This is a genomic window from Gracilinema caldarium, from assembly GCF_029265695.1.
GTDB classification, from domain to species: Bacteria; Spirochaetota; Spirochaetia; order Treponematales; family Breznakiellaceae; genus Gracilinema; species Gracilinema caldarium_A.
The window spans coordinates 1-41,683 of sequence record NZ_JAJUHW010000027.1 but is presented as its reverse complement, the minus strand read 5'-3'; the positions used below and the strand labels follow the sequence as shown (position 1 = coordinate 41,683).

The window sequence follows — 41,683 nt, the reverse complement described above, 5'->3', positions numbered from 1 at the left end:
TGCCGGTACCGCCGTGACCGGCTAACGATAGGTTCTTGATAAGATCCGTGGTGTAGCTCATGGTGGCGTCTCCTTCGATTTTTACATGATGGGGCCGTCTTGACGGATTGTCAAGAAAAACTTCTATAGCGTATAGTAAAAATATGGAAGAACGTAAAAAAAGGCTTAATGAACTGGTAAAAAAAAGAGAAAACTACCAGGACAGGCTTTCGGAGCAGTATAGAACTCTGGGTAACAGTATCCTTTCTGCAGAGCATGATGATAGTTCCCCTATCGGTAATGAAAAGGCCGATTTTAGGCGCTTAAACCGAGAATTACAAAGCCTCACATCAAAGGTTGAACGGCTTGGTGCTTTACTTAAAAACGACGGGGAAAAAAAGACCCAGTATAAAAAACTTCAGGCGGCGATAAAGGTTGATGAAAAGGAACTGGGAATCCGTAATATTGCTCTGGGAGCTTCGATACTTGCCTTGTCAGAGGTTCCAGATCCTGTTTTTACGTTGAAGCAGCAGTATGAGGCAGTTCTTCATCAACTGGAAGAGACAGAGGATCATCTTTCTTTGCTTGAAGAAGAAGAGGCAAAGGATTTTTTTTCGTTCATTGGCAAACAGAGCAGGAAATTAGTACTTAAGGCCGCTCGTTCCAGCAAAGAGCGAGATATAAAAAAGATTTGTTTAGAGGCTGGGCAAGCCCTTGTTGCATCGGACATTGAGCTTGACAATTGGGGTGAAGAAGCAGTCAGCTTGCTTGCATCTGCCAGGGAAATAGCACAGCAATTGGAATGTGAGCGAAATAATTTGGCAGAAGAATCCGCAGCCTTGGAAGAACTCGAAAAGGAAATCCGTGAACTGTGTCAGAATACAGCGCCGGCTCGAACCCTCAAAATCCTGGAAAAGGAATTACAGGGGGTCCGAAATGAGCTTGCCACCCTTTTAGAGCATACGGGGCAGAAAGTAGCTGCCATCGATGCGGAATCTCAAAAACAGTATGCGGAATGGTCTGAAATGATTCACGCAATTCACGAGCTTCAATCTGATCTACAAAGCCTTGAGCGGAATATCGAAGTTTTGAGTGTTGAATTGGAAATCGAAAAACTTCAAAAAGAAATTGATAAACTGAACCAGGTCATCCGTTCTCACCAGGTACGGCAGGAACGTGAAGCAAAAATAATTGCTGACACCCAGAGCCGTATTAGGGAACTGCAGAATGGGATAGAAAAGCTCCAACGTGTACTGGAATAGGTACACACAACCTTTTATGATACAGTGAGACTATGGCAGCAAAAAATACCTATGACGAATCGAAAATAAAGACCCTTTCGTCCCTTGAACACATACGGCTGAGAACCGGTATGTATATTGGACGCCTCGGAGACGGATCCAATCCGGATGATGGTATTTATATACTCCTTAAGGAAGTCATTGATAACGCAATCGATGAATATATCATGGGGTATGGGGATACTATTGAGGTTGAGGTAAAAGACGGCACGGTAAAGGTGAGGGATTATGGACGCGGCATACCCCTGGGCAAGGTGGTGGAATGTGTATCGGTCATCAACACGGGTGCTAAATACAATGACGATGTCTTTCAATTTTCTGTCGGCCTTAACGGGGTAGGCACCAAGGCGGTGAATGCCCTGGCTTCTCATTTCAGGGTGGTGGCTATCCGGAACGGAGAATTTGCCGAGGCTGTATTTAAACAGGGTGTACTGCAGAGTGAGCGGAAGGGCAAGCTAAAGGAAAACCAGCGGGACGGCACCTATGTTGAGTTTACCCCCGATCGGGAAATCTTCGGAGACTATCAGTTTAATCTTGAGTTTATTGAAAAACGGATTTGGAACTATGCTTATTTGAATGCGGGGCTCACCCTGCGTTTCAACGGTCAGGTATACCGGTCTGAGCAGGGGCTTTTGGACCTCTTAAATGAAGAAACCGGCAACGAGGTTATTTATCCGGTGGGTTACTACAAGGGAGAGCGGCTCGAATTTGCCTTTACCCATACCAATAATTATGGAGAAGAGTATTTTTCGTTTGTAAACGGACAGTATACTTCCGACGGAGGAACCCATCTTTCGGCTTTTAAGGAGGGTTTCCTTAAGGGGATTCAGGCTTATTTTAAAAAGGATTACAAGAGCGAAGACGTGCGGGAAGGGACAACCGCCGCTATTGCGGTAAAACTAAAGAATCCAGTCTTTGAAAGCCAGACAAAAAACAAGCTCGGCAACTCAGACATTCGGCCCTGGATTGTCCAGGAAGTAAAAACCGCGGTGGAAGACTGGCTCCACAAAAACACTGAAGCCGCAAAACAGCTTGAGCTCAAAATCATAGCCAATGAAAAGCTCAGAACCGAGCTCAACGTGGTAAAAAAGGAAGCCCGGGAAGCGGCAAAAAAAATTGCCCTTAAAATTCCAAAACTCAAGGATTGCAAATACCACCTTGAGGACGGAGAAAAGGGGGCTGAATCGACCATTTTTATCACCGAGGGAGATTCCGCCGCGGGGTCCATGGTTTCGAGCCGGGATGTGATGACCCAGGCAATTTTCGCCCTCCGGGGAAAACCTGAAAACATTTACGGCAAAAAACGTACCGCAATTTATAAAAATGAAGAGCTCTACAACATGATGATGGCCCTGGGTATAGAAAACGATGTGAGCGGCCTCCGGTATGCTAAAATTGTCATTGCCACCGACGCTGACTTTGACGGCTTTCATATCCGGAATCTCCTGTTAACCTTCTTCTTGTCCTTTTTCGAAGAGCTTGTTACAAGCGGTCATGTGTACATTCTGGAGACGCCCCTGTTCCGTGTCCGTAACAAAAAGGAGACCCGTTATTGTTACAGCGAAAAGGAACGGGATGAAGCGGTTAAGGCCCTCGGCGCCGGCTGTGAGGTTACCCGGTTTAAGGGGCTCGGAGAGATCAGTCCCAAGGAATTCGGCCAATTTATCGGCAAAGATATGCGGCTTGTCCCGGTAACCGTAAACACCCTAAAAGCAGTTCCCCAGGTGCTCGAGTTTTACATGGGCAAAAATACCCCTGAGCGGCGGGACTATATTATGAAAAACCTTATTGCGGATGTTACCTAAGGATATAACATGGCATATATTAAGACCCTTTTTGATAGAAACTTTATTGAATACGCTTCCTATGTCATAAAAGACCGGGCCATCCCCGATCTGGAAGACGGCCTTAAGCCGGTGCAACGGCGGATCCTCCACTCCCTCTTTGAGATGGATGACGGCAAATTCCACAAGGTGGCCAACGTGGTGGGCCACTGTATGAAGTATCATCCCCATGGAGACGCCTCCATTGGATCAGCCCTGGTAGTCCTTGCCAATAAGGATCTCTTTATCGATAAGCAGGGAAACTTTGGCAACATTTTTACCGGAGACGAGGCATCCGCTGCCCGGTATATCGAGTGCCGGGCCACCACACTGGCTAAGGAACTACTATACAACCCGAAACTGACCCCCATGGTGGATTCCTACGATGGACGCAACAGGGAACCGGTGGTCTTCCCCGCCAAAATCCCCGTGGTGCTTGTTTTGGGTGCCGAAGGCATTGCGGTCGGAATGTCGACCAAGATACTCCCCCATAATATCCTTGAGGTTCTGGAAGCCGAGAAGGCATGCCTCGCGGGGAAAAAGTTTAAGCTCTATCCCGATTTTCCCACCGGGGGGCTCATGGATGTTTCGGATTACCGGGACGGAAACGGCAAGGTGGTAGTCCGGGCTAAACTGGATGTGTCGGACCCAAAACGGATAGTAATTCGGGAATTGCCCTACGGCTCAACAACCGAAAGTATTATTGCCAGTGTGGAAGCCGCCGCTAAGGCTGGGCGTATCAAGATACAATCCATATCAGATTTTACCACCGAACAGGTAGAGATAGAGATAAAACTTGCCCGGGGAGTCTATTCGGAAGAAACCGTCAACGCCCTCTATGCCTTTACCGAATGCGAACAGTCTATTTCGGTGAATCTCCTGGTGATCAAGGATGGCATGCCTACGGTCATGACGGTAACCGAAGTCATCGAATACCATGCCAAACAACTGGTCAACATTCTTACCAAGGAACTGGAACTGGAGCGTTCGGAGCTTCTTGATAAGGTTCATCAACGTACACTAGAACGGATTTTCATAGAAGAACGGATCTACAAGGCTATAGAGGAAATGAAAACCGCAGAGGCGGTCCAACAGGCGGTACTCGATGGCTTTAAGCCCTTTATGAAAGAAATCGGCAAACGGGGTGTCAGCGCGGAGGATGTGGAGCATCTGTTAAAAATACCTATCCGGCGCATATCGCTTTACGATATCAACAAGGCCAAGGCGGAACTCAAAGAAATAAAAACCCGGATTGCCGAGATAGAAGGGCACTTAAAAAACATTACCGCCTACGCTACAGCGTTTCTGGACGGCATTATCACTAAAATAAAGGCAAACGAAGACCTTGGAAAAGGAAAGCGGAAAACAAAGATAGAATCCTTTAATAAAATTGATGTAAAGGAAGTGGTTAAAAAAGACCTTGAGCTGCGCTATGACAGCGAAACCGGCTATTTGGGCACCGCAGTCAGTTCAGGCACTGTGGTAGCGGAGGTCTCGCCCTTTGACAGGATCTTAGTGATCCGGAATAACGGCAGTTACAGTGTTATCGATCTGCCTGAAAAAATTTTTGTTGGCGAACACGCATGGTGGATCGGCATTGCCGACAAGGATGCGCTCTCTAAAACGGTATTCTCTGTCATCTACAAGGAAGCTGAAACGGGGTATCCCTATATAAAACGCTGTGTAATCGAAGGCTGGATTATGAACAAGGAATACAGTCTTGTCCCCGAAGGCGCCAAGGTGCTCCATGTGGATACCCGTGATAAGGGTTCTCTTACGGTGACCTATGTGCCGAAACCGCGGCTTAAGGTAACCAGGGAAACGATTAAATTGCAGGATTTCCTCGTAAAGGGTTTAAAAGCTACGGGTGTGCGCATCGCTGCTAAAGAAGCGGAAGGGGTCGAGTCAAAATAGCTGCTTTTAAATTAGTAGTTAGACCCAACGGTAGCATACGGTTGCTAAGGAGCTCAACGAGGTCTCCTTAGCAACCGATAGGCTAAATTGTCACGCAGTAAGCGACTCTATTAAGCGACTGAATGAGCTGCCTCTTTCATTTCATACAGATAACCTGTCCTTACACACAGATCGAACAAATGGTGGGGCATAAACTCTTCTATAGTTTTTTCATAGCCGTCCTTAACGCGGACAACCCTGGTCATATAGCCGCTATCAGTCTCATATAGGATGTCAAGGAATTCTACCCTGCCGGTTTCACATTTGATGCAATAGCGTTTCATGTGCATCCTCCTTCTATAGGTATCGGAAAAAAAGGGGTACCCCTTTACCCTTTATAGCTTTCTGTCGCTATGCTATAGTGCAATTATGCCAAGTGATGCTCATTGCCATCCCTTTGATTTGGCCCATAAAAAAGCTGATGCGGAAGCGATGCGTCTTGCTTTGAACCTTTCGGTTGCGGCAAGCAGCTGGAACGAAGATGAATTTATCTACCATGAAGCTCTTGCCGAGCAAGCTGTCAAAACTGGAGGTCCTCCAATCGCCCTCTGTTTTGGTGTCCATCCCCAGCTCCCTTCATCTGAGCCTGGAGCTGTTCAGTTCTCATTGAATGCCTTATATCGTTTTGCGGCGGGGGGAAAACTTGCCGCGATCGGTGAAATCGGTTTTGACCTTTTTGACGAAGCTTACAAAGCCACAGAAACAATACAGGAAAGGCTTTTTAAGGAACAGATAGGGCTCGCCCGGCAGTATAACCTGCCGGTAGTGTTACACGTAAGGAAGGCTATGGATAAGGTTTTTTCCTATCTGCGGGAATTAACGGCTCTTCCTGCTGTTGTTTTCCATTCCTATGCGGGAACCTACGAAGAAGCCCTGGCCCTGCGAAAACGGGGAGTGGCAGCCTATTTTTCCTTTGGAAGTCCTATTATGCTGAACCACCGGAAAGCTATGCGGGCCTGCGCGCTGCTCCCACAAGAAGTCCTCTTGTTTGAAACCGACGCTCCCTATCAAAGCCAGCGTGGGAAACCCTTTTCCGATTATGGAGATTTATGTCAGGTGGTAAAATGGGCTGCTCGTCTCAGGTCTGAAGCTGGAACTATAGCACATACAGAACAGGAATTGCACGCGACAAATGACGAAAATTTTAGCAGGGTGTATTTTCACACCTCTGTGTAATCTGGATGCTCCTGAATGTACTTCCGCTCCCGCAGGGGTCTGCTTTGGATATAGTCGTTTAAAAAATCTTGTTCTCCCGGAGGAAAGGATTCAAAATGAAAGGATACTATTTTACCTGTCCGTACGAGCTTGCAGACCGGAGAAAGGATGCGGTCTCCGACACGGAGGGAACATTCGGATAAGACCGCATCAAGCCCTAATTTTTGCACCGAATGTGCGTCTTCAGGCAGCAGGGAAATACCGGTAGCTGAGATGGTTTCCAAATTACCGGTAATAAAGGTCTGGTCTGCGGGATTGCAGGCAAGAAAACCAAAACGGTCCCATGGAGCTGGTCGTATTCTTTTAGATCTTCGGCCGTCATCTATTGGCAGGTAGCGGCTTAAAATGCCCTGGAGCCTATCCAGTTCTTCCGGATTGGAAAGGTTTTCCGAGACGATGCCGCTTACGCCAATATAAGATGCCTTTGCAGCTTCTTCAAAGGGAAAGTTAGGCCCTTTAAGCACCACAATAGCCGTCTTATCCTTAGGCCGTTCACTTCGGATAAACTGGACCAGGGTTTTCCAATGCCGCGGAAAATCCTCTCCGCTGATAATTACCCCGTCCGGATCCACCTCATCGATGTTATCCATAGCTTTGAGCGGATGCCGATATCGAATCAGCTCAAAACCCAAGGGGCGTACATAGGATGCTATAAAGGCATACGTATCGTCAGAGGCAATGACAAGTAAGAGTTTCATTCGGTCCCCAGATTAACTACAGAATAGTCGACCACGACCCAGATACCATCCTTTCGGCGTACATAATAGGTATACCGTTTCTTTTCAACATAGGTGCCATACCGGAATTTTTCAAGTACCGTCACCGTTCCATCTTCGGCGCCATAATTGGTGCGTTCAACGGTAAATTCGATAGGAATGGTGGCAATATCTCCGTCTATCATGGCATTTTTAAGGTCTGAACGGTAACGTTCCAGCATTCTCTGGCGGCCCTCTTCCGATTCGGCCTGCCATTGACGTTTTCTGGCACTATCGCGGACCAGCATGGCTTCCAAATCCAGGTAGAGGAAAAACTTTTCCCACTGTCCTTTCTGTCTTGCCGTTAAAATATACGAAATTATTTGGTCAGGGGGCAGATTTTGCCGAACCAATATGGCATTAGTATCCGCATCCAGCACTGGAGCAGCCTTGCCTGGTTCTGCCAATGGAGCAGGCCGCAGTGTCAGGGCAAGACGGTTTGAATCCACCGAAGGATTTTCCATGTTCTGACTAGGATTGCTTGTTATACGGCTCATAAAAGCACCGCTGGAAGTTCCGTATACAGAGCCGGTGGCAGTAGCGTCTTGTTTCTGCTGATAGAGCTGTGGATAGAGCCGTGCTTGTACCACATAGGAACCGGCTTCGTTCAAAGCAACATAGTCAGTAAGGTCTTCGGTAAAGGAAAATGATTCACCGCTCTGAATCAGCACTTCTCGGAAAAAGACCCGTTGATTTTGAGTGCGCTTTCTGATAAGAATTTCAGAAGGCTCAAGACTGCGGTTTGTCATGGTTCTGACATCAAAGTCGACTGAAAAAGCCCGCTCGTCTGCCAAGAAAAAACGATAGGTTGATGCGCTATTGTTGGTAATGGTGAGCTGAATTAAAATGGGCCCCTGACCGGCATAGTATACCCGTTTGTCCATATATCGAATTGAAAAATCGATATCCTGGGCAGAAAGCATAAAGGATAGACAAAATAACAGCGAGGCTGCCAGTGCACTTTTATTCCAAGGTTTCACTTCGAAACTCCATAATCCGGATATATTACCATAATCGGTAAAACAATATGAATACCTTATCGTTTCCTGTATTGCAGAACAAAATAAGAAAATCCGCTTCGCTGCAATCGGTACTCTCTGCTTTTTCCGACAAACAATTCCCTCTGGAAGTGGAAGGAGCCGATGGATCCTTTATTTCACTGATTATTGCAGAACTTGCACTAAAAGCTCCAGGGCCTATCCTTGTGGTTTGTCCCACGGAACACGAAGCTGAAAATATCGCTTCTGACCTGGAAGGCGCAGGGCTTACCCCGAATATGTTTCCCTGGTGGGGAAGCATTCCGTACCGGGACCTCGCTCCCGGTTCCGCCAGTTTTGGTGAACGAAGCCGCATCCTTGCCCTGCTTTGCTCCGGAAAGTCACCCCTTCTTGTCTGTTCCGAGCGGGCTTTTCTCACCCCGCTTCCGCCTCCTGAGTATCTAGCCCCCCTTTTGCAAACCATACGGCCGGGTCAAAAGATTGATACCGTCGCCCTGGCGGAAACTTTAACCACCTATGGCTACACCAGGGTCCCCAAAGTTCAGGTCCATGGAGAATTTGCCCTCCGCGGCGAAGTTCTCGATATTCTCATGGCGGGAGATGAGTATGCCTATCGTCTTCTATTCGACTTTGACCGGATTGAATCTATTAAGCAATTCAATCCGGAAGACCAAAGCGGCCTAGAACGGGTATCTGAATTGGTAATCCGGCCTCTTAAGGAGGTCCTTTGGGATGATGAACGGATAAGAGCTCTTAAAAATAAGCTCTCACAGCTCGATGAATTTAAAGACGCAAAGCTCGATTTTTTATATACCCTTGAACAGAGAAAAACCTTTTCAGGGGAAGAGCTTTTTTTCTCCCTTGCCTTTGAAAAACCTGCAACACTTTTAGATTATCTTTCTCAATCGGCTACGGTCGTTTTTGTAGATAAGGAACGGCTTGAAAATGCCCAGGAGAGTCTTGAACGGGAATACGAGGGACTGTACCGGAAGGCCCGCCGGGAGCGGCCCGTGCCTGCCCCGCATAGAATATTGCTTAATTTTAAAGAACAATCCGCCCGGACTGAACGGCGGCTTTCGTTCCAAACAATAAAAGGGGCGGGAGAAAGCGGTGCCTATAAATTAAGCATTTCCTGCGATCCGCCCCGCAGTTTTTTTGGGAATATTACCTACCTCAAAGAAGAATTTGGTAACCTCATAAAACAGGGCTGGCAGCTTGTGGTAAGCGCCGAATCGGAAAGCCAGGCCCTCAGGCTGGAAGAGGTGCTTAAAGACCTGGCCGTTTCTGTCATGGTATTGCCTTTAAGCACTGGTTTTGCCCTGCCGGACATTAAGCTCATGCTGGTCCAGGAAAACGAAATTTTCGGCCGGCGAAAGCGAATCCCCCGTTCCTTAAAGCATGCCCGAAGCGCCGTCATCGATACCTTTGTGGAGCTCAATCCTGGGGACTATGTAGTTCACGTGAATTATGGTATCGGGCTTTTTAAGGGCATAGAGCGGATTAAGGCTCTGGGACACGAGCGGGATTACATCAAGCTGGAATACGCGGACGAAGAATATGTCTTTGTTCCTATCGAGCAGGTGAACCTGGTCCAGCGCTATATCGGAAATGAGGGCAACGCGCCGCGGCTCGACAAACTGGGCTCTAAAAGCTGGGAAAATCGAAAAAACCGGGTTAAAAAGTCTGTAGAAGACATTGCCCAACGGCTCATCGATCTTTATTCCAAACGGAAAGCCGTTCAGGGTTATGCCTTTCCCAAGGATACGGAATGGCAGACCGCCTTTGAAGCCGCATTCCCCTATGAAGAAACCGAAGACCAGCTCCGCTGTGTGGAAGAGATAAAACGGGACATGGAAAGCCCCTTTCCTATGGACCGGCTCGTGTGCGGCGATGTGGGGTACGGAAAAACCGAAGTAGCGGTCCGAGCCTGCTTTAAGGCTGTGATGGGAGGCAAGCAGGTGGCTTTTTTAGCCCCCACCACCATTCTGGCGGAACAGCACTACGAAAATTTTCAGGAACGTTTTGCCCAGTTTCCGGTGCGGCTTGGTATGCTCTCCCGTTTTGTGGACAAAGCCGAAGCCCGCAAAACCCTGGAAGCGGTTCGGAAAGGCGAAATAGATATCCTCGTGGGCACCCACCGGATTATTCAAAAGGATGTGGTTTTTAAGGATTTGGGGCTCCTTGTTATCGATGAGGAGCAGCGTTTTGGCGTTAAGGACAAGGAGCGGCTCAAGGAACTTAAAACCAATATTGACTGCCTTACCCTAAGTGCAACCCCCATCCCGCGAACCCTGCACATGAGCCTTCTTAAAATTCGTGATATGAGCCTTCTTACCACGCCGCCATACAACCGGCATCCGGTGGAAACCTCGATTGACGAGTTTAACGAGGACCGGATCGCCGCTGCCATACGCCGGGAAGTGGAGCGGGGCGGCCAGGTCTTCTATCTCCATAACCGGGTAGAAAGCTTGGATGAAGTAAAGCGGATGCTTGAGCGGATAGTCCCTGAAATGCTTATCGATGTGGCTCATGGTCAGATGGATCCTGGCGACCTGGAAGATGTAATGCATCGCTTTATTCACGGGGGCTTCCATGTGCTGGTTTCTACCACCATCATCGAAAACGGCATCGATATTCCGAACGTGAATACCATTATCATAGACCGGGCCGATATGTACGGTGTTTCGCAGCTCTATCAGCTGCGGGGCCGGGTAGGGCGATCTGACCGTGTTGCCTATGCGTACCTCTTTTATCCCAAAGATAAAGCTCTCTCTGAACTGGCTATGAAGCGGCTCCAGGTCATTTCTGACTTTACCGAGCTTGGTTCGGGTTTTAAAATTGCTATGAAAGATATGGAGATTCGCGGTGCAGGCAACCTCCTCGGCCGGGAACAGTCGGGGGATATTTATTCAGTCGGTTTTGACCTCTACTTGAGGCTGCTAGACGAAGCGGTCCAGCGGCTCCAGGACGCAAACTACGAAGTGGAAAACGAAACCTACCTGGAACTGGAGTATTCAGGCTTTATCCCTGACTCCTATATCGACTCGGCCCAGGAAAAAATGGAAGTATACAAGAAAATTGCGGCCATCCAAACCAGGGATGAACTTGAACAGGTCTACGCGGAGCTGCTGGACCGCTTCGGGCCCTTGCCGGATGTGGTCCAAAGCCTTCTTTCCTTGGCCGAAATACGAATTATCTGCAAGGACCTGGCTATTGCAGCTCTGAGAGAGCGGGGCGGCCTCGTTCGCGTTGAATTTGCCAAGGTTTCCAGAGTAAAAGTAGACAGGCTCATCAGGTTGATGAAAGAAAGTGCTGGTAAGGTTAAATTGGACCCCAAACAGCCCAATATACTGGTGCTGCAAACCGGCGCGATTGGCCTTAAGGAAAAAAGTGAATTTATCCGCGAAAAACTCGCGGCTTTAATAGAATGAGCGTATTGTAAGGAGCGTTAAAAAATGAGACGAATATGGCTCGTAACAAGAACCGTTATATTTTTCTTCTTTTTCTGGGTATCCGTTGTACTCATTCTGCCCCTTGGCGTCATTCTCTTTGTTATGTCTCTTTTTGGCCTTAAAAAACTCACTGATTGGATACTTCAGGTGTGTGCAGCATGTTGGGCTCGGGCGGTTATCTGGGGAACCGGAGCTCGCGTTACCGTAGCGGGCCTTGAGCATATCCCCCCGCGGGGAGGCCTTTGTTTTGTCGGCAATCACCCCGGCGATTTCGATGTAATTCTTGCCCTGGCTTATATTCCCCGGCGTTTTGGTTTTATTGCAAAAAAGGAAATCCTTTTCCTCCCCTTCATTAACCTGTGGGTCCTCCTTTTAGGGGGCCTTTTTATCGACCGGAAGAATATTGCCAAGGGAAAAGAAGCCATAGAAAAAGGTGCGGAGCGGATCCGGAAGGGAGCCTCTATGATTATTTTCCCCGAAGGCACAAGGAGCCGGGGGGCTGGTCTCTTGCCTTTTAAGGCCGGTGCTTTCAAACTTGCCACATTGGCAGAAGCCCCGATTGTTCCCCTGGTTATTAAAGGAAGCTATTCGGTCTGGGAAGAAAAGGGCCTTATCCAGCCGGTCCCGGTGCAGCTAAAGTTTCTAGCCCCCATCGATACGGACAATCTTGATACGGAAGGGAAACGGGCCTTACCGAAACAGGTGGAAACTTTAATTTATGAGGAGTATGCGCGGTTATGAATGAACAATCTTGGTTTCCTGACCGGGGAAAATTGCAGAAAGAGTTTGATCGTACCTACCATAACCGTGTGTTGGTGGTGGAAGACATAAAGACCCGTCTAGAAGAAGTGCTTCATACCATGCGGCCCAAACCGACGGTAAAGGGAAGGGCAAAAAGTTTTCAAAGCTATTACAAAAAATACATACGGCTCCTTCAGCAGCAATCTAATAAAACAAAAAAGCCTGCAATTAATGATCTAGTCGGTCTCAGGATTGTCTGTACCTTCATTGAAGATCTGTCATCGGTAGAAACGGCTATTCAGAACAGCTTCCAAATAACCGAAGTTGAACGAAAGGGGTCCAATTATTCGTTTAAGGAATTTGGCTACGAATCGACCCATATACTCATCAAAATACCTGAAGACATCATTAAAAAACGAGGCAATACGGGCTGCGACATCGCGGAAATCCAAATCCGGACCATTTTACAGGATGCCTGGGCCGAAGTAGAACACGAACTGGTGTACAAAGCGGAGTTTACCCCCTTTGACGAGCCTATGAAACGCAAACTTGCGGCAGTTAATGCAAGCCTATCCCTTGCGGACATTGTGTTTCAGGAAATCCGGGATTACCAGCGGCAGCTGAACCGCGAATTGGGTAAGCGCAGGGAAAGTTTCTTTAAAAAGATCGAAGAAGCCACCGATGGGCTGCTATTTAAGGAAGTGCTGGAAACGGAAGAAAACCGTCCCCGAAGCCTGTTCAAATTGGAGCCTTCCAAGGGAGGGGAATCTATCGACGACCTCTTGCTGGATGCTCTGTATGCCCATAACAATGAAAATTTCGATAAGGCAATCAGCTTATACACACGAATATTACAAGCGAATCCTAATGATTATGTAAAATCGATTATTTATAAACACCGTGGTATGGCCCATTTTGCCCAGTCCCATTACCAAGAAGCCATAGAGGACTTTTCTCAATCCCTCGCCTTCGATCACGCATCCTACAAGGCAGCCTATTATCGGGCGGTGGTAAAGTCAGTGCTCCAGCAGTACAGCGAGGCAATTGATGATTTTTCCCTGTCACTGGAGATAAATCCTTATCAGTTTTTTGCCCTCTACCGGAGAGGGCAGGCCTATTATCACCTGGGGGACTTCCCAAAGGCTTTGGCGGACTGTGATAATGCGCTCTTAATTGAACCAGAAAATGCTCAAGCTCTGCGGTTTCGGGAGCTGCTTTTGAAAAAATTAGGTCACTAACGTATTGACATAAATAAAGCTTTTCTGTATATTCACAACCGTCAAGTGCGAGCGACGCAAGCAGCGCTTGAGCAGCACAAACTGCTGACGTTACAGCGTGTCTCCTTCGTCTAGGGGTTAGGACAGCGGGTTTTCATCCCGCCAACAGGGGTTCGAATCCCCTAGGAGATGCCAACAAAGCCCGGTAACGATTAAATCGTTATCGGGCTCTTTTTTTAGGATTACCATAGAATAACCATGCGGTCCGACAAACGGCTTAGTCCCGAAGCAATAGAAATCCTCCGCAAAGAAATCGCTGATGCTGAAGGGAACGAAGTCTTTGCCCTTGGTTATATCAACGATGCGGGATTGGTTCATCGTATCAGGATCGCAGCCCGGGGCAATGAATCGGCAGTCCTCGCCCTTCCTGCCTATTATGAAGAAGCGGATATTCTTATCCACAATCATCCATCTGGACATCTCAGCCCCAGCGATAATGACCTCGCAATTGCTGCACAGGCGGCGGAAAACGGGCTTGGCTCCTTTATCATCAACAATGAGGTAAGCCGGCTCTATGTGGTTGCCGAACCAATCCCCAAAAAAGAAAAGAAACTGCTCAATGAAGAGAAATTGGTCTCAGCCCTTGAACCGGGTGGGGCAATCGCGGAACGTCTTAAAAAATACGAAAGCAGGCCCAGTCAGCTTGATCTTATGCGGCTCATTATTCGAGCCTTTAATTCCGATGCGGTTGTATGCGCCGAAGCCGGAACCGGAGTGGGCAAATCTTTTGCCTATCTTCTCCCCGCCATGGCATACGCTCTTTTAAATAAAGAACGGGTACTTATTTCTACTGCGACTATTACGCTTCAACAGCAGCTCTATGAAAAGGATATACCCCTCGTGTCGGGGATCCTGAAAAAGCCAATAAAAGCGGTGCTTATCAAGGGCAGGTCTAACTATCTTTGTCTCCGGCGTCTCCAGGATGCTCTGCGCGAAGGAGACTTGGATCTGGGACAACAGATGGAGCAGCTTGAGGCGATTGCAAGATGGTCAGAAACAACCAGCACGGGCAGCAAGTCCGATTTGCCTTTTTTGCCCGAAGACACACTGTGGTCCAGGATATGCTCAGAACCGGATCTGTGTCTTGCCATGCATTGCCCCGAGCGGGAGCGCTGTTTTGTTCAGGCCCTGAAACGGGAAGCGGCGGATGCCCAGATTCTCGTGGTTAACCATCATCTCCTCTTCGCGGACCTGGCAGCCCGGAAAGAGGGAGCCGGTTATGAACAAACCGTGGTCCTTCCTTCCTATCAGCGGATAATTCTGGATGAGGCCCACACGATTGAACATTCTGCCACATCCTTTTTTTCAGAAACCTTTAGCCGGATCAGCATTCTCCGGCTTCTCGGCCGGCTCTACCGAAAAAAGCGAATGCAACACTTTGGGCTCGCGGTCCGTTTTGCCGCTTATCTCAGTTCAGGCCTGTTTCTGGAAAAAATTGACAGCGCAGTACAATCCCTCAAAGACGCCATGGACAGCCTCGATACAAGCGCCCTCAGCCTTTTGGGCGAGGAGGGGGTGATTCGGCTTACCAAAGACAAAGGGGAGCTGTTTCGCACTTCGCTCTTTCCGTCTTTGCGCTCCCTTCGGCAGTCCATTTCCAAACTGTGCCAAATAGTTCATGATGAAATAGAAGCCTTGCATGAGAATGTTCAGGATGAGGCCCTGGTTTGGGAGCTTAAAGCAATTATCAGACGGCTTGAACAGATTGGGGGCATCTGCGGCTCTTTTATGGAATATGAAGAAGAGGAAGCATCGGTCTATTATATTGAGTTGATGAACGGACGCCGCGCCGACAGCTTTGCCCGCTTTTCTATTACCCCCTTGGATATTGCTGCATCCCTCCAGGAAGCCCTCTGGACTCGCTTTAAGACGATTGCCTGTGTGTCAGCCACGCTGACCATTGATAACCGTTTTGATTATTGGATGCAGCGGGTAGGGTTAGATTCCAATTCAGACCTTTCGATTCTAAGCGGTATTTTCCCTTCACCCTTTCCCTACCAAAGCGCAGTGCTCCTGGCCGCTCCCACCGACAGCCCCCTTCCTGACGAAGCCGGTTATGATGCCTTTGTCAATGCCGCAGTGAGCAGGCTTATTAGTGCCTCAGGCGGTTCAGCCCTGGTTCTCTTTACTTCCTATTCTGCCCTTCAAAAGGCCTATGAATATGCACGGCAGGAGCTTGCAGGTCTAAGCATCCGTCTCCTTAAACAGGGAGATCAGGACCGGTCCCGATTGCTTCAGGATTTTCTGCAGGATGAAAGCAGCGTACTCTTTGCAACCGATTCATTTTGGGAAGGGGTCGATGCACCGGGAAATACTCTGCGGCTTGTTATCCTTTGCAGGCTGCCTTTTCGATTGCCCAACGACCCAGTGTATGAAGCCCGCTGTGAAGCCTTAGAAAAACAGGGAAGAAGCTCCTTTATGGAACTTTCCCTTCCTGAGGCGGTCATGAAACTCAAACAAGGTTTTGGCCGCCTCATGCGGACTTCAAGCGACCATGGTGTTGTGGCTGTATTGGACGGAAGAATGCTTCGTAAGCGCTATGGCAGCATCTTTATAAGATCCCTGCCGGAAACCCGGCAGGCCTTTACGGAATTTCAAGAAATAGTGGAGAAGACAGAATCCTTTCTGCAAAACAGGTAAGGCTGTCTGATATAACACAGTTGAATCAAGTTTTATCGTGGCTGTCAAAAATGGTGTTTCCCAATTTAAATTGAGAAGCGTCTACCTGCGAACGGATTTTATAAATCACAAGCTTTTCCCGTTCTAGTTCAGGAAAAGAATAGAGGGTTGTGCCATCATCAGACAATTTCACTTCAGGAATACTATAGGTACCGAGTTCTTTAATAAGCAGGTCTGTCTTGCGCTTAAAATCTTGTGGACGGTATTCCTCTGCTGCGGGGTTAACATCTTCGAGATGTACGAGCTGGGGGTGTTCCCAAACTTGCTGGTACAGGGTTTTCCGCAGATTTTCAAGCTTTATTTGTTCATTTGTTTTATTAAGCTGTATGTATCGCAGGGCTGGAATAAGGTAAAATAGTATGGCGAAAACCACCGGTACAAAGCCTAAAATGATTGTAACGGCGGCGAGGGGATTATTAAAAAATCCGCTGAAAAGTACATATGCGATCGCGTACAGATAGCTTGATCCCCGAACCTGCGTGTTAGAGACGATCGGCCCAAGGGTGTTAGCGAAAAACAAAAAATATGAGCCAAAAACGAAGTTTACCCCGTTAATAATAGCAAACCAGGAATTCATTTTATTGGAGTTGCGGGAAAAAACATGGAGCCGTTTAATGGGTGCGGATAAACCGCTAAAAGAACGATCCTTAGTGTCGGCTCGCAGGAGCAGGGCTTCAAATCGATACAGTACAGTTCCGTCTTCAGTTGCCTCGGGCATGCCGCCGAATTCGACACAGTAACGGGTGATTTTTTGCTCCGCATCCTGGGGAGCTGCTCCGGTCAGGATCATAAATTCTGGAAGGCTGATGACGCCCTTGTTTGCCTGGATATAGGAAATAACGGCTTTTTTTTCACGAGATTCCCAGTCAGCATTGGGATCCCCATCGCCAAAAACAAAGGAAAAAACCGCATGATGCAGCGGTCTCCCCTTTGGTTTTGTTTCCCGATAATTGTAGCCATAACCAGATCGGTCTATCGATTTAGTCAGCTCTGAATAAAACCATATTCGGATTATGAGATCCAGAATATAGCTCACCAAATAAAAACCGCCGATCCCGTCATTGCGTCGGGAATTGGAACGGTTGTCGCTGGAACCGGCTGCCGAAAATGCCACACTCGCAAGCAGGGCTATGAGGGCTATGGCCATAAAGAGGACAAAATAACCGATGAGCATGAGCATGATCCAGGCTTTGAAAAGCCACATCCCGACAACCTTTGCGCCCTGTTTTACCGCATGGAGTACCTTTTTTAATGTTACTCCAAGGCCCCGATATTTGCTTTTAAAACCTCGGGGAAAGGAATAAAGGATTTCCCCCGATTCGGTTACCTCCATTCTGCCTGAATATTCATCGGAGGCGACGACAACTAATTCCTTAACCTTATCCAGGGGCAGGGCTGTTTTTGTGGTAATATCCGCCACGGTAATTCCCTGTTTTTGTGTTTTAAGGACATCTATTATTTTTTTATAAGAGCGTTCATCAATTTTATTGTGCTTCATCGTTCTTAACCTCTGTATTAGTCAGCGCAGCTCGCAGAATCGCTTTCAAATTGTTTTACGTATTTCTGAATAATCGAAGCTAATGTCATATTGGCAAAGAAATTATTGACCAATTCTGTTGCCTCTGCCCAGATGGCAAAGGAAATGCAGTCATTCATGTGGCTGCAGCTTTTTTTTATTTTTCCACAGGGAGAAAGCATAAGACCTTCACCCGCCGCATCGAGGACCTCTTTTGCTGTAATCTGGTCTAAGGGTTTGGCCATTCTAAAACCGCCGCCAGGGCCCCGAATGGATTCAACTATGCCGGCTTTTCGAAGTTTAAAAAAAATTTGCTCAAGAAAGACGGAAGAAATTTGTTCTTTCTCAGATAGACGGCTGATAGAAACCGGCGAACCATCCATGCTGAGCCGTGCTAATGCCAGGGTCGCCCGCAAGGCGTATCTCCCACGAGTCGTTATGCGCATATACAGCCTCTTTGTGAAATAATGACTGTTAGGTTAAACTATTTTTCCTATGTGCACAAGGTCTGTCAATGGTTGACATATGCTTATCCTCTATTGTATCTTACCTTGAGATTGTGAATTATCCGTTAGGGATATGCACATACATAGCATATAAAGGCCGGTTTTCCGGCAAGGAGATGAACCCATGGCTCAGGCCAGTAAGAACGCTCGTACCACCAGCGCAACCCAGAAATTCTTCTGCTCCTGCGGTGGCGAAATAAAGATGAAGACCCTTTTCGAAAACGGCAAGGTTAAAAATGTTGCCGAATGCGAAAAGTGCAAGCGGGTAGAGCGGCGCCCCTCCGACTTTAAATAATGTTGGATGAGCTGTCGCTGCATGAGGCCCCGATATCGGGGCTTTTTCATTGACAGAATTGAACTTATTTGATAGGGTATCAGATAAACATTTGTAGGTGAGCCAATTTTAAAAGTCGGTCACTTTTAAAATTGGCTTTGCGATTGCTTGCGGTTGCGTCGCAATCGCTGCGCCAAATCGCGGATTTTTAAGGTAGCTCTTTTAAAACTCTCTGAGTTTTAAAAGAGCCTCAGATTAGTGGGGGTTTTCCTTTGGCAACAAAGCAGTCTTCAGCCGAAAAAAGGCATCGGCAAAGTGAAGAGCGCAGAATTCGCAATAAGGCGGTAAAAAGCGCTGTTCGTACCAGTGTAAAGAAATTTGTAACCGCGGTTCAGAAAAAGGATACTGTCGAGGCAGAAGCTTCTTTGAAAGAAATGATCAAGAAGCTTGACAGCGCTGCTCAGAAGGGTATCATCAATAAAAAAGCTGCGGCTCGCAAAAAGTCCCGCATGCAGATTTTGTTTAACAATTTTAAGTCTGCATAAGCGTATTCTCTGCTCCATTCATGAAAATGGCTGCTCCCTCTGCGGGGGCGCCACAAATTTTTAGATGACCTGGGGGAAAGATGGCCGGATCAAAGCTGACAAAAGCCGACATCATTGATTCAGTGTATCAAAAAACTGGCATGGATAAAAAAGAAATCCATGGGGTCATCGACACGGTGTTGGAAGTTATTAAACAGGGACTTATGGATGGCCGGGTTGTGGAACTGCGCGGGTTTGGCACTTTCGAGATTCGTCTACGTAAGGGACGCCAAAAGGCAAGGAACCCAAAAACAGGAGCGACCGTCTCTGTCTCTTCCCACGGTGTGGCAGCTTTTCGCCCAGGCAAGGAATTAAAGAAAGGTGTCTGGGATATTACTTCTCTCAATGCCGAACCAGGAGCAGGTGGGGATGCAACATGATGCTGCCTTCCCACGGGAATGGATTTAAAAATAATGTCATTACTTTTCTGTATATATTCCTAGCGTCGGTTTTATTTGCCCTTTCGTTTCCAAACCTTTTCGTTACAAACGGTATTTCTCTTTTAGCATGGGTTGCCTATGTGCCAGTCTTTATAGCAATTTCGCGAATAGGCCTCGGTGCATCGATTTTTTGGGGTGCCCTCTATGGATATACTGCCTATGGCCTTTTTAATTACTGGCTCAGTGTCTTTCATCCTTTGGCCGGGGTCATCGTTGGCTGTATATATTTAACCTACTTTGCTATTTTATTTCCCCTCCTTAAACTTGCCGAAAGACTGTTTCCCAAAAAATATTATATAGTCCAGTGGCTTTTATGGCTTTCCTATGAATTTTTGCGAACGAAAGGTTTTCTCGGTTATGCCTATGGAATTACCGGGTACTCCCAATGGCAAGTGTTGCCCCTTATTCAAATTTCCGCACTTTTTGGGGTTTGGGCTGTATCAGCTCTGGTAGTGTTCCCATCCACATACTTTGCAGCTTGGATAGTTTATAATATTAAAAATCCGACACAATATTGGTTTTCCTTTATAAAAAAAGAGTGGATTGCACCGAGTCTTTGGTTTTGCGCTCTTATCGCAAGCCTTATCTATGGATTTATCTCTCCCGTGTCTTATGAGCAGGCACCGAAAGCTCGGGTTGCATTGATTCAGCACAATACGGATCCCTGGCGGGGCGGAATAGTCGCTTACCGGCAAAATTTCGCCATCCTTAAACGGCTTTCCCTCGAAGCCGTTTCTCAAGAGCAAAAGCCTGACCTGGTGGTTTGGTCCGAAACAGCCTTTGTACCACGTATTTATTGGCATAAAACATACCGAGACGATCAAGAATCCTATGAGCTGGTTAAAGATTTGCTCGACTTCCTGGCGACCCAGGATATCCCCTATGTGATTGGTAATGATGACGGCCGAAGGGAAGTAACAGAAGAAGGAATTTGGGATAAGGTGGATTACAACGCTGCTATTCTTTTTAAAAAGGGAGAAGAACAGCAAATATACCGTAAAATGCATCTTGTTCCTTTTACGGAACATTTTCCTTATAAAAAACAACTGCCATTTATGTACGAAGCCCTGCGCAACGCAGATACTCATTTCTGGAAAAAGGGAACAGAAGTGACCGTATTTGATGCTAATGGCATCAAATTTTCTACCCCTATCTGTTTTGAAGATACTTTTGGCTATATTTCAAGGCGTTTTGTTCAAAATGGAGCGGAGCTTATTGTAAACCTTACCAATGACGCGTGGTCAAAAAGTCTCCCCTCTCAGATGCAGCATGCTACCATGGCCGTATTTAGGGCTATCGAAAATCGTCGTTCTGTAGTAAGATCTACCGCCTCAGGACAAACCTGTGCAATTGATCCAAACGGGCGCATTATAGCCATGGCTCCCGCATTTACCGAAGTCCAACTAACCGTGGATATCCCTTTACTTTCCCAGACAACTTGGTATACAAAGTACGGGGATTTTCTTGCCTGGATTTTTTTAAGTATCTCAGGCTTAAGTTTGCTTTTAGCAGTCGTCAGGTTGACAATACGTGCCTGTCATAGGACAATAAAAGAAGAGTAAAGGATGGAACAGCTTGTATGGACGTACGAAAGAAAATATTGATTGTAGATGATGAACAGATAAATCTCGAGTTTTTTGATGTTATGCTTTCAAAACTCGGCTTTCATGTGGAAAAAGCTGAAAACGGCTTGGAAGCCTTGGACAGGGTTCGCAAATTTAACCCTGATCTCATTATTCTTGATAACATAATGCCGAAGATGTCCGGCTGGGAAGTTACCAAGACGCTCAAAAACAATCCAGATTACCAGGCATATAAGGATATACCGATTATTATGTTCTCCGCCATGGACGATGTAAAAGACAAGGTGGAAGGTTTTGAGCTTGGTGTGGATGACTATATCACAAAGCCCTATAATTTTTCCGAAGTCCTTGCTCGCATTAGAGCCGTTTTGCGGAACCGGGAACTATTTTCTCAGATTGCAACCAGAGAACATCAGCTAGTAATCACTGAAGAAATTAACCGTGAAATGAAAAGCTTCCTGGAAGCCTGTGCCGCCTCTGTGAAGGGAATAGAGAACGCTGTTAATCAAATTCAGATCGCTGAAGGAAAACCTGTTGATCCTGAAAAGGTTTCCAAAATGGTTGAGCTCATCAAAACAAGTTCTCAAGCCTTAAAGCATCACATGGCCGAAATGGATGCAAAAATTGAACGGGCTGAAAAGGAAAAAGAGAAAATTAAGCAGCATGAAATAGAACTTAAAACACTCCAAAGTCAATTTAGAAAGAGTCTGCACCAAGAGTAGGACTATGAGACAGGAGGCATCATGATTGATGAAAATAAAAAAAAGGTGTTGGAGCTTTTTGCAGAGGGCAGACGTAATTATAAATTAATGGAATTTTCCAAGGCCCTTCAGTATTTCTCCGATGCTTTAAGAGTCGATCCCAATGATGGCCCGTCTAAAGTGTATTATTTACGGTGTAAGCATTATATCGAAAACCCTCCTCCGGAAGACTGGGATGGGGTATTTGTGATGACAACAAAATAGGTGTTAACAGCATGATTAAAAACACGGTAAAGAATGATGCAAAAAAAAGATCCATTGGGACCGATGGACAAGCTGAAAATCCAATAACAACCTTTGGCAAAGAAACACGATACAGTGGTTTCCTTAAATTTAAAGATACCCTTTGTATAAAAGGTGTTTTTAAGGGCACCATAGAAGGCCAGGGGTCCCTTATAGTCGATAAGGGCGCGCTGGTCGAAGTGGACCATCTTTCTGTAGTGTCTCTGACCGTAGAAGGTACGGTGCGGGGGACGATTATGGCGGTTGATAAGGTTGACATGCTGCCTGGATCGGTAGTCCAGGGAGATGTTACCGCCAATCGCCTGAGGATAGCCGATGGTGTAGTTTTCGAAGGCCAGTGCAGCATGACCGATAAAGAAGATTATATCGAAATATTCTCACGCCCTACGGAAGAAATTAAAGCTGAACTGCGCCGAGCCTCAGCACAAGTATGAGACATACTTTAGCAGAACAAATATTTTCCGCCCTTAAAAAAGAGAAGTTAACCCTTGTATGTGCAGAGTCCTGTACTGCAGGCTTAATTTCTGATACTTTGGCTGCGATTCCTGGTATCTCGAGTGTCTTTTGGGGATCCTTTGTCTGCTATCAAAATGCGGCGAAAGAAAAGATGCTGGGTATAGATCCGCTTTTAATACAGCGTTTTGGCCCAGTAAGCCAAGAAATTGCAGAAGCCATGTCTGCGGGAGCACTCGAACACAGCTCTGCGAATATTGCGTTGGCCATTACCGGGATTGCAGGTCCCGATTCAGATGAATTCGGAACCCCTGTGGGAACCGTATGGATCAGCTTCGCTCGGCATAATCTTTCCCCCATAAGCCACAAATACCAGTTTCAAGGAGATCGGCAGGAGATACGAAGCAAGGGGGCTATGGAAGCTCTTAAGTTCCTGCTCCAGAATATCGAAGGCCGCTGACTCTGCTAGTTGTCCATGTCTGTTAAACAACCATCTGCTAGTTGTCCAGTTCTTGACAGAGCAGGAAAGTGTTATTATAGTATCAGTACGCCTTCCAGTTTATAAATAATCGTACAGGATTTTATTTTTGGCTTATCGGTATAACCTATCAAATAATAAACCATTTTCCCGTCCTACAATACCTTGTAGAAACGGTATTTGAAATAACGGAGAGCATTAATGGCAATCATCAGAAAGCGAAGAACCGTGACGTCCCAAGAAGAGAACCAAGAAGAAGGTCAACCAAACCAGGCTGAATTGGAATTGGACTCTAGCTTAATTACTGAAACAGCTGAAGCAACAAAGGCTGATGTATCTGAAACAGATCAAATCAATGAAGGACCAAATGAAAGCCCCGAAAAAACAGTTATTATAAGAACCCGCCCGCGAAAGCGTCCAGAGATAACAGAGCCGATTATGAAAGAACCCTCAGAAAACGAGGTACAAGAACAGTCGTTTGAGGGGGATCTGACAACGGAGAAGTTATCCCAGCCTTCTGAAATTGCCGAAACTGTACCACAAGAACAAGTTCCAGGAGAAGCTGAACCGACACTTACACAGTCTTACACTCCCAGAGTTCGGGGCCGAAAAACCTACGACAGAAGTCATAACAGTCAGGAAAGCTACAATTCGCGTTCTGAAGCTTCTTTTCAGCCCCTCGCACGGCCGAGCGTCGTTATGCCGGATATTTACGGCCGTCCTGAACCGCGGAATGACCAGGATAACGGAAAACCGCGGCTTTCTATTAACGAACTTACTCGCTTAAACATGAAGGATCTTCGGGAACTGGCCAATTTCTATGGCATGTCCCACGAAGACATGGTTACCCTGAAAAAACAGGAAATCATCTTCTCGATTCTGAAATCCCATACCGAACGGGGCGGTATTATCTACGCCTATGGCTCCCTAGAAATTCTTCCCGACGGCTACGGCTTCCTTCGGAGCCCTCAGAATTCCTATCTCCCTGGGCCGGATGATATTTACATCAGTCCGAGTCAGATTCGGCTCTTTGCTCTGAAAACCGGTGATACCGTTTACGGTCAAATCCGCAGTCCCAAAGAGGGAGAGCGGTTCTTTGCCATGCTTCGGGTGGAGACGGTTAACTATGATGATCCTTCGGTGGCGCAGAGCCGTATTCCCTTTGATAACCTGACGCCCCTGTATCCCAACGAAAAACTGAACCTGGAAACCGTAACGGAAGAAATATCTACCCGTATCATTAACCTGTTCTGTCCTATCGGCAAGGGGCAGCGGGCCCTCATTGTAGCGCCTCCCCGGACCGGAAAGACGATTATGATGCAGAAGATTGCAAATGCAATCACGAAAAATCATCCGGAAGTGTACCTCATAGTCCTCTTAATTGATGAACGGCCTGAGGAAGTAACCGACATGGAACGGACCGTCCGGGCGGAAGTTATTTCATCAACCTTTGATGAACAGGCAACCCGCCATGTTCAGGTTGCGGAAATGGTACTTGAAAAGGCAAAACGGCTTGTGGAACACAAGAAGGACGTAGTTATACTCCTGGATTCCATCACAAGGCTTGCCCGGGCCTATAACCAGACGGTGCCAACTTCGGGCAAGATACTATCTGGTGGCGTGGATTCCAACGCCCTTCACAAGCCAAAGCGGTTTTTTGGCGCGGCCCGGAACATCGAAGAGGGTGGGAGTCTTACCATCATTTCGACGGCCCTTGTCGAAACGGGCAGCCGCATGGATGAGGTTATTTTCGAGGAATTCAAGGGAACCGGCAATATGGAAATTAACCTGGATCGGCGCATCTCCGATCGGAGGCTTTTCCCCGCCATCAATATTAAAAAGTCCGGTACCCGTAAGGAAGAACTGCTGCTCACCGAAGAGGAGCTTCAGAAAATTTGGGTTCTCCGTAAGGTTATTAACCCTATGGATGATATAGAAATCATCGAGCTCCTTATTGACAGGATGAAGAAAAGTAAGAATAATGAAGCGTTCCTGCGGTCCATGAATACAGGCTCCGCAGCAATGGATTAGCATTACTTTTGGAGGACACATAGATGAAAGAGGGTCTGCACCCCAAGTATGAGTTGACAAAAATCACCTGTGCTTGCGGAAATGTTATCGAAACCCGTTCTACTGTAAAGGATATTCATGTGGAAATCTGCTCTGCATGCCATCCTTTCTTTACGGGCAAGCAGAAGCTGGTTGATACTGCCGGACGTATCGAACGGTTCCGGAAGAAGTTCAACATCAAGGAATAAGCGGCAACCTTTGGCGGCAAACTGGCAATGCAAGGGCTGCCACAAGACTGTAGCTTTAAGCTGTCTAGCACTGCGGTGCAGGACAGCTTTTTTATTTGGTACCCCTATTAGGGTTCAAAGCCCTTTATTTTAATGTCCCCGGCTCTCCAAATTAAAATAAGCCTGCATGGTTCTGATTTACCGTTCTTAAAAAGAATCTTTGCTCGAACTTCAATGACAGGGCCTAATTCATCCCAACCAGTATAGGTGATCCCTAAAATATCATTCAGATTGAGTATGGGTCTTTTAGTTTCGCCATAGCCGGATTCGGTACTGTAGGGGCCAATTCGATACAGCATGGCCAGGTATTCACCCGTTTCATACAATTTCGAATAGGTTTGGCGGTAATAGGGCTCCGCTTGGGCTAGGATGTAGTCCTTGTCTCTCGCCGAGAATGCATCGCCTAGTTTTTCTAGGTAGACGAGCACCTCTGGCTTGAGTTTTTTAAAAGCCGGGTCTTTAAGGCCTGTGTCTGGTTTTTGCTGCCCCTTCGACGCCTGAGAGGCACTGGCTGTCTGCTTTGTGGCTGCAGGTTTTGCAGGTTCTGTTATGCGAGAAGTCTTGTAAGGGGCGGATATACAGGCATTCAGCCAAATACTTATTCCGAGGATCGCTGTAGTCCTAAAAAAAAGGGTGCGGTATTTAGAGATGCTGTCCTTCTGTTTCATTTTGAGAGTATAAAGCATTGCCGAACCTTCCTATCACGAAAGTCTTCGTCTGCCGTGGCCTTTGTTATGTCTTTAATGCTTATCTGCGGATAGTGCTGGTGAAAATATTCACTTTCGAATCGGAATGAACGGGCATTGGTAGAAAACAAGAGGATTCCATCTTTTGAGAGGAGGGAAATGCATAGTTCTACCAGTTCTTTATAATCTCTGCGGATATCAAGAACCTCAGACATTTTTTTTGAATTAGAAAAGGTAGGCGGATCCAGTATGATGAGGTCCCACGTTATGTGAGTTTTTACAGCTTCACGCAAGAAACGGAGCGCATCAGCCCTAATGAGCAGATTCTTGTGCGGCTGGTAGGGTTCTGAGGTAAAGGCCTCAACATCTACATTTTGGCACTGTATATTGTTTAGGCTATGGTTAATACGAGCCCAATCAAGGTAAGTGTTGGAAAGATCCACCGAATCAACTTGCAGAGCACCTCCCTGGGCTGCATAGACCGAAAATGACCCTGTGTAACAAAACAGATTCAGAACCCTGCGTCCTTTTGCCTGTTCCCTGGCAAGGCTTCTTGTTTTCCGGTGGTCTAAAAAAAGCCCTGTATCGAGGTAATCTGAAAGATTGACCTGAAAAATAAGGCCCCCTTCATGGACCTGGCGGATAATAGCTTTGGCGTCAATTTTTTGATATTGTACGGCCCCCTCGTCCCGCTGGCGGAGCCGCCTCCTTTGTTTTATAAAGATCTGATCGAGCGGAAGTTCAAGGGTTTCAGCGATAACCTGTTTCATTGCTTCCAGCCAGAGTTCTTCCTCGGCAGGATCCTTCTCATAGGGTCTCTCATAGAGAGCTCCTGAAACTGCGGATCCATACAGGTCAATAAGAAGCGGAATTTCTGGGATATCCCGGTCATAGAGCCGATACGCATCAGTACCGACCCGTTTGGCCCATTTGCGAAGGTGTTTATAGCGCTTGGCTAGTCGATTTCGTAAGAGTTCCGCTTGATACTTGTTTTTTTCTTCTAAAGATAGATCCAATCGACTTATCTGCCCTCTAATTTTTTAGACTGTATCATGACACAGAGCATTGCATAGCCAGAAGAAAGGTCTTCTTTTTGTACCACCACTGAATCGGGTACTTTAAGCTTTACGTTGGTAAAATTCCAAATTGCCGTTACACCCGCTTTTACCAGCATATCTGCTGTTTCCTGGGCGGCGGAAGAGGGGACGGTAAGAATAGCCATGCTAACCCCCAGATTCCTTACCTGGATTTCCATGGTATCAAGGGGCAATACTGGAACCCCATGAACGGTGGAACCGATTTTTTTGGGATCCTTATCAAAGGCGGCCACAATATTGAGTCCATGGAATTGAAATTCCTGGTAACCCATGAGGGCTGAGCCCAGGTTACCAACACCGACCAGGACTCCATCCCGAATCGAGTCCCAACCGAGGAAATGCTCTATGGCGGTGATAAGGGCATGCACCGGGTATCCCTTTTTTGGCTTTCCTATGATTCCTGTAATTGCCAGATCTTTACGGACCTGAATGGGCTCTAAATTAAGTTCGTTGGCAATGACGGTCCCTGAAATATATTCTTCTCCGTCCTTTTCCGCTTGCCGGATAATGTGCAAATAGGAGGGCAGCCGTCGTATGGAAGGCGTAGCGGGGATTTTTTGTTTAGCCATACTATATTCCTTTCCTTATGTATTATAGTACCATAAGGGGAAAAGAGGATATTAGTCAAGAAATATCGATAATATTAGGCGTATTATAGGGTCTTAAGCCGTTTCTGGATAGCCTGGACAAATTCCCAGGAATCCAAAACCCGCTGTGGAGCTGGATTGGCTAATTTTGCCAAATCTCCGGTCATATCCCCTTCTTCTATAGTTCTGAGGGTCGCCGTTTCCAGTTTTTGGGCAAATTGCATCAACTCACTGTTTCCATCTAGATTAGCCCGTTTGGCCAAAGCTCCGGACCAGGCAAAAATAAGTGCCACCGGGTTGGTGCTGGTTTTTTCTCCCCGTTTCCATCGATAATAATGCTGCTGTACCGTTCCATGGGCTGCTTCATATTCGAAGACCCCGTTGGGAGATACGAGTACACTGGTCATCATTGCAAGGCTTCCAGATGCACTGGCTATCATATCACTCATAACATCGCCGTCATAATTCTTACATGCCCAGAGGAACCCCCCATCACTCTTTACGACCCGGGCCACAGCATCATCAATTAAGGTATAGAAATAGGTGATACCAGCTTTTTCAAAAAGGTCTTTGAATTCTTTCTTAAAAATCTCCTGGAATAACTCTTTAAAACGGCCGTCATATATCTTGGAAATGGTATCCTTGGTGGCAAACCAAAGATCTAGTTTTTCTTCCAGGGCGTAAAGAAAACAGGCTCGGGCAAAACTTGCAATCGAATCGTCCAGGTTGTGCATGCCCTGGACAACACCGGGGCCTTTCATATCCGCAACTACAATTCGTTGTTCAGTACCGTCTTTGTCGGTATATACCAATTCCACCTTCCCCGGTCCAGGTATGGATAGTTCTGCATTTTTATAAACATCTCCATAGGCGTGACGGGCGATAACTATTGGTTTTTTCCAGGTAGAAACAGTTGGCTGTATAGATTGTACGATAACTGGTTTGCGGAACACGGTTCCGTCGAGAATTGCCCTAATCGTTGCATTGGGACTTGGATGCAGGTGCTTCAGGTTGTATTCAGCTTTGCGGGCATTGTTGCTCGTGATGGTCGCACATTTTACACCGACCTTATGCTTAAGAATTGCGTGGGCCGCATCATGGGTAACCTGGTCGTCGGTTGCATCCCGATTTTCAAGGCTGAGGTCATAATATTCGGTTTTAAGGTCTACAAAGGGCAGCAGCAGCTGTTCTTTGACAAGGGCCCAAAGCACCCGGGTCATTTCATCGCCATCTATTTCGACAATTGGATTATCCATGGTAATTTTTTTGATCTCTGCGGTGTTGTATTCCATGAGCGGCCTCCAGAATGTATGGGTATGCAAAAATTATGAATATATTTGCAATTATTTTTTACCTCTTGTCAATCCGTTACATCATGATACAATAGGATATGGCATTATTAGAGAACAGGTCGGAGGTGCCGACGGTGAGTAAGGGACAGGCTGTAACAAAGCATATTATGGGTGAAAAACCTCGTTGCATCGATCTGCGCTCAAAAATTGTGCTAACCCAAGAAGGGGCTGCTTTTTTTAAAAACAGAGCGACTGGCCTGCATTCCTTCGAAACCCCTGATGGGGATACCCGCTATGGTTTTAAGTTAAAAATCGTAGATGTTCCTTGGCTTAAACGGCTTTTGCTTGCAGGCTTTGTAGACAAGGCTGAATTTCCTGTATCAGATTTAGGTTCCGTAAAGAATGAAATAGGAGACCTGGCGCGACTTGTTGTTTTTTCTATACTATATGGTTACTTTAATTCCACCATTATTGATCGGGCTGTGAAAACCGAAGTAATAGCAAAGTGGAATCGGACTCATCCGCACCAAGCCTTGGATGCCCAGAATGCGGTATCCCCGGTGGAATTAAAAAACGCATTAAAGTCCCGATCCGATGCGATTGAGAGTATAAAAAAAGAAATTACCGAACCTATATTTCGCTCCTTACTGGTCGATCAGCGCAGGACAGAGGATGAACGGAAACGGCTCATGTATTTTATCCGGGAGTTGGTTGATACGGTAGATCCCCTTATCTACTTTGTACTGCTTTGCAGCGCCCCCCTGGAACGGCAAAAAATACAACAGGATATTATAAAAGCTATTAATTCAGTGCTGGACAGGGTAGATTTGGCAGACTATCTTTCGCTTATGGTTATTGAGCTCATGAGTGCTGCGGAGCGTTCAACCTTAATTGAATTATTAGGCCCTGAGACAAAACCATCTGAAGTGAGATCGATTCTGGAAAATCCTGAAAAACGCAGAGAATTGATACAGCGATTACCCCATGGGTTAGCTTCTATTATGGTATGGTCCCTCTCTAAACGCTGGGCATTGGGCCGCTGGCGATACCGGCTCAAATTGAGTCTCTATGACGGTTCCAGCAGCTTTGAGGATACCAAGCGAATGTTTGATGAACGGGGCAGGCTATCCCTGGGAGAAAAGAGCCTGCAAGAATTGTATGAGCATGGAACCGGTCCGTATGGAGACGACGGGCTTGGGTGGTACTATTTGTCTTTTATAGCAGAAGCCTGTGAACATATGGGAGTCCACTTTGAAGCTGCGGTTAAAGAACGGCAGGGAAAGGGGACTGCGGCGGTCAACCTTGTGCTTGTGTTTTAGCCGGCTGGGTAGAATGGTGAATTTAAGCAACCTAGGGCATATCGGTACTTGCTTTGTCGAGCCGAATGATATACAACGTGTTTTGTGAAAACATCTAATTTTTCTGTTATGACCCCCCCCCAAGAAAATGGTTTTTTTATGCCCGCTGAATGGGCACCCCGATCAGGGACCCTGATGTCCTGGCCGGTTCGGGACGAAGCCTGGCTTGAAGGCCTAGAAGAAGCGCGGGCCGGTTATGTCGAAGTAGCCCAGGCAATTTCGGAATTTGAACCCCTCTATATGGTCGCCAGGTCTCAGAAGGATACAAGCGGTTATTCTCCGTTCCAGGATGCCAAGAAGCGGCTTCCCCAATCTGTTGAAGTTTGGGACTTTCCCCATGATGATTCCTGGATTCGGGACAATGGGCCCACGATACTCGTTAACCGGGACGGCCGGCGGGCAGGTATTAATTGGCGCTTTAATGCATGGGGAGAAAAATATAAGCCCTATGACGCAGATGACGGGCTTGCAAAGCTCATTTTAGAAAAACTCAGGATCCCCCGGTATGATGCGCCCCTGGTGCTCGAAGGCGGCTCTATCCATGTGGACGGTGAGGGAACCCTGCTTACCACCGAAGAGTGTCTCCTTGCAAAAAATAGGAATCCTTCTTTATCTAAGGCAGAAATAGAGTCCTATCTCAAATCCTATTTGTCTGTATCTACCATTATTTGGCTGGACCGGGGATTATGGGGAGACGAGACTGATGGACATGTGGACAATCTGGCCTGTTTTGTTAAGCCTGGCCGGGTGCTTATTCAGGTAGCAGCCGATCCTGATTCTCCCAATATGCCAAACAGTAAAAAGAACCTTTCTATCCTGAATACCGCTCAGGATGCTCAGGGCCGAAAACTTGAGATTGTGGAAATCCCGGAACCTCCGCGGAGAACCTGCAGAGGAGAAAGTCTTACCTTAAGCTATATCAATTTTTATCCCGTTTCGGGGGGGCTTATTGTTCCTGTCTTTGGCAAAGATGGCGATGCGGAGCTTAAACGGGCCGATGACCGTGCTCTTGGCATTTTGCGCGAACAATATCCAGACCGAAAAATCGTTCCCATAGATGGTATGAAGATTATTAAAGGCGGCGGAAATGTCCATTGCATTACCCAGCAGATTCCGCAAGCCTACAGCGAGAAGGAGATGCTATGAGAAACGTAACCGTTGCGACAGTTCAGATGTCATGTTCCTGGGACAGGGATGAAAATATCAAGAAGGCAGATAAGTTTGTAAGACAGGCTGCGGCCAAGGGCGCGCAGATAATTCTTCTTCAAGAGCTGTTTGAGACCCCCTATTTCTGCCAGAAGGAAAAGCCTGAATATTTCGATTTGGCAAGTGAACCTGAACAAAATCCCGCCCTGCTTCATTTTCAAAAGCTTGCCACGGAACTTTCTGTGGTTATTCCCGTGAGTTTCTTTGAACGGGCCAACAAGGCTCATTATAATTCAATTGCCGTTATCGATGCGGATGGGACTGTGCTTGGCATTTACCGCAAGAGCCACATCCCGGACGGACCTGGTTACGAGGAAAAATATTATTTTAATCCGGGGGATCTGGGCGTAAAGGTGTGGCATACCGCTTATGGCACTATTGGCGTTGGCATCTGCTGGGACCAATGGTATCCGGAGCTTGCCCGGGCCATGGTGCTTAAGGGGGCGGAGCTTTTGTTTTATCCGACCGCCATCGGCTCAGAACCGCAGGATGCATCCATCGATTCTATGGAACATTGGCGCGTTGTACAGCGGGGACACGCAGGAGCGAACCTCGTACCGGTCATTGTAGCTAACCGGGTTGGCAAGGAACAGATAGACGATTCGAGTATCACATTTTATGGCTCTTCTTTTATTGCGGACGAGCATGGCCAGCTCGTAGAATCCGCTGACCGGTCAAGCGAAACCGTACTGGTACACACCTTTGATCTCGATGCTATCAGACGGACGCGAAGCGCCTGGGGAATTTTCCGGGACCGGCGTCCCGATATATATACCGCACTGGCTACCTATGACGGAAAACAGATCCACATCGGCAGCAAAGGAATAAACTAGATGGCCTGGACCAGGGAAGACGCAAACAAGCTCTATGGGGTTTCCAAATGGGGTTCCGGATATTTTTCTATCGATGAAGAGGGGTATATTACCGTTGAACCCTGCAAGGACGGGGCCCGCATCCGTATTGTGGATGTAATAGAAGAGGCTAAAAAACGGGGATTGCGGCTTCCCCTGCATATCAGGTTTCAGGATATCCTGCAGGACCGGGTAAAGCGGATTAATGAAGCCTTTACCCAGGCTATCGAAGAGGCCTGCTACAAGGGCCGGTACCAGGGGGTCTACCCGGTCAAGGTAAACCAAATGCGGGAAGTGGTGGAAACCCTCATGGATGCGGGCGAACCCTACGGCCTAGGCATAGAAGCGGGAAGCAAGCCCGAATTGCTCCTTGCCCTTTCCATCCATAAAAACGACGGGCGCCTCTTATTGTGCAACGGCTACAAGGATGACGAGTTTATCCGATTTGCCCTCATGGGCTGCAAGATCGGCAAAAAAGTAGTCGTGGTTGCTGAAAAGCTGGAAGAAATAAAGGGGCTCATTGAGCTTTCCAAAGAAATGGGCGTCCGGCCCTATATAGGTATCCGAATTAAGCTTGCAACCCGCAGTTCCGGCAAATGGGCCACCTCTTCCGGAGAGGCCGCAAAATTTGGCCTTTCTACAGTAGACCTTTTAGAAGCCATGAACCTATTGGAACAGGCGGGGCTTAAGGACTGTGTAACCCTGCTCCATTTCCATGTGGGAAGTCAGATTCCTGACATCCAGGTAATAACCCGCTGTGTCCGCGAAGGGGCCCGGTTCTACGCAAAATTGGTCCGGATGGGTTGTCCTATCTCCTATATTGATGTGGGCGGTGGGCTTGGAGTGGATTATGATGGGAGCCGCAGCGCTGTGGCTTCATCTGCCAATTACAGCCTCAGGGAATACGCAAACACCATCGTCTACGGCATTATGGATGTCTGCGATGAAGAAAAGGTGGAGCATCCAACCATAGTATCCGAAAGCGGCAGAGCCCTGGTGGCCCATCATTCAATGATAGCCGTGGAAGCCTTTGGTCGCATCGCTAAGCTTAATACTATTAAAAATTTGGTGGTTCCCAAAAATGCTCCTAAGGTAGTCAGAGACATTTTAGAGGTAAAGGAAACGGTCGATGCAGGCCACTACGACGAGGCTTTCCATGATCTCGTATTTTACCGCCAGCAAGCCATGAGCCTCTTTGATCTGGGATACTTGGATCTCCAGTCCCGGGCAGTGGTAGAATCCCTTTCCTGGGAAATCCTTGCGGAAATCAGCCGCCACTATGAAGGCAAAAGCCGCATGAGCGAAGAGATGAAGGAACTCGTGGCTGGCCTTAAGGATCAATATCTCCTTAATTTTTCAGTATTCCGGTCCCTGCCGGATTCCTGGGCGCTGGGCCAGCTTTTCCCTATGACACCCCTTACCAGGCTTACCGAAGAACCTACGGTTAAGGGCACCATCGCCGATATTACCTGCGATTCGGACGGCAAGGTAGACAATTTTATCGGCGACGGTGAGGATCAGGACCAGCGGGAATACCTGTGGCTCCATGATTTAAACGATAAACCCTATTACATTGGCGTTTTCTTGACCGGAGCCTATCAGGATACCCTTGGGGATATGCATAACCTCTTTGGACGTATGGACGAAGCCCACATAGTTCTCGACAGCGACGAGGACGCAGGATGGTATATTGATGAAATTATCGAAGGCGATACCATTCGTGAGGTGCTGGAAGAAAACGAGTACGCCATTGCGGAACTTATTCGGTCCATAAAGACCCAGGTGGAGCAGGCTATTAAAAAGGATGTGGTAAAGCCTAACGAGGGAATGAAAATATTGGCAGAATACGAAGCGGGACTTAAGCGCTATACCTATCTGCAGGTAGATTCCCGCAGAAGGCTATAGCATCCTATTAAATGCCCTGAAAAAGCATCCAGCCAGCTATGATCTTGATAAGGGAAATAATGCCCAGGGCTTCCAAAACGGCGAGTATAACTAAAAACAGCGTTCCAAGAATATGGAGCGCTGTGCGGCCTTTGCCCAGGGAGCGCTTCCAGAAGAACAAAAGAGCCGCGCTGATCCCAAGCACGAAGCTTGTCACAATACGGTAAACATGAGGCATAGCTTCGGCAGAGCTTTGCAGCTCGTAACCAAAACGGGTAAAGACGGCGGTAAGCTGGCGCAGGTCCCCTACAATCATGTAAAGGCCAATACTAATTAAAATGAGGCCGGAAACAAGTTTTACAGTGCCAAGGTGTTTCTTCAGCTTTTGCAGGAGCCCCTGCAGGGAGCCGAGGAAAAGACTCGTCAGTATAAAAGGAATAGCCAGGCCGAGAGAGTAGGTAGCCAAGAGCAGTCCTGCCTTAATAAGAGAGCCAGAGCCCGCCATAAAGAGAATTGATGCCAGCATAGGGCCCACGCAGGGGCTCCAGCCTGCGCCGAAGGCTGCGCCGAAAAGGAAAGCTGAAACATAGCCCTGAGGCCGCTTTTGAATTTGAAAGCGCTTTTCTACTCTGAGAAAGCTAATAAAATCAAAAATGGTATCAAGGCCTAAGAGGATAATGACAAAACCTGCCAGGAGCGCCCAGATGCGGCCTGAGGTGCCGATCATTGCGGAGGCTTGGGAGAATAAAAGCCCCAAAATCACAAAAACAGCGGTAAAGCCCAGGGAAAAGTTTATAGAACGGAGCAGGGCGATGCGGCGGATTTGTCTGCGGTGTTCATCAACAGGATGATCACCTGTACTTTCTTTTAGGTCCTTAACGGAAGTTCCGCTCAGCATGGCAAGATAGGACGGAATGAGGGGGAACACACAGGGAGAAAGAAAGGAGAGGAGCCCCGCTGCAAGGGCGGCTATAAATTCAAAAAAGACTGACATTAGTTTTTCCCGCCGCTTGCAAGAAGTGTTTTAAAAGCTTCGACGGTTTTTTTATCCATCCAGTCCCTGCCTCCAATGGTGCCCGCAATGACCTTGCCTTCCGGATTGACGATGTAGGTGGTTGGAATGCCGCGGCTTGCAAAGACTGCCCCCAATTGGCCTGAGCTGTCTAAACCAATGGGAAAACTGTGAGGATTCGCTTTAATAAAATTCTTAACCGTATCGGGTTTTTCGCCGGTAGATATTGCAAAAATCGTAAGCTTATTGTTCTTAAAGGTTTTATAGAATTCTTCCATGGAGGGCATTTCTGCTTTGCAGGGGGGGCACCAGGTGGCCCAGAAATTAAGGATGACCCAGGAACCTGCAAAGTCCTTAATATCAATCTGTTTTCCATCCAGCCCTGGTACTTTTATTTGCGGCAAGGTCTGGGCTTCGGGAAATACAGTAAAACCCGTATCCTGCAGGGCTGTTTTCCATGCCTGGCTTTGGGTCCCAGAAGCCGTTATTGCAGTCTTTGCCCCCTCTGCGGCACTTGCGGAGAAGAGAGGAAGCAGGAGAGAAATTATAAGAAATAAGATTTTCTGTGCTTTCATGTATACTCCTGTGGGTACACCTCTAAAACTTTTGGTAATTATAGAAGTGTACATATATTGATAATCATATATTATTAAAAGATTATATAACTTGTCAACAAATTTTAGTTATAGGATGGCTAATGAAAAGACAAGGGTGTTATACAGGCCATGGGCCCAGGCTGGGCTGTGGATGCTGCCGGTTTTTCGGTATACCAGGGTAAAAAACAAACCAGCAATTGCCGCATTCAGAAATCCAAGGGGGCCTTCGTAGATGTGGCATAGTGAAAAGAGCAGCACAGAAAGTAGGTTTCCTGTCCGCGATGTAAAGCCTGCCTCGTCAAATCGATAGAGCAGATAGAGCCTGAAATAGCTTTCTTCTAAATATGCGGTGGCAAAGCTGCCTGCGGTCATGACTATCCAGGCTGACGGAAGCTTGGGCGCCTGAATAATGGGCGGTTTCCAGGAGGGCAGTATAAAGCGGGCAAGAAGGGATATCACAAAAGCGCTGGCAATAATGAGGGTTAAATTGATGATGGCCCACAGTGTTATGTTGCGTGAAACTGCGAATCTTTCGATTATCTTTTCCCGATTTTCTTTTATTAAAAGGAATAAAATAAGAGCAGTAGCCGGTAAATCATATAAGAGTATTCTGGAGAGTTCCCGTAGGGTTACAAAGGAAATAACCGATGCGGTTTCGCTCGGGATGGAAATGCTGGGAAGAAAAAAGGCCCAATACAAAATAAATGCTTCAACCAGTGCGGAAATGGGTTACTCCTTTTTGACAGTCTATCTTTGCTAAGGTATATTCTATTATAGCAGGTACTGTTTTTTTTAGAAAGGCCATACAACGGAGAAGCCGCGGATATGGTATAATTTTGAGGAGACTGTAAAGGGAATGTTGTTATATGTACTTTTGTTAATTGTCGCAACTATAAGCCTCCTGTTACTGCTTACCTATAAAAAGGATTCTAAAAATAATTATTCATGGCTTGAGTTCTTTGCAAAGGGGAAAGATGCGGGATTTTCTTTCGGTGAATTGCAGCTTCTGCGGAAACTTGCCATTAGCGCTGAATTGGAAGATCCGAGTACTTTATTTTGGTCAGAAAAACAACTGGATCGCTGTATCGGAGAACTTGTAAAAAAAGCTGAAGTAACCGGAGACGTGAGAAGCCAGGAAACCCAGGATTTTTTATCAAAATTATATGAATATCGAAAAAAGATAGAATTTGAGCATCCACGGTATAAAAAGGGGATTTCTAGTTCCCGGCAGATTGGTGAAACTCAGCCACTTAAGGTGCTTGTTGATGGTGTTGGTGTATTTAAATCCCAGGTAGTCGCCAATTCAGATAGATTTTTAACTATTCAAAAACCAAATATACCGGCTCAAAAAGGATCCATTGTGTGGAAAGGCCGGCGGCTCGCTATCTATTTCTGGCGAAAGGATGATGCGGGGTATGTGTTTGACACCTATGTCCTCGATGAAGCTATGGCCCGGGGTAGCATAGTACTCCAGATTGCCCATTCGGATTCCCTGTTTAGAACCCAAAAGCGCAGGTCAATCCGGGCGCGGACCCATAAGCCAGCATATCTGTATCTCCCGGTAGCTGAGGAACCACCTGAAAAAATAGAAGTCCAACCGGGACTCCGCTGTATTATCGAAGACCTTTCAGATACGGGCTGTGCAGTAACGATTGGCGGCAAGGGTGTGGAGGGCCTTAAGATAAAGGTACAATTTGAAATTGATGGACATCCTGTTGTGATGAACGGGACGGTCCGTTCCGTAGAATACGATGAAGAAAAAAACAGATCCCTTTTACATGTGGAGGCTCTGCCGCCATCTCTTAATACGAGGAACAGGATTTTAGCTGAAGTATTTGGGGTAAAACCAGATTATTCCTATAACAACTATCTATTCGAAGATGATGAAATCAAAACAGAAAAAACAGCCGTACTATCACCGGAGGGTACCAATGAAGCGTAATGTGGGTTTTATTGTATTGTTTTTAAGCACCCTATCTATTCATGCTCAGGTTGTGAGCCCTGTCCTGCAGAGTTATCAAAAATTATTTATACGGACCGCATTGTCAACCAAACCGGAAGTTGTGGAGAATGCCATAAAAGATCCGGATATGAAAGCTAGTCTGGGCTCCTTTTTTGATTATACGTTGAATTTTGTATTGCAGTATGCGGATGTTCTTAAGGATGATTCAGAAATGATAAGGCTGGCCAGCACCATAGCCAGGGCCGCTGCAAGTGCGGGAGAAGCTCAAAACCGGGATGCGCTTTGGCGGCTTTTTATGGCCTACCGGGATACGGAGACCAGGGTTGCAGTCTTGGATGCTTTGGCTATATTGGGCAAGGGTGACAGCAGGGTCATAGAAAACCTCAATCAGTTTCTTTCAAACCAAAACAATGTCTTCCGTTCCGGCCTTATTCCCGATTATGCGGTCCTATCAGCCTGCATCACGACCTTAGGAAAGCTGGGGGACGGTTCATCTTTTCCGGTTCTTTTTTCAGCCATGATCGCTGGATACCCCGATGAATATTCCCGGCTTGCAGCCCAGGCTTTAGGGGCCATAAAGGGAGACTATAAAAAATACCTTATCGATGTGATTCGCAAAAATACTCCGGTGGAAAAGATTGCGGCCTTTAAAGCTGCCCTGCAGCATAAGGATTTTACCCCTGCAGACCGGGGTGAAATTGCAGAGAATACCCTCGATATTTCCCTTTCCTATATTGCACCTAATGAGGCGGATCAAAACTATTTAGATGAAATGCGTTATGCTGCGGTGCGGGAACTCACGGAGCAAAAGTGGAGCAGGGCTACTACCCTGGCTATTAAGCATTTTTACCGTGTCCAAACTGATTACTCAAACGGTAAAATTGAAAAGGATAGATATATCGAAGCGATCCGCTGCCTGGGAGCGATGGGAACTTCCGAAGCTGCGCAGGCACTCTCATTACAGCTTGGGCTCATCAACTCAACTATGGAACGAACAAAGGATTTTGACGAGCTTATCCTTGTTTCGGTGATAGAGGCTCTGGGTTCGATAGGCGATAAGGTTGCCTTTGACTACCTGTTGTACATTGGGTATCTAGCCTATCCTGATGCGGTTCAAACAGCGGCTCGGGAAGCAATGAACCGCCTCAAATGGTAGCGAGTAACAATAGCTTTTTTTCCATCACCAGTACCGCCTTAGGCGCAGCGCTGGTCTTTTATCCTTTCAGGGGTTCTTCTCGTTTGGCCGAATTGGCTGTCATTTCTGTCATGGGAGCCCTCATTTTTGCAGTACTGTTGATTAGTTTTTGCCGCGCTTTAGAGGTAGGCCAGTCTCCAAGAGCGCTACGTTATCTCCGGGCCCTCTCTCGCCTCGTTGTTTTATTATCCCTTGGTTTTTGCATCGGCCTTGCCGCACTGAATATGGAACAACGCTCAACCTTCGCTGCTCCGCTGCCTGTTCAAAGGATACAAAAAATCGATCTGGTGATGCAAACGGACCTCAGGCTGCTAGCAACAGGCAAGCTTGCTGGTCAAGCTAAGGTCCTCTCTTGTGAAGATGATCGGGGAACAAGGATTTCATCCCATGGGTCGGTTTCATTGTTCTTTGATGCTTCTTTGTTACAGCTCAAAGATATAGCCGGTCAGGGGAGTACGCTGTATGTGGAAGGCTCTTTTTCCCCCCTTCAGTCGAGTATGCCTATCTTTTTTGTTAAGAATGTTATGAAGATAAGCGGACCCAGGGGAATCGACAGGCTTCGGTTTAATGTACGGCGTTTCATATTAAAGGTTTTACAGCATGAACTATGGGGTGCATTCGCTTCTGCCCTTTTATTAGGTATGCGGGATGATCTGGACGGCGAGTTTACTGAAATGTACCGAAGATCAGGAAGTTCCCATGTTTTAGCCCTTTCGGGGATGCATTTAGGAATTATCGCAGGTATATTAGCCTTCTTATTGCGAAAGATGCTGGGCTTGCGTCTTTCAGCGATCCTAAGTCTTTTTGTTTTAGTGATCTATGTGTATATAGCGGGGTTTCAGCCCTCTCTAACCCGTTCCCTCATCATGTATATGCTGATGTTGTTCTGTTTTTTAAGTGGTATAAACACTTCTCTTGTGCCAATAGTGGGCCTTGCTTTTTTAGTACAGCTCTTATTGGATCCTCTGGGGATGGCAAGTTTGTCCGCAATGCTTTCATACCTTGCTCTTTCAGGTCTTGTAATTTTAAGTCCTATTTTTGCTGATGTATTAAGAGGCATAGTTCCCCGGCCCCTTGGAAATAGTCTTGGAGCCTCTCTTGGAGCCTTTACAGCGACAGCTCCACTTGTAGCGGCTGTATTTGGTGTAATCTATCCTATAGGGATTTTCGCAGGGGCCATTCTCAGCATACTGGCATCATTTTTTATGATCGGAAGCATCGTTTACCTTGTGTTTCATCAACTTATACCTATACTCTGTCCCTTAGTAAGCCAAATCCTTTCTTGGACTTATTTTCTTCAGCGTGCTTTCCTGCACATGAGTTCTGATTTTTCTTTTGGACTTAAAAATCTGCACTGGGTTTTGGTATGCCTTGGCAGTATTGCTACAGCTCTCATCTTTGTGTATTTTCAATATCGTGGAAACACGGCACGAACCCTTTCATCCTTTAATTGATTATAATTCCCCTTCGGTCCTGAAACGATACCTGGACGAGCATGGTTTGGGGATGCAAAAAAAATTTGGGCAAAATTTTCTTATTAACGGAGACGCGAGGCGGCGTCTTGTAGAGGCCCTTGAAGTCCCCCCTGGGGAGCTTGTTTGGGAAGTGGGCCCCGGTTTGGGGGCGATGACCGCAGAACTCATTATGCAGGGTGCACGGGTGAAGGCCTTTGAAATTGACCGGGGTTTTGCCCAGGCATTGCGAGATCTCATTCCTGACAATACCCTGTTTACCCTGGTAGAGGGCGATGTGCTTAAGACATGGCCTCAGGAAGCGCATAAAGAAAGGTATGCGGGGCTCTCGGCGGCATATTTTCTTGGCAATTTGCCCTACAACATTGCGGCCCTACTGCTTGCTGATTTTATTGAAAAGGGGCGCTTATTTAAGCGAATGGTGGTGACGGTACAAAAAGAGGTAGCCCAACGGATGTTTGCAAAGCCAGGGACTAAGGACTATTCATCTTTTTCAGTCCTTTGCAGTTCAGCCTATTCAATTAAGCCGCTTATGGTCTTAAAAGGTGCTTCATTTTATCCGGTGCCTCATGTCGATTCTCAGGCGGTGCGGATGGACTTGAGGCAAGACCGAAATCCTGAAACAGATTCTCCTATTTTCCGCGTCTTGGTTCGGAGCCTTTTTGCAAACAGAAGAAAAAATCTAAAAAATAATCTTCTTGCATTCTTGTCTGGTCGCTATACTGGAGGGTCATTAGATGTGGCAGAGGCTGCAGAGGTGGCTATAGCCAGAGTAGGCCTTAAAGGTCAGCAGCGGGCAGAAGAAATCGAACTTGATTCCTTTATAGCCCTATCCCGGGAGGTAGAATCTCTCCTATGTCAATAAAAGATAATATTGCGAGGATCGAAGAGCGCATCCAACGGGCCTGTGAACGATCGGGACGGAAACGGGAAGAAGTCCGGCTTATGGCAGTATGCAAGTTCGAAAGTATGGATGCGATTAAGGATGCATATCGTGCTGGCATACGGCTTTTTGGTGAAAGCAGGGTGCAGGATGCCAAGGCAAAATTCAGCACCATTCCGGATGATATAAAAGATATGGAGCTTCATTGTATTGGCAGGCTTCAGCGGAACAAGGTGAAAGGGGCGATACAGCTCTTTTCTTGCATACAGTCCGTTGACCGGGATGAACTGCTT

At 46.9% G+C, this 41,683-nt stretch carries 39 protein-coding genes and 1 tRNA gene; 28 read left to right on the top strand and 12 right to left on the bottom strand.

From position 1 onward, the window contains the following. Positions 1–143: 143 nt before the first annotated feature. From Q7P68_RS09655 to Q7P68_RS09645, 3 genes are read left to right on the top strand one after another with little or no spacing between them, the layout of a single operon-like run. Positions 144–1,241, top strand: coding sequence for a hypothetical protein (locus Q7P68_RS09655; RefSeq protein ID WP_304225118.1), 1,098 nt, complete (start codon positions 144–146; stop codon positions 1,239–1,241). 32 nt (positions 1,242–1,273) lie between these two features. Beyond that, on the top strand, positions 1,274–3,085 hold the full coding sequence (locus Q7P68_RS09650) for a DNA topoisomerase IV subunit B (protein WP_304225117.1): 1,812 nt from the start codon (positions 1,274–1,276) through the stop codon (positions 3,083–3,085). A gap of 9 nt (positions 3,086–3,094) precedes the next feature. After that, positions 3,095–5,017: a DNA topoisomerase IV subunit A gene (locus Q7P68_RS09645; protein ID WP_304225116.1), complete on the top strand. Its 1,923-nt coding sequence runs from the start codon at positions 3,095–3,097 to the stop codon at positions 5,015–5,017. Positions 5,018–5,127: 110 nt separating this feature from the next. Here Q7P68_RS09645 and Q7P68_RS09640 read toward each other — a convergent pair whose 3' ends face one another. After that, positions 5,128–5,340: a hypothetical protein gene (locus tag Q7P68_RS09640; RefSeq protein ID WP_304225115.1), complete on the bottom strand. Its 213-nt coding sequence runs from the start codon at positions 5,338–5,340 to the stop codon at positions 5,128–5,130. A gap of 85 nt (positions 5,341–5,425) precedes the next feature. Between Q7P68_RS09640 and Q7P68_RS09635 the strand changes: the two genes are divergently transcribed. Further along, positions 5,426–6,232 (top strand): TatD family hydrolase, encoded by an 807-nt coding sequence (locus tag Q7P68_RS09635; protein WP_304225114.1) that lies wholly within the window; start codon positions 5,426–5,428, stop codon positions 6,230–6,232. Here Q7P68_RS09635 and Q7P68_RS09630 read toward each other — a convergent pair. Together Q7P68_RS09630 and Q7P68_RS09625 are read right to left on the bottom strand one after the other, a co-directional pair. After that, positions 6,217–6,969: a PilZ domain-containing protein gene (locus Q7P68_RS09630; RefSeq protein ID WP_304225113.1), complete on the bottom strand. Its 753-nt coding sequence runs from the start codon at positions 6,967–6,969 to the stop codon at positions 6,217–6,219. The two genes, Q7P68_RS09635 and Q7P68_RS09630, sit on opposite strands and share 16 nt — an antisense overlap. Then, positions 6,966–8,006, bottom strand: coding sequence for a hypothetical protein (locus Q7P68_RS09625; RefSeq protein ID WP_304225112.1), 1,041 nt, complete (start codon positions 8,004–8,006; stop codon positions 6,966–6,968). The genes Q7P68_RS09630 and Q7P68_RS09625 overlap by 4 nt, the downstream gene beginning before the upstream one ends. Positions 8,007–8,053: 47 nt before the next feature. On the opposite strand from Q7P68_RS09625, the gene mfd reads away from it, so the two are divergent. The 5 genes from mfd to Q7P68_RS09600 all read left to right on the top strand — a co-directional run bounded on the left by mfd (position 8,054) and on the right by Q7P68_RS09600 (position 16,134). After that, positions 8,054–11,455, top strand: a complete 3,402-nt coding sequence (gene mfd, locus Q7P68_RS09620) for a transcription-repair coupling factor (RefSeq protein ID WP_304225111.1) — start codon at positions 8,054–8,056, stop codon at positions 11,453–11,455. 24 nt (positions 11,456–11,479) lie between these two features. Continuing rightward, positions 11,480–12,217 carry a lysophospholipid acyltransferase family protein gene (locus Q7P68_RS09615; protein WP_304225110.1) on the top strand — a complete coding sequence of 246 codons (738 nt, stop codon included), beginning with the start codon at positions 11,480–11,482 and terminating at the stop codon, positions 12,215–12,217. Next, a complete protein-coding gene (locus tag Q7P68_RS09610) occupies positions 12,214–13,455 on the top strand; it encodes a tetratricopeptide repeat protein (protein ID WP_304225109.1) in 1,242 nt (413 codons plus the stop codon). The genes Q7P68_RS09615 and Q7P68_RS09610 overlap by 4 nt, the downstream gene beginning before the upstream one ends. 99 nt (positions 13,456–13,554) lie before the next feature. Further along, a tRNA-Glu gene (locus tag Q7P68_RS09605) sits at positions 13,555–13,629 on the top strand. Between the two features lie 63 nt (positions 13,630–13,692). Then, on the top strand, positions 13,693–16,134 hold the full coding sequence (locus Q7P68_RS09600) for a helicase C-terminal domain-containing protein (protein ID WP_304225108.1): 2,442 nt from the start codon (positions 13,693–13,695) through the stop codon (positions 16,132–16,134). Positions 16,135–16,159: 25 nt separating this feature from the next. Here the strand turns inward: Q7P68_RS09600 and Q7P68_RS09595 are convergent, their stop codons facing one another. Further along, positions 16,160–17,671, bottom strand: a complete 1,512-nt coding sequence (locus Q7P68_RS09595) for a hypothetical protein (RefSeq protein WP_304225107.1) — start codon at positions 17,669–17,671, stop codon at positions 16,160–16,162. A gap of 17 nt (positions 17,672–17,688) precedes the next feature. Further along, positions 17,689–18,135 carry an RrF2 family transcriptional regulator gene (locus Q7P68_RS09590; protein WP_304225106.1) on the bottom strand — a complete coding sequence of 149 codons (447 nt, stop codon included), beginning with the start codon at positions 18,133–18,135 and terminating at the stop codon, positions 17,689–17,691. A gap of 184 nt (positions 18,136–18,319) precedes the next feature. Here Q7P68_RS09590 and Q7P68_RS09585 point away from each other — a divergent pair, with 184 nt between their 5' ends. The 10 genes from Q7P68_RS09585 to rpmE all read left to right on the top strand — a co-directional run bounded on the left by Q7P68_RS09585 (position 18,320) and on the right by rpmE (position 25,269). Then, positions 18,320–18,490 (top strand): hypothetical protein, encoded by a 171-nt coding sequence (locus tag Q7P68_RS09585; protein ID WP_304225105.1) that lies wholly within the window; start codon positions 18,320–18,322, stop codon positions 18,488–18,490. Between the two features lie 251 nt (positions 18,491–18,741). After that, positions 18,742–19,014 (top strand): 30S ribosomal protein S20, encoded by a 273-nt coding sequence (gene rpsT / locus Q7P68_RS09580; RefSeq protein WP_304225104.1) that lies wholly within the window; start codon positions 18,742–18,744, stop codon positions 19,012–19,014. 80 nt (positions 19,015–19,094) lie between these two features. Beyond that, the gene (locus tag Q7P68_RS09575; RefSeq protein WP_304225103.1) at positions 19,095–19,433 is read left to right on the top strand and encodes an HU family DNA-binding protein; all 339 of its coding nucleotides are present in this window, start codon (positions 19,095–19,097) and stop codon (positions 19,431–19,433) included. Then, positions 19,433–21,055, top strand: coding sequence for an apolipoprotein N-acyltransferase (lnt, locus tag Q7P68_RS09570; RefSeq protein ID WP_304225119.1), 1,623 nt, complete (start codon positions 19,433–19,435; stop codon positions 21,053–21,055). The genes Q7P68_RS09575 and lnt overlap by 1 nt, the downstream gene beginning before the upstream one ends. A 17-nt stretch (positions 21,056–21,072) precedes the next feature. Then, positions 21,073–21,798, top strand: coding sequence for a response regulator transcription factor (locus tag Q7P68_RS09565; protein WP_304225102.1), 726 nt, complete (start codon positions 21,073–21,075; stop codon positions 21,796–21,798). A 21-nt stretch (positions 21,799–21,819) separates the two neighbouring features. Beyond that, positions 21,820–22,041, top strand: a complete 222-nt coding sequence (locus tag Q7P68_RS09560; RefSeq protein WP_304225098.1) for a tetratricopeptide repeat protein — start codon at positions 21,820–21,822, stop codon at positions 22,039–22,041. An 11-nt stretch (positions 22,042–22,052) separates the two neighbouring features. Next, positions 22,053–22,514 carry a bactofilin family protein gene (locus Q7P68_RS09555; protein ID WP_304225097.1) on the top strand — a complete coding sequence of 154 codons (462 nt, stop codon included), beginning with the start codon at positions 22,053–22,055 and terminating at the stop codon, positions 22,512–22,514. Further along, entirely contained in the window at positions 22,511–22,993 is a 483-nt protein-coding gene (locus Q7P68_RS09550; RefSeq protein WP_304225096.1) for a CinA family protein, read from the top strand. The genes Q7P68_RS09555 and Q7P68_RS09550 overlap by 4 nt, the downstream gene beginning before the upstream one ends. A gap of 456 nt (positions 22,994–23,449) precedes the next feature. Continuing rightward, the gene (gene rho, locus Q7P68_RS09545) at positions 23,450–25,042 is read left to right on the top strand and encodes a transcription termination factor Rho (RefSeq protein WP_486187671.1); all 1,593 of its coding nucleotides are present in this window, start codon (positions 23,450–23,452) and stop codon (positions 25,040–25,042) included. A gap of 23 nt (positions 25,043–25,065) precedes the next feature. After that, entirely contained in the window at positions 25,066–25,269 is a 204-nt protein-coding gene (rpmE, locus tag Q7P68_RS09540) for a 50S ribosomal protein L31 (protein WP_304225094.1), read from the top strand. 107 nt (positions 25,270–25,376) lie between these two features. Here rpmE and Q7P68_RS09535 read toward each other — a convergent pair whose 3' ends face one another. The 4 genes from Q7P68_RS09535 to Q7P68_RS09520 all read right to left on the bottom strand — a co-directional run bounded on the left by Q7P68_RS09535 (position 25,377) and on the right by Q7P68_RS09520 (position 28,970). Then, on the bottom strand, positions 25,377–25,976 hold the full coding sequence (locus tag Q7P68_RS09535; protein WP_304225093.1) for a hypothetical protein: 600 nt from the start codon (positions 25,974–25,976) through the stop codon (positions 25,377–25,379). Beyond that, a complete protein-coding gene (locus Q7P68_RS09530; RefSeq protein WP_304225092.1) occupies positions 25,973–27,010 on the bottom strand; it encodes a class I SAM-dependent methyltransferase in 1,038 nt (345 codons plus the stop codon). The genes Q7P68_RS09535 and Q7P68_RS09530 overlap by 4 nt, the downstream gene beginning before the upstream one ends. 5 nt (positions 27,011–27,015) lie before the next feature. Next, positions 27,016–27,660, bottom strand: coding sequence for a redox-sensing transcriptional repressor Rex (locus Q7P68_RS09525; RefSeq protein WP_304225091.1), 645 nt, complete (start codon positions 27,658–27,660; stop codon positions 27,016–27,018). A gap of 83 nt (positions 27,661–27,743) precedes the next feature. Then, positions 27,744–28,970, bottom strand: coding sequence for an NADP-dependent isocitrate dehydrogenase (locus Q7P68_RS09520; RefSeq protein ID WP_304225089.1), 1,227 nt, complete (start codon positions 28,968–28,970; stop codon positions 27,744–27,746). A 98-nt stretch (positions 28,971–29,068) separates the two neighbouring features. Between Q7P68_RS09520 and Q7P68_RS09515 the strand changes: the two genes are divergently transcribed. From Q7P68_RS09515 to speA, 4 genes are all read left to right on the top strand, one after another. Beyond that, positions 29,069–30,289 (top strand): DUF8084 family protein, encoded by a 1,221-nt coding sequence (locus tag Q7P68_RS09515; RefSeq protein WP_304225086.1) that lies wholly within the window; start codon positions 29,069–29,071, stop codon positions 30,287–30,289. Between the two features lie 84 nt (positions 30,290–30,373). Further along, positions 30,374–31,474, top strand: coding sequence for an agmatine deiminase family protein (locus Q7P68_RS09510; RefSeq protein WP_304225084.1), 1,101 nt, complete (start codon positions 30,374–30,376; stop codon positions 31,472–31,474). Further along, positions 31,471–32,367 carry an N-carbamoylputrescine amidase gene (gene aguB, locus Q7P68_RS09505; protein WP_304225082.1) on the top strand — a complete coding sequence of 299 codons (897 nt, stop codon included), beginning with the start codon at positions 31,471–31,473 and terminating at the stop codon, positions 32,365–32,367. Before Q7P68_RS09510 ends, aguB begins: the two co-directional genes overlap by 4 nt. Next, a complete protein-coding gene (gene speA / locus Q7P68_RS09500; RefSeq protein WP_304225080.1) occupies positions 32,368–34,290 on the top strand; it encodes a biosynthetic arginine decarboxylase in 1,923 nt (640 codons plus the stop codon). Between the two features lie 7 nt (positions 34,291–34,297). On the opposite strand, the gene Q7P68_RS09495 is transcribed toward speA, so the two are convergent. The 3 genes from Q7P68_RS09495 to Q7P68_RS09485 all read right to left on the bottom strand — a co-directional run bounded on the left by Q7P68_RS09495 (position 34,298) and on the right by Q7P68_RS09485 (position 36,576). Next, the gene (locus Q7P68_RS09495; protein WP_304225078.1) at positions 34,298–35,263 is read right to left on the bottom strand and encodes a cytochrome c biogenesis CcdA family protein; all 966 of its coding nucleotides are present in this window, start codon (positions 35,261–35,263) and stop codon (positions 34,298–34,300) included. After that, on the bottom strand, positions 35,263–35,856 hold the full coding sequence (locus Q7P68_RS09490) for a TlpA family protein disulfide reductase (RefSeq protein ID WP_304225076.1): 594 nt from the start codon (positions 35,854–35,856) through the stop codon (positions 35,263–35,265). The genes Q7P68_RS09495 and Q7P68_RS09490 overlap by 1 nt, the downstream gene beginning before the upstream one ends. 108 nt (positions 35,857–35,964) lie before the next feature. Further along, on the bottom strand, positions 35,965–36,576 hold the full coding sequence (locus Q7P68_RS09485; protein ID WP_304225074.1) for a CPBP family intramembrane glutamic endopeptidase: 612 nt from the start codon (positions 36,574–36,576) through the stop codon (positions 35,965–35,967). A 157-nt stretch (positions 36,577–36,733) separates the two neighbouring features. On the opposite strand from Q7P68_RS09485, the gene Q7P68_RS09480 reads away from it, so the two are divergent. The 5 genes from Q7P68_RS09480 to Q7P68_RS09460 all read left to right on the top strand — a co-directional run. After that, the gene (locus Q7P68_RS09480) at positions 36,734–37,819 is read left to right on the top strand and encodes a flagellar brake protein (protein WP_304225073.1); all 1,086 of its coding nucleotides are present in this window, start codon (positions 36,734–36,736) and stop codon (positions 37,817–37,819) included. Continuing rightward, on the top strand, positions 37,809–38,996 hold the full coding sequence (locus Q7P68_RS09475; protein WP_304225071.1) for a HEAT repeat domain-containing protein: 1,188 nt from the start codon (positions 37,809–37,811) through the stop codon (positions 38,994–38,996). Before Q7P68_RS09480 ends, Q7P68_RS09475 begins: the two co-directional genes overlap by 11 nt. Then, positions 38,990–40,489: a ComEC/Rec2 family competence protein gene (locus Q7P68_RS09470; protein ID WP_304225069.1), complete on the top strand. Its 1,500-nt coding sequence runs from the start codon at positions 38,990–38,992 to the stop codon at positions 40,487–40,489. Before Q7P68_RS09475 ends, Q7P68_RS09470 begins: the two co-directional genes overlap by 7 nt. Further along, positions 40,452–41,372, top strand: coding sequence for a 16S rRNA (adenine(1518)-N(6)/adenine(1519)-N(6))-dimethyltransferase RsmA (gene rsmA / locus Q7P68_RS09465; RefSeq protein ID WP_304225068.1), 921 nt, complete (start codon positions 40,452–40,454; stop codon positions 41,370–41,372). Before Q7P68_RS09470 ends, rsmA begins: the two co-directional genes overlap by 38 nt. Next, the coding region (locus Q7P68_RS09460; protein ID WP_486187670.1) for a type III PLP-dependent enzyme domain-containing protein at positions 41,363–41,683 on the top strand (321 nt) is incomplete at its 3' end. The genes rsmA and Q7P68_RS09460, both read left to right, overlap by 10 nt.

What these genes read in the sequence shown, in the direction of transcription:
- Q7P68_RS09655 (WP_304225118.1), top strand. Translation starts at nt 144, where the DNA reads ATGGAAGAACGTAAAAAAAGGCTTAATGAACTGGTAAAAAAAAGAGAA.
- Q7P68_RS09650 (WP_304225117.1), top strand. Translation starts at nt 1,274, where the DNA reads ATGGCAGCAAAAAATACCTATGACGAATCGAAAATAAAGACCCTTTCG.
- Q7P68_RS09645 (WP_304225116.1), top strand. Translation starts at nt 3,095, where the DNA reads ATGGCATATATTAAGACCCTTTTTGATAGAAACTTTATTGAATACGCT.
- Q7P68_RS09640 (WP_304225115.1), bottom strand. Translation starts at nt 5,340, where the DNA reads ATGAAACGCTATTGCATCAAATGTGAAACCGGCAGGGTAGAATTCCTT.
- Q7P68_RS09635 (WP_304225114.1), top strand. Translation starts at nt 5,426, where the DNA reads ATGCCAAGTGATGCTCATTGCCATCCCTTTGATTTGGCCCATAAAAAA.
- Q7P68_RS09630 (WP_304225113.1), bottom strand. Translation starts at nt 6,969, where the DNA reads ATGAAACTCTTACTTGTCATTGCCTCTGACGATACGTATGCCTTTATA.
- mfd (WP_304225111.1), top strand. Translation starts at nt 8,054, where the DNA reads ATGAATACCTTATCGTTTCCTGTATTGCAGAACAAAATAAGAAAATCC.
- Q7P68_RS09615 (WP_304225110.1), top strand. Translation starts at nt 11,480, where the DNA reads ATGAGACGAATATGGCTCGTAACAAGAACCGTTATATTTTTCTTCTTT.
- Q7P68_RS09610 (WP_304225109.1), top strand. Translation starts at nt 12,214, where the DNA reads ATGAATGAACAATCTTGGTTTCCTGACCGGGGAAAATTGCAGAAAGAG.
- Q7P68_RS09600 (WP_304225108.1), top strand. Translation starts at nt 13,693, where the DNA reads ATGCGGTCCGACAAACGGCTTAGTCCCGAAGCAATAGAAATCCTCCGC.
- Q7P68_RS09595 (WP_304225107.1), bottom strand. Translation starts at nt 17,671, where the DNA reads ATGAAGCACAATAAAATTGATGAACGCTCTTATAAAAAAATAATAGAT.
- Q7P68_RS09590 (WP_304225106.1), bottom strand. Translation starts at nt 18,135, where the DNA reads ATGCGCATAACGACTCGTGGGAGATACGCCTTGCGGGCGACCCTGGCA.
- Q7P68_RS09585 (WP_304225105.1), top strand. Translation starts at nt 18,320, where the DNA reads ATGGCTCAGGCCAGTAAGAACGCTCGTACCACCAGCGCAACCCAGAAA.
- Q7P68_RS09575 (WP_304225103.1), top strand. Translation starts at nt 19,095, where the DNA reads ATGGCCGGATCAAAGCTGACAAAAGCCGACATCATTGATTCAGTGTAT.
- lnt (WP_304225119.1), top strand. Translation starts at nt 19,433, where the DNA reads ATGCTGCCTTCCCACGGGAATGGATTTAAAAATAATGTCATTACTTTT.
- Q7P68_RS09565 (WP_304225102.1), top strand. Translation starts at nt 21,073, where the DNA reads ATGGACGTACGAAAGAAAATATTGATTGTAGATGATGAACAGATAAAT.
- Q7P68_RS09560 (WP_304225098.1), top strand. Translation starts at nt 21,820, where the DNA reads ATGATTGATGAAAATAAAAAAAAGGTGTTGGAGCTTTTTGCAGAGGGC.
- Q7P68_RS09555 (WP_304225097.1), top strand. Translation starts at nt 22,053, where the DNA reads ATGATTAAAAACACGGTAAAGAATGATGCAAAAAAAAGATCCATTGGG.
- Q7P68_RS09550 (WP_304225096.1), top strand. Translation starts at nt 22,511, where the DNA reads ATGAGACATACTTTAGCAGAACAAATATTTTCCGCCCTTAAAAAAGAG.
- rho (WP_486187671.1), top strand. Translation starts at nt 23,450, where the DNA reads ATGAAAGAACCCTCAGAAAACGAGGTACAAGAACAGTCGTTTGAGGGG.
- rpmE (WP_304225094.1), top strand. Translation starts at nt 25,066, where the DNA reads ATGAAAGAGGGTCTGCACCCCAAGTATGAGTTGACAAAAATCACCTGT.
- Q7P68_RS09535 (WP_304225093.1), bottom strand. Translation starts at nt 25,976, where the DNA reads ATGAAACAGAAGGACAGCATCTCTAAATACCGCACCCTTTTTTTTAGG.
- Q7P68_RS09525 (WP_304225091.1), bottom strand. Translation starts at nt 27,660, where the DNA reads ATGGCTAAACAAAAAATCCCCGCTACGCCTTCCATACGACGGCTGCCC.
- Q7P68_RS09520 (WP_304225089.1), bottom strand. Translation starts at nt 28,970, where the DNA reads ATGGAATACAACACCGCAGAGATCAAAAAAATTACCATGGATAATCCA.
- Q7P68_RS09515 (WP_304225086.1), top strand. Translation starts at nt 29,069, where the DNA reads ATGGCATTATTAGAGAACAGGTCGGAGGTGCCGACGGTGAGTAAGGGA.
- aguB (WP_304225082.1), top strand. Translation starts at nt 31,471, where the DNA reads ATGAGAAACGTAACCGTTGCGACAGTTCAGATGTCATGTTCCTGGGAC.
- speA (WP_304225080.1), top strand. Translation starts at nt 32,368, where the DNA reads ATGGCCTGGACCAGGGAAGACGCAAACAAGCTCTATGGGGTTTCCAAA.
- Q7P68_RS09495 (WP_304225078.1), bottom strand. Translation starts at nt 35,263, where the DNA reads ATGTCAGTCTTTTTTGAATTTATAGCCGCCCTTGCAGCGGGGCTCCTC.
- Q7P68_RS09490 (WP_304225076.1), bottom strand. Translation starts at nt 35,856, where the DNA reads ATGAAAGCACAGAAAATCTTATTTCTTATAATTTCTCTCCTGCTTCCT.
- Q7P68_RS09480 (WP_304225073.1), top strand. Translation starts at nt 36,734, where the DNA reads ATGTTGTTATATGTACTTTTGTTAATTGTCGCAACTATAAGCCTCCTG.
- Q7P68_RS09475 (WP_304225071.1), top strand. Translation starts at nt 37,809, where the DNA reads ATGAAGCGTAATGTGGGTTTTATTGTATTGTTTTTAAGCACCCTATCT.
- Q7P68_RS09470 (WP_304225069.1), top strand. Translation starts at nt 38,990, where the DNA reads ATGGTAGCGAGTAACAATAGCTTTTTTTCCATCACCAGTACCGCCTTA.